Annotated in this window: 53 protein-coding genes and 2 pseudogenes (1 of these 55 cut by a window edge); 46 read left to right on the top strand and 9 right to left on the bottom strand. The window is 47.6% G+C overall.

The features are described 5' to 3' along the window. Positions 1–26: 26 nt before the first annotated feature. The 3 genes and pseudogenes from MOC09_RS08975 to yeeF all read right to left on the bottom strand — a co-directional run bounded on the left by MOC09_RS08975 (position 27) and on the right by yeeF (position 3,067). Positions 27–474, bottom strand: a pseudogene (locus MOC09_RS08975) (TIGR01741 family protein). Positions 475–573: 99 nt separating this feature from the next. Further along, the gene (locus MOC09_RS08970) at positions 574–1,053 is read right to left on the bottom strand and encodes an antitoxin YezG family protein (protein WP_268370268.1); all 480 of its coding nucleotides are present in this window, start codon (positions 1,051–1,053) and stop codon (positions 574–576) included. Positions 1,054–1,057: 4 nt separating this feature from the next. Beyond that, positions 1,058–3,067, bottom strand: a complete 2,010-nt coding sequence (yeeF, locus tag MOC09_RS08965; protein WP_268370267.1) for an LXG family T7SS effector deoxyribonuclease toxin YeeF — start codon at positions 3,065–3,067, stop codon at positions 1,058–1,060. A 210-nt stretch (positions 3,068–3,277) separates the two neighbouring features. Between yeeF and MOC09_RS08960 the strand changes: the two genes are divergently transcribed. The 8 genes from MOC09_RS08960 (at position 3,278) to MOC09_RS08925 (ending at position 9,219) form a co-directional block, all read left to right on the top strand. Further along, positions 3,278–4,291 (top strand): hypothetical protein, encoded by a 1,014-nt coding sequence (locus MOC09_RS08960; RefSeq protein WP_268370265.1) that lies wholly within the window; start codon positions 3,278–3,280, stop codon positions 4,289–4,291. 162 nt (positions 4,292–4,453) lie between these two features. Beyond that, on the top strand, positions 4,454–5,596 hold the full coding sequence (locus MOC09_RS08955) for a tetratricopeptide repeat protein (protein WP_268370263.1): 1,143 nt from the start codon (positions 4,454–4,456) through the stop codon (positions 5,594–5,596). Beyond that, a complete protein-coding gene (locus MOC09_RS08950; RefSeq protein ID WP_268361470.1) occupies positions 5,586–5,765 on the top strand; it encodes a phosphatase RapH inhibitor in 180 nt (59 codons plus the stop codon). The genes MOC09_RS08955 and MOC09_RS08950 overlap by 11 nt, the downstream gene beginning before the upstream one ends. Before the next feature lie 161 nt (positions 5,766–5,926). Beyond that, positions 5,927–6,646: a YebC/PmpR family DNA-binding transcriptional regulator gene (locus tag MOC09_RS08945; RefSeq protein ID WP_003233863.1), complete on the top strand. Its 720-nt coding sequence runs from the start codon at positions 5,927–5,929 to the stop codon at positions 6,644–6,646. A 124-nt stretch (positions 6,647–6,770) separates the two neighbouring features. Continuing rightward, positions 6,771–7,157, top strand: coding sequence for a spore coat protein (locus tag MOC09_RS08940; protein ID WP_268361479.1), 387 nt, complete (start codon positions 6,771–6,773; stop codon positions 7,155–7,157). A 109-nt stretch (positions 7,158–7,266) separates the two neighbouring features. Continuing rightward, entirely contained in the window at positions 7,267–7,851 is a 585-nt protein-coding gene (locus MOC09_RS08935; RefSeq protein WP_268370262.1) for a TetR/AcrR family transcriptional regulator, read from the top strand. Positions 7,852–7,930: 79 nt separating this feature from the next. Further along, the gene (locus tag MOC09_RS08930) at positions 7,931–8,374 is read left to right on the top strand and encodes a nuclear transport factor 2 family protein (protein WP_268361467.1); all 444 of its coding nucleotides are present in this window, start codon (positions 7,931–7,933) and stop codon (positions 8,372–8,374) included. Further along, the gene (locus tag MOC09_RS08925; protein WP_419901009.1) at positions 8,371–9,219 is read left to right on the top strand and encodes an NmrA family NAD(P)-binding protein; all 849 of its coding nucleotides are present in this window, start codon (positions 8,371–8,373) and stop codon (positions 9,217–9,219) included. Before MOC09_RS08930 ends, MOC09_RS08925 begins: the two co-directional genes overlap by 4 nt. A 57-nt stretch (positions 9,220–9,276) precedes the next feature. Here the strand turns inward: MOC09_RS08925 and MOC09_RS08920 are convergent, their stop codons facing one another. Continuing rightward, positions 9,277–10,260, bottom strand: coding sequence for an amidohydrolase family protein (locus tag MOC09_RS08920; RefSeq protein WP_268361466.1), 984 nt, complete (start codon positions 10,258–10,260; stop codon positions 9,277–9,279). Positions 10,261–10,505: 245 nt separating this feature from the next. Here MOC09_RS08920 and MOC09_RS08915 point away from each other — a divergent pair, with 245 nt between their 5' ends. From MOC09_RS08915 to MOC09_RS08785, 27 genes and pseudogenes are all read left to right on the top strand, one after another. After that, positions 10,506–11,138 carry a TetR/AcrR family transcriptional regulator gene (locus MOC09_RS08915; RefSeq protein WP_268361464.1) on the top strand — a complete coding sequence of 211 codons (633 nt, stop codon included), beginning with the start codon at positions 10,506–10,508 and terminating at the stop codon, positions 11,136–11,138. A gap of 73 nt (positions 11,139–11,211) precedes the next feature. Continuing rightward, complete coding sequence (gene cotJA / locus MOC09_RS08910; protein ID WP_014112953.1) at positions 11,212–11,460, top strand: spore coat-associated protein CotJA; 249 nt, start codon at positions 11,212–11,214, stop codon at positions 11,458–11,460. Beyond that, the gene (cotJB, locus tag MOC09_RS08905) at positions 11,444–11,707 is read left to right on the top strand and encodes a spore coat protein CotJB (protein ID WP_003240040.1); all 264 of its coding nucleotides are present in this window, start codon (positions 11,444–11,446) and stop codon (positions 11,705–11,707) included. The genes cotJA and cotJB overlap by 17 nt, the downstream gene beginning before the upstream one ends. A gap of 14 nt (positions 11,708–11,721) precedes the next feature. Beyond that, positions 11,722–12,291, top strand: coding sequence for a spore coat protein CotJC (cotJC, locus tag MOC09_RS08900; protein WP_268361462.1), 570 nt, complete (start codon positions 11,722–11,724; stop codon positions 12,289–12,291). 122 nt (positions 12,292–12,413) lie between these two features. Then, the gene (locus tag MOC09_RS08895) at positions 12,414–12,956 is read left to right on the top strand and encodes a GNAT family N-acetyltransferase (RefSeq protein ID WP_268361459.1); all 543 of its coding nucleotides are present in this window, start codon (positions 12,414–12,416) and stop codon (positions 12,954–12,956) included. Positions 12,957–12,978: 22 nt separating this feature from the next. Next, positions 12,979–13,279 (top strand): annotated as a pseudogene (locus tag MOC09_RS08890) (YesK-like family protein). A 113-nt stretch (positions 13,280–13,392) separates the two neighbouring features. Then, complete coding sequence (locus MOC09_RS08885) at positions 13,393–14,022, top strand: YesL family protein (protein ID WP_268361457.1); 630 nt, start codon at positions 13,393–13,395, stop codon at positions 14,020–14,022. After that, a complete protein-coding gene (locus MOC09_RS08880) occupies positions 14,019–15,752 on the top strand; it encodes a cache domain-containing sensor histidine kinase (RefSeq protein WP_268370260.1) in 1,734 nt (577 codons plus the stop codon). The genes MOC09_RS08885 and MOC09_RS08880 overlap by 4 nt, the downstream gene beginning before the upstream one ends. Next, positions 15,752–16,858 carry a response regulator transcription factor gene (locus MOC09_RS08875; protein ID WP_268370259.1) on the top strand — a complete coding sequence of 369 codons (1,107 nt, stop codon included), beginning with the start codon at positions 15,752–15,754 and terminating at the stop codon, positions 16,856–16,858. The genes MOC09_RS08880 and MOC09_RS08875 overlap by 1 nt, the downstream gene beginning before the upstream one ends. Before the next feature lie 103 nt (positions 16,859–16,961). Next, on the top strand, positions 16,962–18,245 hold the full coding sequence (locus tag MOC09_RS08870; RefSeq protein WP_268370257.1) for an ABC transporter substrate-binding protein: 1,284 nt from the start codon (positions 16,962–16,964) through the stop codon (positions 18,243–18,245). Between the two features lie 20 nt (positions 18,246–18,265). Continuing rightward, positions 18,266–19,171, top strand: coding sequence for a carbohydrate ABC transporter permease (locus MOC09_RS08865; protein WP_268370256.1), 906 nt, complete (start codon positions 18,266–18,268; stop codon positions 19,169–19,171). A gap of 3 nt (positions 19,172–19,174) precedes the next feature. After that, a complete protein-coding gene (locus MOC09_RS08860; protein ID WP_268361447.1) occupies positions 19,175–20,065 on the top strand; it encodes a carbohydrate ABC transporter permease in 891 nt (296 codons plus the stop codon). Positions 20,066–20,080: 15 nt separating this feature from the next. Continuing rightward, on the top strand, positions 20,081–21,115 hold the full coding sequence (gene yesR, locus MOC09_RS08855) for a rhamnogalacturonyl hydrolase YesR (RefSeq protein WP_268361445.1): 1,035 nt from the start codon (positions 20,081–20,083) through the stop codon (positions 21,113–21,115). A 21-nt stretch (positions 21,116–21,136) separates the two neighbouring features. Further along, positions 21,137–23,422 carry an AraC family transcriptional regulator gene (locus MOC09_RS08850; protein ID WP_268370254.1) on the top strand — a complete coding sequence of 762 codons (2,286 nt, stop codon included), beginning with the start codon at positions 21,137–21,139 and terminating at the stop codon, positions 23,420–23,422. 13 nt (positions 23,423–23,435) lie between these two features. Beyond that, positions 23,436–24,134 carry a rhamnogalacturonan acetylesterase gene (gene rhgT / locus MOC09_RS08845; protein WP_268370253.1) on the top strand — a complete coding sequence of 233 codons (699 nt, stop codon included), beginning with the start codon at positions 23,436–23,438 and terminating at the stop codon, positions 24,132–24,134. After that, positions 24,127–24,789 (top strand): YesU family protein, encoded by a 663-nt coding sequence (locus MOC09_RS08840; RefSeq protein ID WP_268361439.1) that lies wholly within the window; start codon positions 24,127–24,129, stop codon positions 24,787–24,789. The genes rhgT and MOC09_RS08840 overlap by 8 nt, the downstream gene beginning before the upstream one ends. Then, the gene (locus MOC09_RS08835; RefSeq protein WP_268370252.1) at positions 24,786–25,412 is read left to right on the top strand and encodes a YesL family protein; all 627 of its coding nucleotides are present in this window, start codon (positions 24,786–24,788) and stop codon (positions 25,410–25,412) included. Before MOC09_RS08840 ends, MOC09_RS08835 begins: the two co-directional genes overlap by 4 nt. A 138-nt stretch (positions 25,413–25,550) precedes the next feature. Beyond that, positions 25,551–27,395 carry a rhamnogalacturonan lyase gene (rhgW, locus tag MOC09_RS08830; protein WP_268370250.1) on the top strand — a complete coding sequence of 615 codons (1,845 nt, stop codon included), beginning with the start codon at positions 25,551–25,553 and terminating at the stop codon, positions 27,393–27,395. A gap of 48 nt (positions 27,396–27,443) precedes the next feature. Beyond that, a complete protein-coding gene (rhgX, locus tag MOC09_RS08825; RefSeq protein ID WP_268370249.1) occupies positions 27,444–29,282 on the top strand; it encodes a rhamnogalacturonan exolyase in 1,839 nt (612 codons plus the stop codon). Positions 29,283–29,444: 162 nt separating this feature from the next. Then, the gene (locus tag MOC09_RS08820; RefSeq protein ID WP_268370248.1) at positions 29,445–30,098 is read left to right on the top strand and encodes a rhamnogalacturonan acetylesterase; all 654 of its coding nucleotides are present in this window, start codon (positions 29,445–29,447) and stop codon (positions 30,096–30,098) included. A 5-nt stretch (positions 30,099–30,103) separates the two neighbouring features. Continuing rightward, entirely contained in the window at positions 30,104–32,098 is a 1,995-nt protein-coding gene (locus MOC09_RS08815) for a beta-galactosidase (RefSeq protein WP_268370246.1), read from the top strand. Positions 32,099–32,141: 43 nt separating this feature from the next. After that, a complete protein-coding gene (locus tag MOC09_RS08810; protein ID WP_268361428.1) occupies positions 32,142–34,715 on the top strand; it encodes a hypothetical protein in 2,574 nt (857 codons plus the stop codon). A gap of 121 nt (positions 34,716–34,836) precedes the next feature. After that, positions 34,837–36,345, top strand: coding sequence for an extracellular solute-binding protein (locus MOC09_RS08805; protein ID WP_268370244.1), 1,509 nt, complete (start codon positions 34,837–34,839; stop codon positions 36,343–36,345). Positions 36,346–36,399: 54 nt separating this feature from the next. Beyond that, a complete protein-coding gene (locus MOC09_RS08800; RefSeq protein WP_268370242.1) occupies positions 36,400–37,356 on the top strand; it encodes an ABC transporter permease in 957 nt (318 codons plus the stop codon). A gap of 12 nt (positions 37,357–37,368) precedes the next feature. Continuing rightward, positions 37,369–38,256, top strand: a complete 888-nt coding sequence (locus MOC09_RS08795; protein WP_268361421.1) for a carbohydrate ABC transporter permease — start codon at positions 37,369–37,371, stop codon at positions 38,254–38,256. A gap of 8 nt (positions 38,257–38,264) precedes the next feature. Beyond that, positions 38,265–39,605: an alpha-galacturonidase LplD gene (gene lplD, locus MOC09_RS08790; RefSeq protein ID WP_268370240.1), complete on the top strand. Its 1,341-nt coding sequence runs from the start codon at positions 38,265–38,267 to the stop codon at positions 39,603–39,605. A gap of 106 nt (positions 39,606–39,711) precedes the next feature. Beyond that, positions 39,712–40,407, top strand: coding sequence for a DUF421 domain-containing protein (locus tag MOC09_RS08785; RefSeq protein ID WP_268370238.1), 696 nt, complete (start codon positions 39,712–39,714; stop codon positions 40,405–40,407). A gap of 38 nt (positions 40,408–40,445) precedes the next feature. On the opposite strand, the gene hmoA is transcribed toward MOC09_RS08785, so the two are convergent. The 3 genes from hmoA to MOC09_RS08770 form a co-directional block, all read right to left on the bottom strand. After that, complete coding sequence (gene hmoA / locus MOC09_RS08780) at positions 40,446–40,769, bottom strand: heme-degrading oxygenase HmoA (RefSeq protein ID WP_268361415.1); 324 nt, start codon at positions 40,767–40,769, stop codon at positions 40,446–40,448. Between the two features lie 93 nt (positions 40,770–40,862). After that, entirely contained in the window at positions 40,863–41,225 is a 363-nt protein-coding gene (locus MOC09_RS08775) for a VOC family protein (RefSeq protein WP_268361413.1), read from the bottom strand. 95 nt (positions 41,226–41,320) lie between these two features. Then, a complete protein-coding gene (locus MOC09_RS08770; RefSeq protein WP_268370236.1) occupies positions 41,321–41,947 on the bottom strand; it encodes a hypothetical protein in 627 nt (208 codons plus the stop codon). Between the two features lie 196 nt (positions 41,948–42,143). Here MOC09_RS08770 and MOC09_RS08765 point away from each other — a divergent pair, with 196 nt between their 5' ends. The 3 genes from MOC09_RS08765 (at position 42,144) to MOC09_RS08755 (ending at position 44,092) form a co-directional block, all read left to right on the top strand. Further along, positions 42,144–43,016 carry an STAS domain-containing protein gene (locus MOC09_RS08765; protein ID WP_268361410.1) on the top strand — a complete coding sequence of 291 codons (873 nt, stop codon included), beginning with the start codon at positions 42,144–42,146 and terminating at the stop codon, positions 43,014–43,016. Between the two features lie 156 nt (positions 43,017–43,172). Further along, positions 43,173–43,340 (top strand): YezD family protein, encoded by a 168-nt coding sequence (locus MOC09_RS08760; protein WP_268370234.1) that lies wholly within the window; start codon positions 43,173–43,175, stop codon positions 43,338–43,340. Between the two features lie 107 nt (positions 43,341–43,447). Further along, positions 43,448–44,092, top strand: a complete 645-nt coding sequence (locus MOC09_RS08755; RefSeq protein WP_268361408.1) for a Bax inhibitor-1/YccA family protein — start codon at positions 43,448–43,450, stop codon at positions 44,090–44,092. 116 nt (positions 44,093–44,208) lie between these two features. On the opposite strand, the gene yetL is transcribed toward MOC09_RS08755, so the two are convergent. Further along, on the bottom strand, positions 44,209–44,712 hold the full coding sequence (yetL, locus tag MOC09_RS08750) for a transcriptional regulator YetL (protein ID WP_268361406.1): 504 nt from the start codon (positions 44,710–44,712) through the stop codon (positions 44,209–44,211). A 149-nt stretch (positions 44,713–44,861) separates the two neighbouring features. Here yetL and MOC09_RS08745 point away from each other — a divergent pair, with 149 nt between their 5' ends. Continuing rightward, positions 44,862–45,971, top strand: a complete 1,110-nt coding sequence (locus tag MOC09_RS08745) for an FAD-dependent oxidoreductase (protein ID WP_268361403.1) — start codon at positions 44,862–44,864, stop codon at positions 45,969–45,971. Positions 45,972–46,007: 36 nt separating this feature from the next. On the opposite strand, the gene MOC09_RS08740 is transcribed toward MOC09_RS08745, so the two are convergent. Next, positions 46,008–47,078, bottom strand: coding sequence for a DUF3900 domain-containing protein (locus MOC09_RS08740; RefSeq protein WP_268370232.1), 1,071 nt, complete (start codon positions 47,076–47,078; stop codon positions 46,008–46,010). A gap of 149 nt (positions 47,079–47,227) precedes the next feature. On the opposite strand from MOC09_RS08740, the gene cypD reads away from it, so the two are divergent. The 7 genes from cypD to MOC09_RS08705 all read left to right on the top strand — a co-directional run. After that, positions 47,228–50,413 (top strand): bifunctional P-450/NADPH--P450 reductase, encoded by a 3,186-nt coding sequence (cypD, locus tag MOC09_RS08735; RefSeq protein ID WP_268370230.1) that lies wholly within the window; start codon positions 47,228–47,230, stop codon positions 50,411–50,413. Between the two features lie 436 nt (positions 50,414–50,849). Further along, on the top strand, positions 50,850–52,769 hold the full coding sequence (ltaS1, locus tag MOC09_RS08730; RefSeq protein ID WP_268370337.1) for a lipoteichoic acid synthase LtaS1: 1,920 nt from the start codon (positions 50,850–50,852) through the stop codon (positions 52,767–52,769). A 237-nt stretch (positions 52,770–53,006) separates the two neighbouring features. Continuing rightward, positions 53,007–53,771: a glucose-1-phosphate cytidylyltransferase gene (locus MOC09_RS08725; protein ID WP_268370228.1), complete on the top strand. Its 765-nt coding sequence runs from the start codon at positions 53,007–53,009 to the stop codon at positions 53,769–53,771. 6 nt (positions 53,772–53,777) lie between these two features. Next, entirely contained in the window at positions 53,778–54,746 is a 969-nt protein-coding gene (locus MOC09_RS08720; RefSeq protein WP_268363017.1) for a GDP-mannose 4,6-dehydratase, read from the top strand. A gap of 23 nt (positions 54,747–54,769) precedes the next feature. Beyond that, entirely contained in the window at positions 54,770–55,681 is a 912-nt protein-coding gene (locus MOC09_RS08715) for a putative nucleotide-diphospho-sugar transferase (RefSeq protein ID WP_268363018.1), read from the top strand. Positions 55,682–55,709: 28 nt separating this feature from the next. After that, positions 55,710–56,873 carry a glycosyltransferase family 2 protein gene (locus MOC09_RS08710; RefSeq protein ID WP_268367211.1) on the top strand — a complete coding sequence of 388 codons (1,164 nt, stop codon included), beginning with the start codon at positions 55,710–55,712 and terminating at the stop codon, positions 56,871–56,873. Positions 56,874–56,887: 14 nt separating this feature from the next. Beyond that, positions 56,888–57,671, top strand: the 5' portion of a protein-coding gene (locus MOC09_RS08705) for a hypothetical protein (protein ID WP_268370226.1). It continues 152 nt past the right edge of the window; the window shows 784 of its 936 coding nt (coding positions 1–784); its start codon is at positions 56,888–56,890; its stop codon lies off the right edge, out of view.

Below are 57,671 nucleotides of genomic sequence, written 5' to 3'. Positions count from 1 at the left end.
CCATGCTAACCTCCAGTTTTCAAGAACTATTTCAAATTTTGATTCAGGTAGCTAATTAAAAATTCTTTATCATCCTCGTCTTCAGGCAAAACACCAAGAATTTTGTACTCCCATAATGCAATTCTTTGATACCCCTCTAGCTCAGATACCAAAATATCATCATCATTATAATCAAGTTGGAATTGACCATTGCTCTCCAATGTTAATGTAAGTTTAGTCTACCAAACCTGATCATTATTCTTTTTGTGCTCAATTCTTAATTCCTTAAAATAAAGTTTCGAAGACATCTATACTTACGTTGTATTGGTCAGGTATATCTTGTGAATAAATAAGTTGATGTTTTTCTGGTGTCTTGAAGTGAAAGAGAACCATAGAAGAGTCATCTAATACTTCTGCATAAAGATAAATTTTTGTCCATTCACAAGGTATGATGTCATTTAATTTCTGTCCAATAAGCTGATACAAATCTTGCATTTTTTTAGTTTCCAATCTTTTCACCTCAGTCGTCGAGAAATCCTCCTAGTTATAAAAAATAGCCCAGCAGTGAAGAGCTGAACTATTTTTGACCATTGCTTATTCTTCTTCCGAATTGAGATAGTGTTCCAAGAACTCCCTGTTTTTCTTACCAGTAGGAGCCAAACCTAAATGTTTATATTCCCAAACTATTTGACGTTGAGTACCGTTTAGATCTGAAGCAATAACATCATCATAATTATAGTCAATTGAAAACTTTCCGGTATGCTCTAGCTTGAGTGTAAGGTTAGTCCAGACATCTGAGTTATTCGCTTTCCATTCATCTCTTAGTTCATCAAATAAATCTTGTAGTTCGATTAACAGGTCATCATAAATTTGTTCACTTACTTGATAATGTTCCGGAATGTCATGCGAATAAATGAACTCTTCACTATTTTTTGTGTTAAAGAAAAAGTATACTTCTCTAGAATCGTCTAAAATCTCTGCGTATAGAGCAACTTTATTCCATTCTGCTGGAATCATTTCATTAATTTGTTCTGCTATTTTTTGATATAATTGGCCCATTTTTTCTGTCTCCATAATATCAACCTCCTGCTTGGTTTCTTATTGTCATATTTTTATATCTGCCGTCACCAACTTTATACTTTACTTTAAATAAAGTTGGTCTCAATGAATCGCCTTGATATACATTTTCTATTTGCACACTAACTGTTTCGGGAGGTTCTTCTTTAAGAGCCTTTGCCCACTCCTGCTCCATCTCATACCATTTCCCACCGCTCCTATTAATCTGAGAATTCATCGGCACGATATTGTCGAACTGGCCTGAGCCTTTGAATTGGGTGGCGATTAAATGGCCTCCGTCATCGTCAGGCTTTCGGTCTTGGGGCTTTCCAGCATTCGTCTGTGCATATTGGTTTCGTTTTGCTTCTCCCAGCTGCAAGTCTGCTTTGACACTTGTAATTCTACCATAGTTGTCAGTCGTGTACGTGTAGCCTTCTTTTGTTTTGTAGATGATATTAGGCTTCAGTACTTTCTTTCTGCTCCATCTTGCGAAATGCTCGCCGTATTTGACGGTTACCGGCGGAACATGTGGCGCTGGAGTTCGTCTTCCGCTTGATGACGTTCCGTACGGTTTCGGAAGCATGACCTTGGCGAATTTTTGCAGTCCTTCTTTAAGCGTGACCCCGTTGACTGCGTTGTAAGGAACGCCTGCCGGCACTAAATCGTGACGGGGATGATAAGGGAGAATATCCGCAAGTGTGAGATCTCCGATTTGATTTAACATGGTTTTGACGTGTTTTTTTGATACTTCAATGCCTGTGTTTACTTTTTGTTTGATGTGATCAACGGTTTGTTTTGAGACTGTTATGGCTTTTTGGGCTGTTGCAGATTTGCTTGCTGCTGTTTTGACTTTGGCCGTCACTTTGGCAGCTGTGCCTGTTTTAGAGACGGCTCCTACGCCTTTTGTGCCGACAATTGATGTGACAACAGTGCCAACCGCATATGACACCCATCTTGCTCTTGAGTAGGTGTCACCATTTACCATGTCTTTTTGGTATGATTCTTCAATTGCCGCTGAAATGGCTTCATACGTTTTGATCGGGTGAGCCACAGCCCCTGTAATGGCTTCAACAGTTCCGCCCGGATCTGTGACCATATCCCATAGTCCTACGACCGCGTCTTTACCGGAATCATAAAGGCCGACGGCAACCCCTTTGAAGCCTGCTTCAAGTTCACGCGTGTTTTCGATTTGGGTGAAGTATCTCTGTTGTTCTGCTGTCAGATTTTCATAGCCGATCGTTTTTGCCATTTCGTAGAATTCATCGGCATCCGCATAATCGTAGTTTTTCAGTCTTTCTTTTAATTTTTCAATCTCGCGTTCCTTCGCTTCCTCTTTCTTAATCTTCAAGTAAGCCTCAGTCCGCTTTTCAATGTCGCCTTTTTTCTTATGTATGTCACTCTCACGGTACGCTTTTGCGTTGTAGTGGATGGGTGTTGCGTTTTTGCCTTTGCCCGTTGCTTCTTGGAGCTTTTGGAAGTCGGACTTAATGAATTGTTCGTTTGGTTCTGACAGGGCGTATTCTGTCTCCAGGTCTTCGTCCAAGGCGTCCAAATTTTTCAGTGTTTTTTTGCGTTTGTCGTTGGCATCAGCCAGCTCGTCTTTGAAGGTTTCTGTTGAAAACAAGTCGAGCGGGAGGATGTCGTCGATATCGTTTAAGATATCTTTCATCGCTTTTTTCTGTTCAGACATGATGGATTTCGATTTTTTGTGCGCATTTTCCAGTTCATGCTCCAGGAAGGATTCTTCGATGTATGCGTCAGAGAGGCCTTTGTCCTCGGCGGCTCCGGCGATGCTGTTGAAAAATGCGATTTTCATGTCGATGTAGTCGATCCATTGGTCGGTGACGCCGATGTGGTCGTGGTAGAAGGCTTTGATGTTGCTGGCGCCTTTTCCTGAGAATTCGCTGTCACTGAGATCAGCGACGCTTTTTAATGCTTTTCTCAAATTTACCATTTGCGTTCTTAGTTCTTTGTACTCTTTTGCACGGTCTGTCGCTTCCGAAAGCAGTGTTTTCGCTTCAAATACTTTCATGACCATTTCCCTTCTTTTGTTCGCTCAATATCAAAATTTTACCACGGGGCGGGATGGGGGTGGGGGTGAGAACGTGTTTTGGTGGAAAAATGAGTCATTTGGCATGTGTCTTTATTCGTGGAGGGATTGGCAGAAACATGGTCGAAATGTATTGTCGCTACACATTGTTGGGAAGTTTGTATTCTATATTATTTTTTAAGGAGCATGGTGATGAAGAAAAAATGGATTACATTTGGTTTATTAGGGTTAATGGTATGCATCATACTGTTTGTTCAGTTACGCAATAAAGACAGTATTCCTGTCCAATCTTCCGCTATCCACCCCGAAGAAGACCGCATCTTCTTTATTTACTCCAATCCTCTCATAAAAGAAAGCACGTTGCTCTCAACCTCAACAGGCGAACGGTTTAACAGGCGTACATTCAAGGTGGCGGATGTTCCTTATATTCAAATGAAGTCATACAAATCCACAGGCCTTGTATTATTGGCGGAACACGAGCCTTTTTACTACACGCTGGAGAAGGATGCGATCAGAGAGCATCCGCTGTCAGATCCATTTGCGTTTTGGTATGAGGGGAAGGATGTGTCTGTTAAGGCCTATAATGTTGATACGACGGGAAATGAGATCCACATAAACGACAGAAAAACGAAAAAGGAATATAGCCTTGCCTTGCCTTCGCTTGTCACGATGGGGGCCAGTGATGAGAACTATATTTATATCATTCAAGGCATGGCTATTTACGTGATTGACAGAAAAACAGAGGAAATCATTAAGACCCTGAGTTTAGCCTCATACGCTGATCAATTCGCAGAATCGGAGGAATTTATTGTCGCGAGCTCGGATCATAAATTGACTGTGATTGAAAAAGGGACATGGAAAACGACATATATTCCGTATCCTGATGATCTTGAATACGCTGATACCGTATACTATGACAGAGAAAGCGGCAGTTTTTACGTGACGTACGAAGACAAAGAGGGGGAGGCGAACTTGCTGGAGTATGGGAAGGAATTTTCTTTTCATTCATATAATTTGAATTTCCCTTATATGGAAGCGGAGTTTAAGGGGAATCTATTGTATATTGTCGCCCAGGAAGAGCATAAAAAGGGCATCGGCGGGTATGTAGGTGTGTTTGATATCCATTCTAAGAAGATGCTTTATCAGTTTGATTTGCCTGAGGAACGGGTGAAGGTTCAGGATTTTGTTGTGGTTGACAATAAGTGAATACTATATGAAATAAGATTGACATGGACCCTTGCGTAAAGGGTCTTTTTTGCGAAAAAAAACAAATTGACAGGATGAAAAAACAATTTCTTCCTTCCGTATTGTTTTCAAAATTTGGGATTGATAGAATATGACATATCTCATAGAGAAGGAGGGAAGCCGTTGAGTCAAGCCATACCGTCTTCGCGTGTAGGTGTTAAGATTAATGAATGGTATAAAATGATTCGCCAGTTCAGTGTTCCGGATGCTGAGGTTCTGAAAGCGGAGGTGGAGCAGGACATTCAGCAGATGGAAGAGGACCAGGATTTGCTGATCTATTATTCTCTGATGTGTTTTCGGCACCAGCTGATGCTGGATTATTTGGAGCCGGGACAAACATACGGGAATCGCCCTACAGTGACAGAGCTTTTGGAAACGATTGAAACTCCTCAGAAAAAACTCACAGGCCTTTTGAAATACTACTCTTTGTTTTTCCGCGGCATGTATGAATTTGATCAGAAAGAATATGTGGAAGCGATCGGGTATTATCGCGAGGCGGAGAAAGAACTGCCGTTTGTGTCAGATGAAATTGAGAAAGCGGAATTCCATTTTAAAGTGGCAGAAGCGTATTATCACATGAAGCAAACCCATGTGTCGATGCATCATATTCTTCAAGCCTTAGACATTTATCAAAACCATCCCCTATACAGCATTAGAACCATACAAAGCTTGTTTGTGATCGCCGGCAACTATGATGATTTCAAACATTATGATAAAGCGCTCCCGCATTTAGAAAAGGCGCTGGAATTGGCCATGGACATTCAAAATGACCGGTTTATCGCCATTTCTCTGTTGAACATCGCGAACAGCTATGACAGATCAGGAGACGATCATAAGGCTGTAGAACATTTCCAAAAAGCGGCGAAGGTAAGCAGAGAGAAAGTTCCTGATTTGCTTCCGAACGTCTTGTTTGGATTAAGCTGGACATTATGTAAAGCAGGCCAAACACAAAAGGCGTTTCAGTTCATAGAGGAAGGATTAGAACATATGGGAACATATCCAAATGCGGGTTCTCACAAACTTTATAAAGAATTGTATCTGTTCTTGCAGGCCGTCTACAAAGAGAGAGCTGATGAAACCAAAATCCTTGAAATGCTAGCCTATTTCGAAAAAAAGAATCTGTACGCTTACATTGAGGCATGTGCCCGCAGCGCTGCCGCAGTTTTTGAAAGCCGCTGTCGTTTTGAGCACGCTGCTGCGTTTTATCGGAAAGTGTTGAAAGCCCAGGAAGATATGTTAAAAGGAGAGTGTTTATATGCTTATTAAGAAAAAAGTGATGATGTGCCTTGCTGTTACGCTAGTTTTCGGAAGCATGTCGTTTCCATTCCTGACAAAGTCCGGCGGATTTAAGGAATCAACAGATCGAAACACGACGTATCTCGATCATTCCTCTCATCATCTCATGAGTGATCAGGAGAAAAAAGCCCTTAGCTAGGGCTTTTTTTCTTGCTTTACGGAAGCTGGATGGCCTTTAACTCTGCGGCATTCCTTCTATTTCTAACGCAAGACACTCGAAACAACCAAACCATTTGAGGTATAATGGATAAAGTGAATCACAATATACAGATTGATATATATGAAAGAGAGTGGAGCATCATGGGCCGTAAGTGGAACAATATTAAAGAGAAGAAGGCGTCTAAGGACGCGAATACGAGTCGGATTTATGCGAAGTTTGGCCGTGAGATTTATGTGGCGGCGAAGCAGGGCGAGCCTGATCCGGAATCCAACCAGGCGCTGAAGGTTGTGCTTGAGCGCGCGAAGACTTACAGCGTGCCGAAAAATATCATTGAACGTGCGATCGAGAAGGCGAAGGGCGGAGCGGAAGAGAATTACGATGAGCTTCGTTATGAGGGCTTCGGGCCGAACGGATCAATGATTATCGTTGATGCGTTGACGAATAATGTAAACCGCACGGCGCCGGAAGTGCGGGCGGCGTTCGGGAAAAACGGCGGAAACATGGGTGTGAGCGGATCTGTTGCTTACATGTTTGACGCAACGGCTGTAATCGGTGTAGAAGGCAAAACAGCTGATGAAGCGCTTGAAATCCTGATGGAAGCGGATGTCGACGTCCGTGACATTTTAGAGGAGGATGACAGCGTGATCGTATATGCTGAGCCTGATCAATTCCATGCGGTGCAGGAGGCGTTTAAAAACGCGGGCGTTGAGGAATTTACTGTAGCGGAGCTGACCATGCTTGCGCAAAGCGAAGTAACGCTTCCGGATGATGCGAAGGAACAGTTTGAAAAATTGATTGATGCATTAGAGGATTTGGAAGATGTTCAGCAGGTGTATCATAACGTTGATTTAGGTGAATAAGAAGTGAGCAGACTGTCATGGTCTGCTTTTTTCTTTTTAGCTGGTTTAGGCGGCCGCCCATACGATCTATAAGATCCTCTCATACTCTGGACTGTAACCTATGCGAAGGAGAGAGTGGATGAATATGACTGATATTAGACATATGTATGGCGGACCCGGTTTTGGTTATCCGGGCTGTGGTATTGGCCATCAGGGATATGGCATGCAAGGTGCAGGCTATCCGGGATACGGTATGCCAGATGCAGGCTACCCGGGACACGGCATGTATGGAGGAGCCAGCGGGTTTCCGGGCTATGGCGCACACGGGGGCTATGGCGGTTATCCGAGCGGCGGATATGCTGGGTATCCGGGAACTGGAGGTGATCCGAGCTACGGCATGCATCATGAGAATGTTGGGCATCATCACTATTATCACCATCATCATGATGGAAAAGATCATCATCATCACGACGGTAATTATGGCCACCATCACCACCATATGGGCCATTGGGGACAAGACGGCTATAAATAAAGAGATTATAAAAAGAGGCACTCTTGCAGCTCAAGAGTGTTTTTTTATCTTCTTTCTTGACTGATCAGTCTGGAAACTGGTAACATTTGTTTCAGGAGGTGATCGTCTTTTGGGGAGGAATAAAGAATTTGATACGGCCCTTGTTCTTCACAGAGCGATAGAGGTTTTTGGAGAGTATGGCTACGAAGGAACGTCTCTTCAGGATCTGCTCTCTTATTTAGGCATTGCGCGCCAGAGCTTGTATGATACGTATGGCACGAAGCGTGATTTGTTTTTGTCCGCTGTGAAATCGTATCTTGACGGGAAAAACACTGCTGTTATGGAAAGGCTTGAAGCGCTAGGATCGGTAAAGGAAGCCATTCGTGATATTTTTCAGGTGGGTGTCAATGCCCTGAGAGATCCGGAACGTGCGAAGGCGTGCTACATCATAAACAGCGCGATTGAACAAATCCCGCATGACCCTGAGCTTGCCCGGTATTTTGAGGGACAGTCGAAGCAGCTTGAGGACGCTTTTTATCAAGCACTTTTAAGAGCGAGGGAACAAGGAGAATTGACTGGCGAAGACAATGATATATTGGCGCTTGCCCGGTATTTGAATCAGAGCAGGCTGTCTCTGACGTTTGTCGCCAAAGTGACGGCTGATATGGACCGGCTTCAGGACCATGTTGACGTAAGTTTATCAGTGCTTGATTAACATGTGGTAAAGGATTCTTTGCCCATGTATGCATTTTTCGGACTGAACGGTCTAAAAACAAATCATGAGGTGATGATAAATGCTGACGACTGAATTTGAAAAGGCATGTGGCACATTGAAAAAGTTCATGGCGTATATGCTTGAGAAGGACATGAAGAGCTGGATGGAGCTTTGGGATGAGAATGCTGTATTTGAGTTTCCTTATGCGCCGGAGGGATCACCAAAAAGAATAGAAGGAAAAGCGGCCATTTACAACTATATTAAGGATTATCCTAAGCAGATCCATCTTTCTTCATTTACCACTCCGACAGTGTACCGTTCAGCAGACTCGAATACGGTGATTGCGGAGTTTCAATGTGACGGCCATGTGATTAAGACCGGGCTGCCTTATCGCCAAAGCTATATCAGTGTCATCGAAACAAATGATGGCCGCATAATGCGTTACAAGGATTATTGGAATCCGCTTGTTGTACAAGAGGCGTTTGGGGGATCATTTTTGCAAACAGGGGAGAGTGGAAAATGATGAAACAGCAGCCAATTTTAATCACTGGCGGGACCGGCACAGTCGGAAGCCGAATCGCCAGCCGTTTAATAGATCTCGGGTACAGGGTGCGGATTGCAAGCCGGAAAAAGGGTGAGCTTGCTGATGCTGAATATGTGTATTTTGATTGGAAAGACGTCTCCAGTTTCACGCCAGCTTTGGAACAGATAAAACAGATCTATCTTGTTGCCCCGGTTGGTGAGCTTGACCCGGCCCCTTATGTGCTTCCCTTTTTAAAGGAGGCAAAGCGTCTCGGTGCAAAGCGTGTCGTGATGCAAAGTGCGTCTGTTGTCCCTGAGGATGGCCATGTGTTTGGTGAGCTTCATCAGGCAGTACGCGATTTTCCTGAATGGACGGTGCTCCGCCCTTCTTACTTTATGCAAAACTTCATCAATGTCCAGCATCGCATGTCTATTCAAACCGAGGGGCGCATCATAACGGCTTCGGGTGAAGGAAAACTTGGGTTTATTGATGCTGATGACATCGCAGAAACAGCCGTCAGGGCTTTGATTGATGATGTTCCTCATCAAACACATCATATTCTGACAGGTCCCGAGGCGCTGAGCTATGCCGAAGCGGCGGAGATCATCGGAGCTGCGGCGGGACGCCGGGTGGAGCACGTCAGCATTTCTCGTTCCGAGCTGCAGCATAAAATGGAGGCAGGAGGTTTGCCTGCGGATTATGCCCATTTTATGGCGGAGCTTGATGAAGCAATCAGCCATGGTGCGGAACATCGGGTAACAGATACAGTGAAGCGTGTGACGGGAAAAGAACCCCGTTCGCTGACTGAGTTTGCGGCCGCTCATGCTGCATACTGGAAACGCTGACCTTATTTTGGACTGATTGATCTAGAAAGACCTTCGGCGATGCCGAAGGTCTTCTTTTTATTTATTGAATTGAAAAAGCTTAGCCGCATTTTCAGTGCCGATTTTGTATCGGTCTGTTTCACTGATTGGACATTGGTCAAACCAAGAAGAGATTTCTTCCATCGTTTCGTACGGATAGTCGACAGAGAATAGGATGCGGTCTGAGCCGACCTCCAGCAATGTATCAATTAAAGCCTGGGTTCTGAACACGCCGCTTGTTGTGAGATAAAAGTTTTTGCGGAGGTATTCAGTTGGCGCTTTCTTATGGCTGCCGTGGGTTTCAGGACGCTGATGGCGGAGCCTGTGTTCAACCCGCGGCAATGTAAACGGCAGGCCCTCCCCTAAGTGGCCGAGGATGACAGTCAAATCAGGGTATTCGTCGAAAAGGCCGCTGAGCATCAGGCGGATGGCATGTGTTGCTGTTTCAAAACCAAAGCCCCACGCTGAACCGAGGAGGCCCTCGTAGCCTTCATAGATGCGCTGCTGATGCGGCAGCGGGATACGCGGATGCAGATAGACGGGAACCTGCAGCTGTGCGGCTTTTTCCCAGAAAGGGCGCACCTGGGGCTCGTCCAAATATTGAGCGGTGTTTTCGTCCCCGATGTTGCTGTAGCCGTTGACCAAGGCACCTACAAAGCCGAGCTCGTTTACGGCCCGTTCAAGTTCCTTCGCGGCTTCTTCAGGATCTTGAAGCGGAACTGCCGCAAATGCTTTAAAGCGGTCAGGATGCTTAGAAACGAAGAATTCCGCAGCGTGATCGTTCATTTGCCTTGCGAGTTTCACAGCTCTGTCAGGATCTGTGATACCTTCAATACCAGGCTGTGTCAATGAGAGAATTGAGGTTTGAATGCCGCTTCGATCCATGTCTTCAATCCGTTTCTCGAATTCCTGCAATCGTTTTTGGACAGCGCTGAAATATTCATCGTCAGTAAAATTGTGGCTTCCTGTAGCCGAAAAATCAGGAGATTCCCAATGCTCTTCTAATGCGATTTTTCCATTCATGTCAAAGACTCCTCTCTATATGCTGATGAGTTCAGATGGAGTGCACTCAATATACGCGACGAAGCTTCGTTTAATTAATTATTGAACATAATGTTCATTACTTTACATCATGTACAAGATGTACGTTCATGGTACAGTAGATTTTGGAAAAAGGTCAATAAACAGAGAACGCTCAAATGTGCAGAAGTAGACATCTGAGGATGATTTGTCCAGAAGAAAATGGAAGTTAGACAAGGAGGAGAAAAATGTCTAAAAAGCATAGAGTAGATCCGAGAATCAGACGAACAAACAAATATTTAAGAGACGCTTTAATTGCCCTTTTGAAAGTAAAAGATGCCAATTCGATTACGATTCAAGAGATTACCGAAAAAGCGGATCTGACCCGGGGCACCTTTTATCTGCATTATCAGGATAAACAGGATTTTCTGTTTCAAAGCATGACGGAGGTTCTCGATGATTTAATCCAGCAGGTAAAGCCGGAAGCGCCGGTCGTCGAACCGGTCAGTATTGATGAAGATCATCCGCCTGTATCTTTTGTAAAGCTGTTTGAGTACATCCATGAACATGCCGAATACTTCCAAGTGATGCTGAGCGACAGAGGTCTGCCGCAATTCAGAAGTCTTATGGCGGAGTTCGTTCAGAAACGGATTTACGAGGAATTGCTTTCTTCGATTGAGGAATCAGAGAACACGCTGCAGGTGCCGAAAGAGATACTCGTCAGCTATATCACGTCCGCCCATATCGGGGTGATTTGTTCCTGGCTTGAGAACGGCATGAAGTACAGCCCGTTGTTTATGGCGAATCAATTAACACGTTTAACGCTGCTGGGTCCGCTCCGTATCGCAGGGATCGAGGAACAGGTCAAGCTCCCTTATTAAAGCTTCCAGTCATAATCATGCCCCCTGCCTCATACCTATTAAGGTCATTGTTTCTGAGAAAGGAGGAGCCGGAATGAAGGATATGCAGCCGTTTACGCCTGTCAAATCATACACGCCCTTTCACAGCCGTTTTGATCCCTGTCCGCCCATAGGGAAGAAATATTACCGAACGCCGCCTAACCTCTATATGACCTTTCAGCCTGAGCATATGGAGCAGTTTTCGCCAATGGAGGCTTTAAGGAAAGGCACCCTTTGGAAGGATCTCTATGATTTTTATGAAAACCCTTATCGAGGGGGAGACGTACATGGCAAAAAAGATTGATGCCGAATACTACCGTCAGCTTGAGCAAATACAAGCAGCTGATTTTGTGCTTGTTGAGCTGAGCCTTTATTTAAATACACATCCTCATGATGAAGACGCGCTCAAGCAATTCAATCAATACTCCGGCTATTCGAGGCACCTAAAACGGCAATTTGAATCCTCTTACGGACCGCTTCTGCAGTTCGGCAACAGCCCCGCGGGCGAGGATTGGGATTGGGGTAAAGGGCCTTGGCCGTGGCAAGTATAAGGAGGAATGCCTGAATGTGGGTGTATGAAAAGAAGCTGCAGTACCCTGTCAAGGTCAGTACGTGCAATCCGACACTGGCGAAATATTTGATTGAGCAGTATGGCGGAGCGGACGGCGAGCTGGCCGCGGCTCTCCGGTATTTGAACCAGCGGTATACGATTCCTGATAAGGTCATCGGCCTTTTAACGGATATCGGCACGGAGGAATTTGCCCATCTGGAAATGATTGCGACCATGGTCTATAAGCTGACGAAAGATGCCACGCCGGAGCAGCTGCGTGAAGCGGGGCTCGGGGATCACTACGCTAATCATGACAGTGCGCTTTTCTATCACAATGCGGCGGGCGTGCCGTTTACGGCAAGCTATATCCAGGCGAAGGGCGACCCGATTGCCGATTTATACGAAGACATTGCGGCAGAGGAAAAAGCGCGGGCGACGTATCAATGGCTGATCGATATATCGGATGATCCTGATTTGAACGATTCCCTGCGTTTTTTGCGTGAACGTGAAATCGTGCATTCTATGCGCTTCAGAGAAGCAGTTGAGATTTTAAAAGAAGAACGGGATAAAAAGAAGTTTTTCTAATGGGCAGATCGGCCTCTCTTTCATGCACCCCTTTTACATACAGAGAAAATGTCTGTTTTTGCTGTTGGGTCTGCATTATAATCAAGGTGTGAGCAAGCTTACTTTTTGATTGGGAGGCCTTTATGTCATCTTTTAAGATTCAGAGTGAAACGATTGCTGATGGATTTTACGCGTGTCCGGCCGTATATGAGGATGCAGAATCAATTACCGGGCTGCTCGTCCGAACAGCTGAATGGCTCCGGGATCGGGGCTCTACTCAATGGAGCGGGCTGCTGGAAGGGCAAGATACACATGATATCACGGGTTCCATTGAAAATGGACATGTGTTTGTGTTTAAAAAAGACGAAGAGCTTGCGGCTGTCGTAATGCTGCTGCCGGAACCAAGCGAGTGGGACCGGACGCTTTGGGGTGATGATGGGCATGAGGAGTCCATTTATTTGCACCGCCTCGCAGTAAGCCGCCGATTTGCAGGGCAGGGACTTGGCGCGCGAGTTCTTCATTGGGCAGAAACAGGTGTTGACTTTCCGGGAAAAACACGGATCCGGCTTGACTGCGTCGCTGATAATGATGCCTTGCACTCCTTTTATCGGCGTATGGGGTATGAATTCATGGGTGCTGATCCATCCGGATATCATTTATTTGAGAAAGAGATTACGGCAGAATAAGCGTCCTTTGCAGGAGGCTTTTTTGTCTTTTTCTAAAAGGGAGGGCAGGCGATGTGGCCAATTTTTTTGTGATAGGGATTGTGACGGCTTGTCTGTTCGCTGGCGTATCCGTTTTGATGCGGAGGAAGTTTCCTGACAGAAGACGGCCTGAATGGATATTGGCCGGGCTGATCGTCCTTGGTGTGTTTGCGATCTGGTACAGCCTCGTGTATGTACGCGGCTGGGAAGGGGCTGCCCTCGGAATGGTTGGATTCAATGTCATTTTCGGAGCCATTGCCGGATATTTGATCGAAAAGGTTATCTGGCGATACAGGAACAGATAACGGGCTGCTGTCTCTGGATCATGTCGAATTGTTCACAGGCAGCAGGAATTTTCTTTCGGAAGGAGAAATACATATTACTTTAAATTGAAAGCGTTTTCTATGACAGGAAGGTGATGTTGATGCTACACAGTGTGACGAATGGGCTGAATCGTTTTTGTACATGGGTGATGAGATTAGCCTATTTGAATGTGCTTTGGATTTTGTTTTCCCTTGCAGGTCTGCTTGTATTTGGGCTGATGCCCGCTACTGCGGCGATGTTTTCGGTGGCGAGAGAATGGGCGAAGGGAAACACGGATGCCCCGGTGTTTTCTGTCTTTTTTCGAGCGTTTCAAAAGGAGTGGAAGGCAGCACAGCTCCTCGGGCTTATCCTTGTATCGGCGGGCCTGTTTCTGTTTGCGGATATGCGGATTGTGGCTCAGATGAATCAGCCTGTGCTTGTCAATGTGTTCCTGAGCATCAGCTTGATTTTTGCATTTGTTGTGCTGTATGTGTTCCCGGTGTTTTCTCATTTTGATGTAAAAATCAGAGAGGTATTGAGCATCAGCTTTTTGATTGCTTTCAGCCGTCCGGCGGTGACGCTTCTCATGGCGGCAGGCGCTGTCGGTGTATTGTTTCTCGTGCTGCTTCATGTCACGTTTCTGCTGTTCTTCAGCGGAAGTTTACTTAGCCTGATCTTAATGAAACTATCCTTTAAAGCGTTTCGGTCAATGGATCAGCGCCAGGAGAAAGAAAAGGCGGCATGATAAAAAGAATTGCTGGCTGGTACAGGCGGATGAAGATTAAGGATAAGCTGTTTGTGTTCCTTTCACTGATTATGGCCGTGTCCTTTCTGTTTGTATACAGCGGGGTGCAATACGCCTTTCATGTGTATGATGAGCAGATTTACCGCAAGTCGTCGGAAGTGCTGCGGATGTCTTCTGAAAGGATCGAAGACGAGCTGAAGAAAATAGAGGATGTGTCATATGAAATCATTACGGACGAACAGATTCAGCGCATCCTGAGCATGCAAAATCGCGATGATACGTACGATCAGTATCAAATGAAGCAGGAGCTCTGGGATCAGCTGGCTGGATATGCCAGTGATGAAAAGTACATCGATTCCATTCATTTGATCGATGCCCGCGGCTCAGAGTATTCAGCCGGAAGCAGTTCTTCAGATCTTTTGGAGCAGGAGCAGGAAGAGGTGTTTAAACGAGCCAAAGCGAAAAATGGCAGAAATCTTTGGATGACGCTCGGTGGCTCAGATCCTGTCCTGATTTCAGCGCGGCAGATCAGATCCTATCACCAGCTGAGGTTAAACGGCTTGGGCATGGTGCTGATCCAAGTCAATGTGAAACAGATGATCCGTGATTTGCCAAAGGATTGGGGGGATTCAGTCGGAGACATCATGATCGCTGACCAAGGCGGGCATTTGGTGTATTCGGCACATGGTTCGGTGCTTGCGCCTGAGGCGGCAAAGGACACGCTAAAGCACCCCGGTTATGACTTGATAAAAAAGAATGGCAAACGGTATTTTATTTCTTTCCTTCAATCATCCTATCAAAATTGGAGCTACTATAATGTCATCCCCTTTGACCAGATGTTCGAAAAAATTTCCTTTATGAAAACGGTGATCGGCACGTGTTTTCTGCTGTTTTTCTGTGTGGTTTTGCTTTTCGGACGGAAAATTGCCAACAGCATTACAGAGCCGATCGAGCAGCTTGTGTCCGCCATGAAATCGGTGCAGCACGGCGGCATTGAGGCGGGTGTATCTCTATCTCTGCCGGAACATACACAGGATGAGGCCGGCATGCTGAACCGCCATTTTACGGTCATGATGAAACGGATTAATGAGCTTATGGAAGAAAATGTGGAGAAACAGCTCATCATTAAAGAAACCGAGTTGAAGGCACTGCAAGCCCAGATCAACCCGCATTTTTTATATAACACGCTCGAGTCCATCAATTGGCTCGCAAAGGCGAATCAGCAAAAGCAAATCTCAAAAATGGTGGAATCACTCGGTTTTCTTCTTCGAAACAGCATTCATATGAAGAAAGATATCGTAACCATTCAGGAGGAGGCGGACATCGTTCTTCACTATATGACCATTCAGCGGTTTCGATTTGAGGAGCGCCTGAACTTCACGTTGGATATTGACGATGAGGTGAAGCATTGTCTCATTCCGAAACTGACGCTCCAGCCGCTGGCGGAAAATGCGATACAATACGCGCTTGAGCCTTTTACAAGGCCGTGCGCCATCCGCCTTCAGGCGCAAAAGATGAAGGACTGTGTCTGTATTACGGTCGAAGATAACGGCCCCGGCATGGATGAACGGATGCTTGAAACATCGGGCGGAAGAGGAATCGGACTTTGGAATATCCGTGAACGCATCCGGCTGACGTACGGAGAGCCGTACGGCTTGCGCATTCAAAGCGGGCAAGACAAGGGAACAAGAATTGTGATCACAATACCGTACCGAAATGAGGTGGCGTGATGTATAAAATATTGCTGGCTGATGATGAGAGGATTATTCTTGACGGAATGGCAGGAATCATTGAGTGGGATGCGCTTGACGCTTCATTAATCGGCAAAGCGCAGAATGGGAATGAAGCATATGACAAGATATTAGATAAGCAGCCGCATATTGTTATTACAGATATCAAAATGCCCGGCATGGATGGGCTTGAGCTGATTAAAAAGGTGTCAGCCGAAAGTCCGTCGGTTCAATTTATCGTCCTGTCCGGGTTTGGAGAGTTTGAGTACGCGAAGGAAGCCATGAAATATGGGGTAAAGCATTATTTGCTGAAGCCCTGTAATGAACAGCAGATTATCAGCTCGCTGGAGGAAATCATTGCTGAGCTGAAGCAGCATGAGGTGCGGAAAAAGAAAACCTCTCATCTGAAACATGAACTCAATCATATTCGTTCTTTCGCTGCTGATCAATACTTGGAGGGGTTGATCGCCGGTGTGGCCCAGCTGTCTCCGCCGCCTTCACTTGCCGAAAAAAAGGTTCGCCTCATGATTTTAAAAGGGGAACAATCTGTTGATGCCGCGGCCAGAGAGGCATTCGGTCCAGCGCTGACAGCGGTTTGCAGCAGCGGAGAATGGACCGTGCTGGCCGTGGAGGAGAGCGCTGCTGATAAGGCGGCGGCCGTTTTTGCGGACCGCCAGATCGCCATCAGTCAGGCGGGAGAACTCCGGAATGCAGGGCAGCTCTTTCGTGACACAGCCGAAGCATCTGGAGACTTACACGGAAGCGCAGTGATTTCAAAAATGACCAGGCTTGTTGCCGACGAACTCGGAAACCCGAATCTATCCTTGAAGTGGGCAGCGAAGGATATGCTGTTTATGAATCCTGATTATCTCGGGAAATTATTTAAGCAGGAAACAGGCGAGAAATTTTCCCAATACGTTACGCGAGTGCGGCTTGAGCATGCGATGAAGCAGATGAAAATAAGGAGGGACGTGAGCGTTTCAGAAATTGCCGAAGAAATCGGGTTTGGCGATAATCCGAAGTATTTCAGTCTCGTTTTTAAAAAATATACCGGTCTGACACCGTCAGAATTCAGAAGAAAACAGGGAGGCGCTTCCGCTGGATAGCCATCTCTGTTTTTTTTACTTTCGCCACTGTTTTTTGAGTGTTTCGCCCCATCTGAACGCTTTAAAATAAAATGTAAGCACTTACATTAAAGGGGGGATTGGCTTGAAGAAGGTTTGTTATGTGCTGTTATCGCTTGTCTGCGTCTTTTTATTCAGCGGATGTTCTTCAGGGGAAGAGGCATCGGGGAAAAAAGAGGACATTACGCTCAGAATCGCATGGTGGGGCGGGCAGCCACGGCATGATTATACAACCAAGGTGATTGAACTTTACGAGAAAAAGAATCCGCACGTCCATATTGAAGCGGAATTTGCGAACTGGGATGACTACTGGAAAAAGCTTGCGCCGATGTCTGCCGCTGGCCAGCTTCCTGATATCATTCAAATGGATACCGCGTATTTGGCACAATACGGCAAGAAGAACCAGCTGGAGGATTTAACGCCTTATACAAAGGATGGAACGATTGATGTCAGTTCAATCGAAGAGAATATGCTGTCGGGTGGAAAAATTGACAATAAGCTCTATGGGTTTACGCTAGGCGTCAACGTGCTGTCTGTGATTGCGAATGATAATTTGCTAAAGAAAGCGGGTGTGTCCATCAATCAGGACAACTGGACATGGGAGGATTATGAGAAGCTGGCGTATGATCTTCAGGATAAAGCTGGTGTCTACGGCTCCAACGGTATGCATCCGCCTGATATTTTCTTCCCGTATTACTTGCGCACGAAAGGTGAGCGTTTTTATAAAGAAGACGGCACAGGCCTCGCGTATCAGGATGATCAGCTGTTTGTCGATTATTTTAAAAGGCAGCTGAGGCTGGTCAAAGCAAAAACATCTCCAACGCCTGATGAAAGCGCACAGATTAAAGGGATGGAGGACGACTTTATCGTCAAAGGCAAATCAGCCATTACGTGGAACTACTCTAATCAATACTTGGGCTTTGCCCGGCTGACAGACTCGCCGCTGTCTCTCTATTTGCCGCCGGAGCAAATGAAGGAAAAGGCGCTGACGCTGAAGCCGAGTATGCTGTTTTCGATTCCGAAAAGCTCTGAGCATAAAAAAGAGGCCGCAAAGTTTATCGACTTCTTCGTCAACAATAGGGAAGCCAACATGCTGATCAAAGGCGAGCGGGGAGTACCGGTATCCGGCAAGGTGGCGGATGCGATTAAACCGAAGCTGAATGAGGAAGAAGCCAATATCGTGGAATATGTAGAAACCGCGTCAAAAAACATCAGCAAAGCCGATCCGCCGGAGCCTGTGGGAAGTGCGGAGGTCATCAAGCTGCTGAAGGATACGTCTGATCAGATTCTGTATCAGAAGGTATCGCCGGAAAAAGCCGCCAAAACATTCCGGAAGCAGGCCAATGAAATTTTAGAAAGGAATAATTAACGGGAAATGGGGCTGACGCAATGAAAACAAGCCGGAGTATGAGAAAAGACAATCTGGCGGGATATGCTTTTATTTCTCCGTTCATTATCGGGTTCCTTTGTTTTACGGTGATTCCAATGGGGGCGTCCCTGTTTCTGTCCTTCACAAGCTATGACTTGTTTACGGCGCCGAAGTGGATCGGGCTCGACAACTACAAGGAAATGTTTACGGGTGATGAAAAGTATTGGCAGTCGCTGAAGGTGACGTTTACGTATGTGCTTGCCGGGGTTCCGCTCCGCCTCGGCTTCGCGCTTTTTATCGCTGTCATTTTAACCAATGCATCCAAAGGAACGGCCTTGTACAGAACGCTTTTTTACCTCCCTTCCATCATCGGCGGGAGCGTGGCCGTTGCGATTATGTGGCGCAATATTTTCGGCAATGACGGGGTCATTAATGCGCTTCTGTTTTTTGTCGGGATTGATCAAAAAATTCTTTGGTATCAGGACCCGACAAGTGCGCTGTGGACATTGATTCTGCTGTCTGTCTGGCAGTTCGGGTCGTCAATGCTGATTTTTCTGGCCGGGCTGAAAAACATCCCGTCTTCGTATTTGGAAGCGGCCAGCGTGGATGGGGCAAATCGGATGCAGCGTTTCTTTCAGATCACGCTTCCGATCCTCACGCCGATTATTTTCTTCAATCTGGTCATGCAGACGATTTCTGCCTTTATGACGTTTACACCTGCCTATATCATCTCGAAGGGCGAGGGCGGGCCGCTTGACGGGACGCTTTTGTATTCGCTCTATTTGTTCCAGCGGGCGTTTAACTATTTTCAAATGGGCTACGCATCAGCGATGGCGTGGGTCATGCTTATCATTGTCGGGCTGATTACGCTGATTTTGTTTAAAACATCGTCTTATTGGGTTCATTACGAGTCAAAGGAGGAATGACGGATGGAGCCGGTCAACCAGCCTGTCAAAGAAGCTCCGGTTTTTGAGAGAAAAAAAGCCGGGCGCGTCAGGCCCAAGCGCATACTGTTCCATGTTTTTACGGCCTCGCTGGCGGTGTTATTGCTGTACCCGGTCATTTGGCTGTTTGTCAGCTCGTTTAAGGAAAGCGCCAGTATTTTTACAACCTCTCATTCTCTCATTCCCGATCCTTTTATTCTCAGCAACTATGTTGAAGGCTGGAAGGGGATTGCGGGGCAGCCGTTTCTGACCTTTATTAAGAACTCGGCGATCATTGTCGGGCTGTCAACAATCGGAGCCGTCCTGTCATCGGCTGTCATTGCGTATGGATTTGCCCGTATTCCGTTTAAGGGAAAAAAATTTTGGTTCGCCTGCATGATGGGGACGTTAATGCTGCCACATGAAGTGCTGATGATTCCGCAGTACATTTTGTTTGCGAAATTAGACTGGCTGAATTCTTTTAAACCGATTGTTGTTCCGCAGTTTTTCGGGCATGCGTTTTTTATTTTTCTGATGATCCAGTTTATCCGGACGATACCCGAGGAGCTGGATGAAGCCGCGCGAATCGACGGCTGCGGGCGCTTTGCCTGCTTTTGGCGGATCATTCTGCCGCTGATTGCCCCGGCGCTTGCGACGTCCGCGATTTTCTCCTTCTATTGGAAGTGGGAGGAGCTGATTCAGCCGCTCTTGTATTTGAATAAGCCGGAGCTTTATCCAGTTTCACTTGCGCTGAAGCTTTTCCTCGATACGGAATCAGCTTCGAACTGGGGCGCGATGTTTGCGATGTCGGCTGTCTCGTTATTGCCTGTGATTCTCGTATTCTTTTTGTTTCAGAAATATATCGTTCAGGGGATCAGTACGACAGGATTAAAATAAAAAGGAGTGTTGCAGATGGCACAGCTAATCTTTGATGAAGAAAAGGTGACGTCCGTCATTGACCGGATCGTGAAACGGACATTTCAGATGGATTTTGCGTGGGATTGGCCGGGCGGCGTCGCATTTTACGGCGTGGCGGAGGCTTATGAAGCAACGGAAAACGAGGAATATATCAATCTGCTAAAAACATGGGTGGATGAACAGCTGGAGGATGGGCTTCCCCCGCTTTCGATCAACGGGGTTTCTATTGGGCATACGCTTTTATTTCTCCATAAAGTGACGGGGGATCACGTATATTTAGAAACGGCCGGCGAGATGGCGGAATATGTGCTGCATAAGGCGCCGCGCTTTGGTGAGGGCATCCTTCAGCATACAGTGAATTCAGCAGAATATGTGTTTCCTGAGCAGGCATGGGCGGATACGCTGATGATGGCGGGGCTGTTTATGCTGAGAATCGGGAGGGTGATGGAGCGCGAGGATTATTTTGAAGACGGTCTGCGCCAGTTTCACGGACATGAAGACGTGCTTCAGGACCCTGTCACGAATTTGTACTACCACGCCTGGGATAACAAAGCGCAAAATCATCTGTCGGGCATTTACTGGGGCAGGGCGAACGGCTGGGCAGCACTCACGATGGCAAAGGCGCTCCCGCTCATTGAGGTGACGCATCCCTCCTTTATGATCATCGACGGTTCGCTCAGAGACCAGCTGAGCGCGCTTGTCCGGCTTCAGGATGAATCAGGATTGTGGCATACCATTTTGGATGACCCGGATTCGTATCTGGAGGTATCGGCATCGGCGGGCATTGCCTCTGCTCTGCTGTCGAGCGGGAAGCTCTATACGAAATATGTGCAAAAATCGCTTGGCGCCATTTTGGATGCGGTAGAAGAGGACGGACGGGTCAGCAAGGTATCGGCCGGAACAGCCGTCATGAAAAATGCCGAAGGATACAAGCAGGTGCCTTATAAACGAATACAAGGATGGGGACAGGGACTTGCGCTGACGTTTCTTGCTGATGTGTTAAGAACAAAAAAACGCGTGTATCAGTAAGACGGCGGCGGGGGGAAAGGGATGAAAAAACAGCCTCAACAGAAGGAACGGGTTTCTCGCTGGAAGGGAACGTATTTCAAAAGAAACTTTGTCTTCATTTTGCTGATTGCCTGTATTCCTGGATTGCTGACTGGCGGCGCTATCTACTTTCTTTCGATCGACAAGGTAGAGAAAGAGCTGCAGAGATCGCATGAAACACAGGTGGCGCGTGAGGTCAGCCGGATGGATGAAAAGCTTGGAGTATTGGAGCTGGCTCTTACCCAGATGGCAAACGATTCTTCGCTGATGAACGGATTGGCCGAAAGGGATTTGGAGAAAGACTTTACGTTCTCCTATCAACTGACGAAAAGGCTGTTTCTTTTACGGGATCAGCAGCCGCTGATCGAGCAGGCTTCCATCTTTCTGAACAGCCCCCGGCCTCTTGTGCTGAGCCCCGAATACAGCGCTTTGACCGAACAGGAGGCGCTTCGCAAGTATCGCTCGCTGCTCGCCTCTGACAACAGTATTTATTGGAAACAGTCTGGAGATCAAGCGATGCTGATCCAGCTCATTCCGGGCGCGGCGGAGAAACCGTTTGGCGCGGTCATGCTGGCGGTTGATCCGAAAGAAATGGAATCGATCCTGCAAAGTCTGTCCCCCTATCCTGATGGCAGTGCCCTGCTTTTGGATCAGAATCAAGAGGTGTTATTTCATGAGGGGGAAAAAGATTTTAAAAAGGCTTTACTACAAGAGGTAAAAAAACAGCCTGCTGAGAAAGGCCATTTTCAGATGGAATGGGACGGCAAGGTGTATTCCGTCTCCTTTGGAGAAATGAACCGAATGCATCAGCAATGGACGTTTGTTTCGGCGGCACCTCTTTCTGCCATTACAGCGTCGATGGTGTTTTTATCAAAAGTGATCATTGTGATGCTTGTCATTTGCATCGGCTTAGCCGTGTGCATGACGTGGTACGCCTCGAAAAAAATCTATCGTCCTATTCAGCATTTGCTTGGCCTGTTTACCGGCGGAGAGAAGAAAACATGGCAGGCATCCGGGCAGGATGAATTCAAGTGGATTGAAAAGAGATGGCATGATCTATCCCTTGAAAGCCGGAAGCTTCAAGAGCAGCTCCTGCGGCAGACACCCCACATGAAAAAGAGTTTTTTGCAGCACCTCCTGCAGGGCGATTTTTACTATGACAACGAGGAAAGCCTCAGATCGAGGATGGAGGAGGCTGGGTGGAACATCGGAGGAAACGTGTTTCATGTCCTTGATCTTCAGGTGACGGGGCTCCGCTGCGAAAAAAGCATCTTCCGTGAAGGTGATGAACAGCTCGCTGTGTTTACACTGACTAATATCGCTGAGGAGCTAGCGGCAAAAAGCTGTTTGCAAATCTCCATATTTGATATCGGCCGGCTTTCCGTGACCGTGCTAGTGATGAAAACAAACAGCTCTGATCTGAGGGCGTATGTAACGGAGCTTGCACGCCAATTTGGTGATGTCACCGGATTGAGCCTGACCGGAACGATGAGCAGGAGGACGGAGCGCGTCACGGAGATCCCCTCTTTATTTAAAGATGTGAAAAGCGGCAAATCACGCAGGCAGTTTGCCAACCGAAATCAGGTGATTGATTTGCAGGCAGACAGCCTTCAGGATGAGCAAACAGCCCCCTATTATCCTTTTGAGCTGGAAAAACAAATTGTTCAGGCCATCCGGCTGGAGAGAAAACAGGATGCCGGGGAACTGATTCGTGTATGCATGGAGGAACTGGCGGAAAAGGCGGCCATAGACAGGCATGTGCACTCCGCCCTGATTCAGCTGTTTTCCCGCATTCAGGAGGATATTCTGCATTCCGGGCTCAATCCGAGTGAACTGCTTCAGCATCGGGATCTGCTTCTTGACATTTCAGAACTGCGCGAACCCGGTGAAGCGGCGGCCTGGCTGATGGATGTAGTGGTGACGCCTTACCTTTCCAAGCTTGAGGGCAGAAAAAACAGACAGCAAAAGCAGCTGGTAGAACGTGTGATTGCGATGATTCACAAACAGTATATGGCGGACATTTCATTGGAAAGCTGTGCCGATGCGCTTGGCATGAATTCATATACGTTAAGCAAGGCATTTAAGCAAGTGACCGGCATTAATTTTATCGATTATGTGACCCACATCAGAATCGAAAAGGCGAAAGAACTGCTGGTGAATACAAATCAAAAAATTCATGATGTGTCAGAAGCAGTCGGCTACCGTCACAATTACTTCAATCGGATTTTTAAAAAACAGGTCGGCATGCCGCCGGGTGTCTTCAGGCAAATGTATCAGGAAACGCCATGAAAGGAGAGAACGTGTGATGGAGAAACCGATTCAAGTGTTTTTAGCGGGGGATTCCACCGTGAGTGACTGCCCGCCTCATGAAGCGCCGATGGCGGGGTGGGGGCAGGTATTCGGGCAATTGTTTTCTGAAGATGTGAAGGTGCGCAATCACGCCAAAGGAGGGGCGAGCACCAATTCTTTTGTGGAGGAAGGAAGGCTTCAGTCGATTGCTGAGCGCATCACGCAAGGCGATTATTTGTTTATTCAATTCGGCCACAATGACCAGAAACCGCGCGGGACGAAGCCGTACTCCACGTTTCAGCAATTTCTCACCCTGTTTGCAGATACGGCACGCGGAAAGGGAGCGCACCCCGTATTCGTCACATCGGTGCAGCGCCGCCGCTTTGACGAATACGGTCGGATTGAGCATACACTCGGCGAGTACCCTGATGCGATGAAAGCGCTGGCGAAGGAGCTTGATGTGCCCGTGATTGATCTGCTTGCAAAAACAAAGGAGCTCTATGAAGCATACGGACCGGAGGAGTCGAAGCGATTGTTCGTTTGGTTTCAGCCGAATGAACATCCGAATTATCCGGACGGCATTGAGGACAATACGCATTTTTCGGAAGAAGGGGCAATGGAGGTTGCGAAGCTTGTGGCAGAAGGCATTGAAGAGCTCGGTCTTCCGCTGAAGGACCACCTTGTGAGCCGGGAGGGAAAAGAATATGTATAAGGAAGGCGCGTGCCTGTACCGCAATCCGCTCCGGTCAGTAAGCGATGTGAAGGACTGGCGGATGGAGGGCGGCGGACAGATCTCATTTGACGATCACCGCTTGCACCTGTCGCATGTTCAAGACGAAGCACACTTTGTCTATTGGTGCCCGGAAACCTTTCCAGACGGCATCATTGTGACGTGGGACTTCTTCCCGATGGAGCAGCCGGGCTTGTGTATGCTGTTTTTTTCCGCTGCGGGAATGGGAGGCGAGGATTTGTTTGATCCAAGTCTCCAGAAAAGAACGGGAAAATACCCCGAGTATCATTCGGGGGACATCAACGCGCTCCATCTGTCGTATTTCCGTAGAAAATACGCGGAGGAAAGAGCGTTCCGCACCTGCAATTTAAGAAAAAGCCGCGGTTTCCACCTCACCGCGATGGGAGCCGATCCGCTGCCTTCTCCAGATGACGCTGACGCCCCTTATCATATGAAGCTTATTAAAGACAAAGGCTATGTGCACTTTTCAATCAATGATCTGCCCATTCTTGAGTGGATGGACGACGGCAGCACATATGGGCCCGTGTTAACAAAAGGTAAAATCGGGATCCGGCAGATGGCGCCCATGAAAGCCGCTTATCGAGATTTTGCTGTGCATCAAGCGGTGAGAAGATGAAGACGACGGTAACGGATGCGCTTTATGCAGGCTGTGAAGCGGTGGTGAAAATTGCGTGGCTCAACGGGCTGTGGCTGTTATTTACGCTTTTGGGCGGCGTCCTTTTCGGATGGGCGCCGAGCACAGCTGCGATGTGTGCCGTCATACGGAAATGGCTGATGGGGCAAAAGGATGTCCCGGTGTTTCCATTATTTTTAGCCACCTACAAAAAAGAGTTTCTCAAGGTCAATGCGATCGGATTGGCGTTTGCGGCTCTTTTGCTCATATTGTCCGCGAACTATCATTACTTTTCTGCAAATGCGGATTGGCTGTCCTTTACCGTGACGAGCTGCACGCTGCTTGCAGGGCTTTTGTATATCAATGCGCTGATGTATGTGTTTCCCCTTTATGTGCACTACCAGCTCCCGCTTCGCAAATATATTCCGCAAGCGCTGCTGTTTGGCGCCATGCAGCCTCTGACGACGGGCTGTATGCTGATGGGCTGCGGATTTGTCCTTTATTTGCTGTATACGCTTCCGGGACTGATCCCATTTTACGGTCCATGTTTATTTGGGCTTGTGTCGATGTTTTTTGCTTTCAGAGGATTTCAAAAGACGGAGGCCCGGCACCGCCAAGCTGGGTAGCAAAAAAATGACAATCATGCAAAAAAGTGCAATGTCCCAAAAAGGCAGTTGCAAAAAAGTGAAATTGAAGACAGCCCTCACAGCGCATAAAATCCAATATAAGTAAGCGCTTACAGATAAAAGAGAAGGAGCTGTCTGATGATTACACGAAGGAAACGCATGTTTACCGCTGTTACGTTGCTGGTCTTGTTGATGATGGGTGCCTCTTTATTTCCTGTGAAAGCAGAAGGAGCAGCGCGGCAGATGGAAGCGCTGAACCGCGGACTTGTGGCGGTCAGGACGGACAGCGGCATTTTTGTCAGCTGGCGGTTTCTTGGCACTGAAAACGCATCGGTTTCGTTCAATGTGTACAGAGACGGGCAAAAGCTGAATGCTGCGCCTGTCAAAACCACGAACTATGTGGATAAAAACGGATCGGCGGGCTCTGCGTATACGGTTCGGGCTATCGTAAACGGAACCGAACAGGCGGCTTCTGAAAAAGCCTCCGTATGGGCGCAGCCGTATCATTCTGTCCGGCTGGATAAACCGGCTGGCGGCACGACGCCAAAGGGTGAAGCTTACACCTACAGCGCCAATGACGCAAGTGTTGGCGATGTGGATGGAGACGGGCAATACGAGCTGATCCTGAAATGGGACCCGTCTCATTCAAAGGACAATTCACAGGATGGCTATACGGGTGACGTGCTGATTGACGCGTATAAACTGGACGGAACGAAATTATGGCGGATCAATCTCGGCAAAAACATCAGAGCGGGCGCGCACTACACCCAGTTTATGGTGTATGACCTTGATGGTGACGGAAAGGCGGAAGTGGCGATGAAAACGGCAGACGGGACAAAAGACGGCACGGGCAAAGTGATTGGAAATGCCAATGCTGATTACAGAAATGAACAGGGGCGTGTGCTTTCAGGGCCTGAATATCTCACTGTGTTTCAAGGTGCAACCGGGAAAGAGCTTGTCACCGCAAACTTTGAACCGGCGCGCGGCAATGTGTCGGATTGGGGAGACAGCTACGGCAACCGGGTGGACCGGTTTCTAGCTGGGATTGCCTACCTCGACGGACAGCGGCCGAGCTTGATCATGACTAGAGGGTATTATGCCAAAACCATGCTTGTCGCCTATAACTTCAGAGACGGAAAGCTGTCAAAGCTTTGGACGCTTGATTCTTCGAAGTCGGGAAATGAAGCGTTTGCCGGACAGGGGAATCACAACCTGAGCATCGCGGATGTTGACGGAGACGGTATAGATGAGATCATTTTTGGCTCAATGGCTGTTGATCAAGATGGCAAAGGCATGTACTCGACGGGCTTAGGCCACGGAGATGCCCTCCATACCGGGGATCTTGATCCAAGCCGGCCTGGGCTTGAGGTGTTTCAAGTACATGAGGACAAAAATGCAAAATACGGCTTATCCTTCCGGGATGCAGCAACCGGTAAAATCCTTTGGGGCGTTTATGCCGGCAAGGATGTAGGCCGCGGGATGGCTGCTGATATCGACCCGCGTTATCCGGGAGAGGAGGTGTGGGCAAACGGTTCCCTTTACTCAGCAAAAGGGGTCAAAATCGGAAGCAGCGTTCCATCCTCGACCAACTTCGGCATCTGGTGGGACGGCGACTTGCTGCGGGAACAGCTGGACAGCAACCGAATCGATAAGTGGGATTATCAAAACGGCGTATCGAAAAATGTGTTGACTGCGTCAGGCGCAGCCGCCAACAACGGCACAAAAGCAACACCGGCACTTCAGGCTGATCTGCTCGGTGACTGGCGTGAGGAAGTGGTGTGGCGAACTGAGGACAGCAGTGCGCTCCGCATTTACACCACGACCATTCCGACTGAGCACAGGCTGTACACGCTGATGCACGATCCTGTGTACCGGCTTGGCATCGCCTGGCAAAATGTCGCGTATAACCAGCCGCCGCACACAAGCTTCTTTTTAGGAGACGGCATGGCGGAACAGCCAAAACCGAATATGTATACGCCTTAACAGAAAGGGGGGGGAAGGAACGGGCTGCGCGCAGCCCGTTCCCATCAAATGAAACCAAAAAAGAGGCAGATGGAATACTTGACCAGAGGCTTAATTGCGGTCAAGACAGAGCAGGGCGTGTTTGTCAGCTGGCGTTTTCTGGGAACAGATCATGAGACGACGGCTTTTCACCTTTATCGGGATGGGAAGCGAATCACTCGCGAGCCGATCGCGGACAGCACCAATTTTCTTGATCAAAACGGGACGGCGGACTCTGTTTATCAGGTGGCGGCCGTCAATAAAGGACGGGAAGAAAAGCTTTCCAAAGAAGCTCCCGTCTGGCGGGAAAATGTCCTAGAGGTTCCGCTTAACAAACCGGAAGGCGGTGTGACGCCGGATGGAAAGCCGTACACCTACAGCGCCAATGATGCCAGTGTCGGGGATGTGGACGGGGATGGAGAATATGAAATCATCCTGAAGTGGGACCCGTCCAATTCAAAAGACAACGCCCATGACGGATATACCGGGGAGGTTCTCATAGATGCCTATAAACTGGACGGCACCTTTTTGTGGCGCATCAACCTCGGCAGAAACATCAGAGCGGGCGCGCATTATACCCAGTTTATGGTTTATGACCTGGACGGTGACGGAAAAGCAGAAATCGCCATGAAAACAGCCGACGGCACAACAGACGGGAAAGGAAACATCATCGGCGATGAACATGCCGATTTTAGAAATGAACAGGGAAGGATTCTGTCCGGACCGGAATATTTGACGGTGTTTAAAGGAGAAACAGGTGAAGCGCTCACGACCGTGGAATATGAACCGCCCCGCGGCAAGCTGGAGGACTGGGGAGACCGCTACGGAAACCGCATGGACCGTTTTCTCGCCGGAATCGCTTATTTGGATGGGGAACGGCCGAGCCTCGTGATGGCGCGCGGCTACTATACGAGAGCGGTGCTCGTGGCATACGATTTCAGAAACGGGAGGCTTAAAAAGCGCTGGCTATTTGATTCCAATCAGCCGGGTAATGAAGCGTACGCAGGGCAGGGCAACCACAGCTTGAGCGTGGCGGATGTTGACGGCGACGGGAAGGATGAAATCATTTACGGCGCCATGGCGGTCGATCATGACGGTACCGGCCTGTACACAACGGGACTCGGGCACGGAGATGCGATGCATGTAGGGGATCTGGATCCGTCCCGAAAAGGGCTTGAAGTGTTTCAGGTGCATGAGGATGCCACAAAGCCGTACGGACTGTCACTGCGAGATGCCGGAACCGGCGAGATATTATGGGGCGTCCATGCCGGGACAGATGTCGGCAGAGGCATGGCGGCTCATATCGATCCAAACTACAAAGGGTCGCTTGTCTGGGGAATTGATCCGCCGGGCAATGACGGAATGTCATACGGCCTTTTTACGAGCAAAGGAGAAAAAATCAGCGACAAAGCGCCTGCCTCAGCCAATTTCGCCATCTGGTGGGACGGTGATTTGGTCAGAGAACTGCTTGATCATGACTGGAACGGAACGATCGGCAGGCCAAAGATTGAAAAATGGGATGCTGAAAACCGCTGTCTGAAGACGATATTTCAGCCGTACGGCGTGCTGTCCAACAACGGCACGAAAGGAAACCCGGTTCTTCAGGCCAATCTGTTTGGAGATTGGCGGGAAGAAGTGATATGGAGAACGGAAGACAGCAGTGCGCTCCGCATCTATACAACGACACATCTCACCCGCCACCGCTTTTACACACTCATGCACGATCCGGTCTACAGGCTCGGCATCGCTTGGCAGAATACCGCCTACAACCAGCCGCCGCACACGGGCTTTTATCTTGGAACAGGGATGAAAAAACCGCCGAAGCCCGCCCTGTATATAGCGGGCAGCAAAGAGGAGGCGCCACTATAGGTGGAATCAGGGATACGAAGCAAAGGCTGAACGCTGCGACAAGAAGATTAACCAACGGGCAGGACGAACCAATGTTTAAGCGCTCCACACACCGGTTTTATCAAGGGAAGAGCTGTCCTGGATTGAAGCCGTACTAAACAAAAAAACGAGGGGGAATGAAAAATGGCAAATCATATTTATCTTGCCGGCGATTCGACTGTTCAAACATATGGAGACAGCACCAATCAAGGGGGATGGGGGCAGTTTCTCGGCTCGCATCTGCCGGAGCATATTCAAGTGATCAACAGGGCGATCGGGGGAAGAAGCTCGAAAACATTTGTGGAAGAGGGCAGGCTTCAGGCAATCCTTGATGTGATCGAACCGGATGACTGGCTGTTTGTGCAGATGGGCCATAACGATGCGTCAAAAAATAAGCCGGAGCGCTACACCGAGCCCTATACAACCTATAAACACTATTTAAAGCAGTATATCGCAGGTGCGCGGGAAAAAGGCGCCCATCCGCTTCTCATCACCCCCGTAGCCCGCTTTCATTACGAAAACGGCGAGTTTTTGAACGATTTTCCTGATTATTGCATTGCCATGAAACAAACGGCTGAAGAGGAGAATGTCCCGCTCATTGATCTAATGGAGAAAAGCCTCGCTTTCTTTTCTGAGAAGGGCGAGGAAAAAGTGTACACCTATTTTATGATTTTAGAAGGGATTAACGATTACACGCACTTTACCAAAAAAGGCGCAAATGAAATGGCGAAACTTGTGGCAAAAGGCATAAAGGAGCTCGGCCTGCCACTGACAGAATCGATCATCAAAGAAGGGTGAAAAATGTGAGCAGAAAACTATATCACGGCGCTTGCTATTACCCGGAATTATGGGATGAAGAGACGATTCAGCAGGACATTGACATGATGCGCGAAGCTGGCATTAATGTGGTGCGGATCGGTGAATTTGCCTGGTCCGTCATGGAGCCGGAGGAAGGAAAAATTGACGTCGGTTTTTTCAAAGAGATTATCACCAGGCTGTATGAAAACGGCATCGAAACGATCATGTGCACGCCGACGCCTACACCGCCAATTTGGCTGTCGCACGGCCGGCCGGAACGCATGCATGTCAATGAAAAAAGAGAGGTCATGGGGCATGGCTCCCGTCAGCATGCTTGTACGAACAACCCGTATTTCCGAAAAAAAGCCGCCATCATCACCACAAGCATTGCCAAGGACCTTGGCCAGCTTCCGGGATTGATTGGCTGGCAGCTCGATAATGAGTTTAAATGCCATGTGGCTGAATGCATGTGTGAGACGTGCCTGCGCCTATGGCACGACTGGCTCAAAAATCGTTACGGTGTGATAGAGCGATTAAACGAGGCATGGGGAACCGATGTGTGGAGTGAAACCTACCAGACATTTGAGCAGGTGCCACAGCCGGGACCGGCACCGTTTCTGCATCACGCCTCTCTAAGCACCATGTATCAGCTGTTTTCAATGGAGATGATCGCTTCATTTGCGGATGAACAGGCCAAAATCATCCGCTGCTATTCGGATGCGCCGATCACGCATAACGGATCTGTCATGTTCAGCGTGGACAATGAGCGGATGTTTCGGAATCTCGATTTTGCCTCCTTTGATACCTACGCATCACAGGAAAATGCCTCTGCCTTTTTATTGAACTGTGATTTATGGAGAAATGTAAAACAAGGACGCCCGTTTTGGATTTTGGAAACGAGTCCGTCATATGCTGCCTCGCTCGAAAGCTCCGCTTTTCCGCATGCCGACGGGTATTTACAGGCCGAGGCCGTATCTTCTTACGCCTTAGGAAGCGAGGGCTTTTGCTATTGGCTGTGGCGCCAGCAGCGTTCGGGCAGCGAGATTTCCCACGGCTCGGTTCTCAGTGCCTGGGGCGAACCCACCATTGGCTACCAAAATGTGCTGGCGGTTGAGCGGGCCAGAAAGGAAATCGAGCCTGTTATTCTATCGACTGAACCCGTTCAAGCTGAGGCGGCGCTGACTTACTCTGACAGAGCAAAAGCATTTATTAAAACTGAGCCTCACCGGGGACTCCATCACCGTACGCTTGTGACCCATTTTTATGAACGCATTCTCAACACGGGGATTCACCGTGACCTTATTCCGGAAGGTGCTCCGCTGGACGGCTACCGCTTGCTGTTTACGCCATTTGTGCCGTATCTGTCTTCGGATTTTATCACAAAAGCTTCGGCATTCGCTGAAGCGGGCGGCATCTGGATCGCCGGTCCGCTGACAGGAGGACGCACAAGCGAACATACCATTCATACCGATTGCGGGCTTGGAGAACTTGAGAAAACAGCCGGGATCAAAACGTTGTTTACCTTTCCAATGAACGAGGACGTGAATACAGGAAAAGCGTTTGGCATCACGGCGCCGCTCGGGCTGTGGAGCGCGGTGTTTGATACAAAGAACGGAAACACCCTCGGCACGGTTGAATCAGGACCGGGAGCAGGCCATGCTTTTCTGGCAGAACAGAAGCACGGCAAAGGGAAAATCGTCATGCTCGGCTCGCTTCCATCCGGGAAAGAAGGGGATGTAATGCTGGAAGCGCTCGTCAGGCATTACGCGGCTGAAGCAGCCATTTCTGTCCGATCGGATGTGACACCCGGCACGATCGTTGCCCCGCGTATAGGCGAAAACGGCCTTGTGTGGATCGTTGTGAATATGGATGGAAAAGGCGGGAGCGTGACATTGCCGGAAGCGGGAACGGATTTGTTGACGAACCGTTTGACCAAAGCGGGGAGACTGGCAGTCGGACCGCACGAATACCGTGTGATTCAGTTTGAACATCACAGCTGATTCTTGCATCGAATCAGCTTTTTTCTATGGAAGGAGAGGACCGATGAAAAAGACCAAATGGTTATCAGAACAGCCGAAGGTGACAAGCGGTGTAACGTGGGGCGTGCCATGGAAAAGAGGAGAATTGAGAAAAGGAGACCCTCTGGCGCTTGTAAATGAAAAGGCGGAAAGCCGATATGTGCAAAGCGAACCGTCGGCCTATTGGCCGGACGGGAGCGTCAAGTGGACGAAGCATGCAGCGGTATTCACGGGACAGGAACATCAAACCTTTACAGTGCAAAAAGGAGAAGCCACGCAGCCAGCCGAAACGCTCAGCATCAATGAGTCAGAGCATGACATCCAAGTGGATACAGGAGCGATCATCTGTAGCATCCATAAAACAGGCTCTGATCTCATTCAATCATTGCAGGTCAACGGAAAGCCGATCGCCGCAGGCGGGAGGCTCATTGCCATAAGAGAAACGAGAAAAGAGACGGCGGCCGAAACGGTTCTTTTCCATGAAGCGTCTGTCAGCCTCATCAAACGAGCAGTGATTGAGAAGAGCGGACCTGTCAAAGCGGTGGTCAAAATAGAGGGCGTGCACATGCTCCAAAAAACGAATGAAGAATGGCTGCCGTTTGTCATCCGATTGACGTTTTATGCCGGGCTGCCTGAGGTCGGTCTTGTACACACGCAGCTGATTGACAGGAACGGAAAACTAGAATTCATTAAGGGGCTCGGCATTGAATTTGACCTTTTTGTGGAAGGAGAGCCGTACAACCGGCATTTTCGTTTTGCGGGAGAGAAAGGGATGTACAAAGAACCGGCCCAGCTGTTTGGCACACGTAAATTCAATGAACGATATCCGCTTTATCAAGACCAAATCAATGGCGACACGCTGTCCCCAAGTGAAGAGCATAATGAATGGTTTGCTCATGGCACACAGAATGCGGTTTGGAACGATGTAAAGCTTGTCCAGGATTCCAGCGATCATTACAGCCTGTCAAAACGGACAGGAAAAGATTATGCATGGATCAGCATGCTGCATGGCAGCCGGGCGAAGGGGCTCTGCTATGCGGGAGGCGAAAATGGCGGCCTAGCACTCGGCCTGCGGTATTTTTTTGAGAAATATCCGTCTGCACTTGAAATCACAGGTCTTGCCGGCACCCATCCCAAAATGACCGTCTGGCTTTGGCCCCCGGACGGAGAAGCGATGGATTTGCGGCATTATACAGGAAACACTCATGTAGCCAGCGCGTATGAGGGATTTGATGAAATGGGTTCTGATCCGACCGGTATTGCCAATACAAATGAAATCAGCTTGGCATGCTTTTCATACATGCCGTCTGAAGAGGTCCTCAATGCGCTCGCTGACAAATGGCAGGCGCCGCCGCTGCTTGTATGCGAGCCGGACGTCTATTACGAGTCAAAGGCGCTGGGGGTTTGGAGTGTCATTGACACATCCGATCCACTCAAAAAAGAGCTGGAGGAGCAGCTCGCCGCCGCCTTTCTATTTTATAAAAAGGAAGTAGAGCAGCGCAGATGGTACGGGTTTTGGGATTATGGCGATGTCATGCATACGTATGATCCGATTCGGCATATGTGGCGGTATGATCTCGGCGGATACGCATGGCAAAACAATGAGCTCGTTCCGACCCTATGGCTGTGGCAGGCGTTTTTCCGCTCAGGCAGAGAGGATATCTTTCGCATGGCAGAAGCCATGACCCGCCATACGAGCGAAACGGACAGCTTTCACCTCGGTGAATATGCCGGGCTTGGCTCACGGCATAACGTGGTGCACTGGGGGTGCGGCTGCAAGGAAGCGAGAATCAGCATGGCCGGGCTTTATAAATTCTATTATTATCTGACGGGAGATGAGCGGACGGGCGATCTTTTGACAGAAGTGAAGGATGCCGATTATGCCCTCGTCAAAACCAATCCGATGCGCGCTTTTTACGAGAAAGGCAAACACCCGACTCACGCCAGAACCGGACCGGACTGGGCTGCGTTTTGTTCCAACTGGCTGGCGGAATGGGAGCGGACCGAAAACCCCGAATATCTTAACAAAATCCAAACAGGCATCAATTGTCTGAAGCAGCTGCCGCTCCGCTTATTATCAGGGCCGACATTTGAATATGACCCGGAGACTTCGATGCTTCATCACAAGGGAGACGGCACCGCGGGCGGATATCACATGATCATTGCCTTCGGTGCGCCGCAAGTGTGGATGGAGCTGGCTGAGCTTCTTGATGACCGGGAATGGGAGGATATGCTGAGTGAATTCGGCGAATTTTACACACTCAGTGATGAGGAAAAACGGAAAAAAAGCGGAGGCGCTCTTCATGACGGGCATTTTCACTGGCCAATGTTCGCCGCCGGAATGACAGCCTACGCCGCGAGAAAAAAACAAGATCCTCATCTCGCCGCCAAAGCGTGGAACCTTTTGCTTGATGATAAGCTTAGCCATACGCCGCTTCCGATCAAACCGGAGCGCATCGAGACATGGACACAGCTGGAGGAGCTCCCGTGGGTGACAACCAACACCGTCTCCCAATGGTGTTTAAATGTCATAGCAGCGCTGGAATTGATCGGAGATTCCCTCCCTGCAAAAAAAGATACATCCGGCAAAAAAGGATAACAGCCTGAATTTCATAGGAGAAATGATGCAAAAAATGAAGATTGCAAGCATTTGTGTAAGCGCTTTATATTGAGAGGGGCAAAGGGGAAATGCAAATTGAAAAAAGGGGGACTTACGCAACATGAAAATAAGAATGCGAAAAAAATGGATGGCCTTGCCGCTTGCTGCCATGATGATCGCCGGATGCAGCCATTCGGAAACATCCAGTTCAGCAAGCGATTCGAAAGACACGATCAAAATTATGGCGCCGCTCTTGTCGCCGGAAAGCCCGAGTGAAAAGAGCCCTTCATTAAAAGCGCTCGAAAAATACACAGGCAAAGAGATTAAGGTCACATGGGTGCCGGATTCATCCTACAACGACAAATTCAACATCGTCATGGCTTCAGGGGAGATGCCTAACGTGATTGTCATTAAAGATAAGTCAGCCGGCTTTATCAAGTCTGTCAAAGCAGGGGCGTTTTGGGAGCTGTCTCCTTATTTAAAAGACTACAAGAATTTAAGCCAGGCAGATGAAAAGATTTTGAAGAACAGCTCGGTGAACGGTGAGGTGTACGGAATCTACAGAACGAGGGATCTGATCAGGGCGTGTATGATCATCAGAACCGACTGGCTTGAAAACGTCGGTCTGGATATGCCGGAAACGCTTGATGATTTCTATGAAGTGCTGAAAGCCTTTAAGGAAAAAGATCCTGACGGAAACGGCAAGGATGATACGTACGGCATGGTCGTGCCGAAATGGATGGGACTTGGAAACGGAAGCCCATGGGATGTTCTGCAAATCTGGTTCGGCGCTCCGAACCGCTACGGCGTTGAAAACGGAAAGCTGATTCCTGATTTTACAACGAAGGAATACATGGATGCGCTCAAGTTTTTTAAAAAGCTGTATGATGAAGGCTTGATCAATAAGGACTTTGCGGTCATGGATTCAGCGAAGTGGAATGATCCGGTTGTGAAAGGAAAAGCAGGTGTCATCGTTGATACAGGCTCCAGAGCGTCTCAAATCCAAAGCGCAATGGAAGAAGCGGATGAGTCGAACAAGGATATCATTGATATCGTCGGCACAGTAGAAGGGCCAAAAGGCAAGCGCACTTTCCCGACATCCGGTTATTCAGGCATGATCGCGATCCCAAAATCAAGCGTCAAAACCGAAAAAGAGCTGAAAAAGGTGCTGTCCTTCCTCGATAAAATGAATGATAAGGAAGCGCAGATTCTCACGAACAACGGGGTAGAGGGCCGCAATTACGAGCTCAAGGACGGTAAATTCACCTCGCTTGAAAAAAACAACAAATCTCTCCTGTATGAGCATGAAGGTATGGCCCAGTTCAGCATGTCGATTCCAAAAAGCGAATATTACATCGAAGACCAGAAAACAAAGCTCTTTCAGCATCGCAAGGACATCATAACAGAAGGAGAAAAGATCGCTGTTTTTAACCCGGCCGAGTCGCTTGTATCAGATGTCTATACCCAAAAAGGAGCCCAGCTTGACAACATCATTCTCGACGCGAGGACGCAATTTATCATAGGAGAAATTGATGAACAAGGGTTCGAGGATGCGGTGGAGCTTTGGAAAAAAAGCGGCGGTAATGAACTGATGAGGGACTTGAACAAATTGTATCAATCGTCAAAATAAACCGATGCGCCTGCCGTTCGGCGGGCGCCCCGGTATTCCGAAAGGAGAACAGTTATGGAAACAGTGCCGAAGAAGGGAGATTCACCTGGTCTCACTGCTGGTAGAGGCATCAGCTGGATGGCTGCGCTCAAACGGGACAAATGGCTTTATCTCCTTCTTATTCCCGGGCTGCTTTATTTTTTGATTTTTAAATACTTGCCGATGTGGGGCGTACTCATCGCATTTAAAGACTACTCGCCATACCTCGGCTTCTGGAAAAGCGAATGGGTCGGGTTTGATTATTTCAGAGACTTTTTTATGAATCCGGATTTTTTTAGGCTGCTGCGCAACACGCTCATGCTGGCGAGCCTTGATCTTTTGTTTGCCTTTCCTGCGCCTCTTTTTTTGGCCTTGCTTTTGAATGAACTGAGAAAGGCCGTGTATAAAAGATGCATCCAAACCTTTATTTACGTGCCCCATTTTGTGTCATGGACAATCGTGGTCAGCATCACCTTTGTTTTCTTTACTGTTGATACAGGTGTAATCAACAAAATGGTCATGAGTTTGACAGGTGAGCAGATTTCCTTCTTATCGGATGCGGACTGGTTCCGGCCGATGATCGTGATGCAAAGCATCTGGAAGGAGACAGGCTGGGGAACGATTTTATTTCTGGCCGCGCTGGCGACGGTTGACCAGGAGCAGTATGAAGCCGCCATTATGGACGGTGCGGGCCGGTTCAGGCGGATGTGGCACATTACGCTGCCGGCCATCAGAAGCACCATTATCGTTTTGTTGATTTTAAGAATCGGCAGCTTTTTGAATCTCGGTTTTGAACAGGTGTATTTGATGACGAACTCGCTCAACCGCAGCGTGGCTGACATTTTTGACACGTACGTGTACATGATGGGGATTACCCAAGGCGCGTATAGCTACAGTACAGCGGTCGGTTTGTTTAAATCGGTTGTCGGGATTATCTTGATTTTCGGCGCCAATTACATTGCGAAAAAGTTTGATCAGGAAGGACTGTTTTAGAGGAGGGAGAGTATGGCTGAAATTCACACGATGCACAACACAAAAGCCGGACGGGTGTTTGACGTCTGCAACATTCTGTTTCTCGGCGGCGTCGGCGCGATTACCATTTTGCCGTTTTTGTACATTATTGCAGGTTCTTTTGCAACAGAAGCGGAGCTCGCCCAGCGCAGCTTCTTTATAATCCCGGAAACCTTTACACTCGATGCTTACAAGTACGTGTTTTCGACACCGACATTCATCCGAAGCATGGGCGTATCTATTTTCATCACCGTGGTCGGGACGGCTGTGCAGCTGTTTTTTACCTTCACGATGGCGTATCCGCTGGCGAAGCGGCATGTGAAGGGACGGAATTTGCTGTTGAACCTGGTGATTTTCTCCATGCTGTTTTCCGGCGGCATGATTCCGACGTATCTTGTCGTGAAATCACTTGGCCTTTTGGATACGTATTGGGCATTGATTCTGCCGATGGCGATCAATCCGTTCAATCTAATTATTATCAAAAACTTCTTTCAGCAGCTGCCGCGCGAGCTGGAGGAATCAGCTAAAATTGACGGCTGTTCCGAAATCGGCGTCTTCTGGCGGATCGCCCTGCCGCTTTCAAAGCCGGTCATTGCGACCTTTGCGCTGTTTTATGCGGTCGGGATTTGGAATGATTTCTTCCACGCCCTCTTATATATCAATGACAGCGCAAAATGGCCGCTGCAAATGGTGCTTCGCCAAGTCACAATCTTATCGGATTTAACGGCGACCAATGGCGATACAATGCAAAATACCGTTCCGCCGGAGCAGGGAATAAAACTCGCTGTCATTGTCATTGCGACGCTTCCAATTTTGGCTGTCTATCCATTTTTACAAAAACACTTTGCGAAGGGGATGCTGATCGGTTCGGTAAAAGGCTGAGAAAGGGAGTGTTTCATATCGGTACGTTAGATCACATTAAAATTGCCTATATCGGCGGGGGATCCCAAGGCTGGGCCAGAAGCCTGATGAGTGATCTGTCGGTCGATGAACGGATGTCAGGCACGGTGGCGCTCTATGATCTTGATTTTGAAGCGGCTCAGAAAAATGAAGTGATCGGCAATCACAGCGGAGACGGCAGATGGAGGTACGAAGCGGTTTCTACTTTGAAAAAGGCGTTATCGGGCGCGGATATCGTCATTATTTCCATTTTGCCGGGATCGCTGGATGACATGGAAATCGATGTTCACCTGCCTGAGCGCTGCGGCATTTATCAATCTGTGGGTGATACTGTCGGGCCGGGCGGAATCATCAGAGGCTTAAGAGCAGCCCCGATGTTTGCGGAAATTGCCCGGGCAATAAGAGACTATGCACCCGAATCATGGGTGATTAATTATACAAATCCAATGTCTGTCTGTACAAGAGTCCTCTATAAAGTCTTTCCCGGCATCAAAGCGATTGGCTGCTGCCACGAAGTATTCGGAACGCAAAAGCTGCTGGCGGAAATGGTCACAGAAAGGCTTGGCGTGGAGGTGCTGCGGCGCGAAGAGATCCGCGTCAATGTACTTGGCATTAACCATTTTACATGGATCACAGAAGCCTCTTACCGCCATATTGACCTGCTGCCTATATTCCATGAATTCAGCGCACATTATGGGGAATCGGGATATGAGCTGGAGGGGGAGAGCTGGAGGGACAGCGTCTTTCGTTCGGCACACCGTGTTGCATTTGATTTATTTGAAACGTATGGCGCCATCCCTGCTGCGGGTGACAGGCATCTGGCAGAGTTTCTTCCCGGTCCATACCTCAAACAGCCTGAAGCATGGAAATTTCATCTCACACCTATATCTTTCAGAAAACAAGACAGAGATGAGAAACGAAAAGAAACAGAACGATTAATTGTACAAAAACAGGGCGCTGCCGGGAAAGCCTCGGGAGAAGAAGGCGTGAACATCATAGCGGCTCTCCTCGGATTGGGTGAACTCGTCACGAATCTCAATATGCCGAATCAAGGGCAAGTCTCGAACCTACCTTTACAGGCCATTGTCGAAACAAACGCATTCATCACACGGAACCGTGTTCAGCCGATTTGTTCCGGAGCGCTGCCGAAGGGTGTGGAAATGCTGGCGGCCAGGCACGTATCCAATCAGGAGGCAGTGGCGGAGGCCGCTTTAACAAAGGATCGCCGCCTTGCGTTACAGGCCTTCCTCAATGATCCGCTTGTCACGATTGACCCCAGTGATGCAGCGCAGCTATTTCATGACATGCTGGCAAAGCACCAAACGATGTAAAAAGAAAGCCGATGGGCCGCTTTTTTTTCGAAATCTGAAGTTCCGGTTTAGAAAGAGTGCAGTTGACCATAATGATAGTAGCTTTTAAGAAGTAGGTGCTATCAACGTGGGAGATTATCTGAATGTAGCAATAGAATTAGTTTGCGGTCTTGGCATTTTATTTATCATTTTAAAATTTCTGGGGAAAACGCAATTCTCTCAAATTACGCCGTTCGACTTTATTTCTGCTTTAATTTTAGGAGAACTGGTCGGAAACGCCGTCTATGATCATGAAATCAAGATAAAAGAAATTATTTTTTCTTCTCTTTTATGGGGCCTTCTTATTTTTTTGATTGAATTAATCACACAAAAACTCAAAGGAACCAGAAAGTTTCTGGAAGGCGAACCGAATATAGTGATTCATAAAGGAAAGCTGAAATACAAGATGCTGAAGAAAAATAAGCTCGATATTAATCAGCTGCAAAGCCTCCTGAGGCAAGCCGGCTGTTTTTCGATTCAGGAAGTGGAATATGCGATTTTGGAAACAAACGGGATGATCAGTGTGCTCCCGAAGGCTGATTTTGGCAAACCGACCAGAAAAGATATGAACCTTCCGCCTAAGGACGTATCTTTGCCGATTACGTTAATTCTTGATGGGGAGATTGTGTTTGACAACCTGGTGGAGGCGGGCGTGGATGAACAATGGCTAAAGCAATCGCTGCAAAAGCACGGAGTTGAAAAGGCTGAGGATATCTTATACGCGGAATGGCATGCCAACCAGCCGCTTTATGTCGTCACATATGAAGAAAGCAGTTCATCTTGACCCAAAAAAGAGCTTGCAGCAGGTGCAAGCTCTTTTTATTATTCGTGAGTTCCTTGTTTAACAGCTCTTACGTGGTACATGCTCACTTCAGTGCTGATTAGATAGTCAGGCTTTGGTTTCCCCTTGTTCGCTTTATGGCCGGCGATATGCGCATCGCTCTTTTCCCATTGCTTCCAGTGATCCTCAGATTCCCAGCGAATCATGACAACAACTTCCTCATCACCGCGGCGGACGTTTTTCTCAAGCACTGTTACATCAATTAAGCCTTCTTGTTTTTCAATGATTCCTTCAGCGCTGAAACGTTCTATGACTTGATCTGCATGGCCTTCTTTTACCGTCATTTTTCTCAATTGAACAAACATCGTCTCTCTCCAATCATTCTCATATATTATGATTGTAAATGAAATTCATTCTCAATGTCAAAGAAAGCGCATGGCGGCATAGCCGCCGCATCGTTATTCTTTCAATAAAAACACATTGCCGTCTTCGTCCTTAAATTGAACGAAGGTGCCCCACTCCATTTGATTGGGCTCTCCGAGAAATTCTACACCGTTTGCTTTCATTTTCTCGTATGTACCAAAAATGTCTTCACATTCAAACACGATAGAAGCCTTCATTTGTTCAGAGCCTTTCATCATGGCTTTCGGGTAAATCACTAAACGGGTCTGGGCTCCTTTTGGCGCAACCTCCAGCCAGCTTGCCTCAGGCCCCATCGGGTGGTCTGCCGCAATATCAAAGCCAACCTTCTCCGCCCAAAATTGCTTCGCTTTCTGTTGATCCTCAACATAGACAGCGACAGTGCCAATTTGTTTGATCATAGGAAAACCTCCAATTTGAAAGATAATGATACTATAACCTGTTTACGGCTGAAGTAACATAAAAAAATCAGCCGGAAAACCCGGCTGATTGTCGATTAATACGAGCAGCTCACAACATCTATCAGATTTGTGTCTAAGGCGAAATAAACCCAGCGGCGCCGTGAAGAATCCCAATAAAAGCCGCCGACGGATCTTCTGCCAAGAATGATCGGGAAGAACCAAAATGAGCGGCCGTTGGTTAACCAAACATAGGTAAACCGGAAGAGGCAAGGCCGAATGGTGATGGGTTCAACTAAAAAAGCAGCTCCTTGAGCACCCTGCGGCTTTTGCGGCTTCGCTGGTATTTGGGAAGGCGGGGGGCCCTGTGGCGCACCGCCAAAGCCAGGCACAGCCCCGCCGCCAATACCAGGGCCGGCCCCGCCGCCGAAGCCAGGCACAGCCCCGCCGCCAATACCAGGGCCGGCCCCGCCGCCGAAGCCAGGTACAGCCCCGCTGCCAATACCAGGGCCGGCCCCGCCGCCGAAGCCAGGCACAGCCCCGCTGCCAATGCCAGGGCCGGCCCCGCCGCCGATGCCAGGGCCGGATCCGCCGCCAGTACCAGGCACAGCCCCGCCGCCGATGCCCGACCATGGGTAACCATTTGGATAGCGGTATTCATATTCAAAAGCAGGCCAAGGATCATAAAAATGCCCGGCAAACATATAAGGATCAACATAATACATGTGATAACGTCCTTTCTCATTGTAAACTGTACATTTGCAGTCTATGCATGCGGGCATTTATTGGTGTATTCGCCTATGGTTGAAATTGGAATGTGTTCAGAATGCAGAATCATTTGATTTTTCACTAGTCCCATTCACAATTCCGATTTATCATTTTATAATGAAAGAGCTTCTATTATGAAAAAGGAGACAGACCGTGAATATCGATCAATTATTATATCAATATATCATAGACCACACTGCGGATATTACTGAGAAATGGTTCAGCTTGCGATGTCAGCTGAAAGGAGAGCTATATTCCGCCAGCCATTTAAGTGAAGAAACGAAAAAGCTCTTAACCGAGCAGCATACGTTTACCAATATAACAATCGCAAGCGCATTTCTGGAGGATCAAACCGAGTTTCAAGAACATATGGCAAAATGGGCGCAGAGCGTTGCGAAAAACAGGGTTGAGCAAGATGTTCAGGTTCATGAGGTTGTAGAAGCCATATCAAACTCTAGAATCTCATTCTGGGATGCTGTCGTTGCGTTTATCAAAGAGCATCAAGATATCGTCACCAATGATGATGCCGACCGATGGAACCGCATAGTGAATCAGTCGTTCGATAAGCTGATTATTGAGTTTTCTGAGCAGTACCAAAAATTTATGCTGATGAGGCTCACATCTCAGCAGGAACTGATTTCTGAGCTGGGCTGCCCTGTGATTTCCATTGCTGATGGAATCGGGATATTGCCGCTTATCGGTTCCATTGATACAAAACGGGCCCAGATCATTTTAGAAACAGTGCCAGTCCGCTGTGTCGAGAGAAAAATTACAAGCCTTGTCGTTGATCTTTCGGGTGTTCCGATTGTGGATACCATGGTGGCGCAGCAACTGTACAACCTGTCTAAAACGCTTTTCTTACTGGGTGTCAAAGCTGTCTTTTCAGGGATTCGTCCAGATGTGGCACAAACATCAATTCAATTGGGGCTTGATTTCAGTGAATATGAAACGTACGGCACGCTGAAGCAGGCATTAGAAAACATGGGTGTCCGCTGTATTGTTGAGGAATTGGAAGAAAACAAATAGAAAGTTCAATGAGGCATATGATTGTCCGGCGTCGGATGATCATATGCCTTTTTCATTCAAACAGAAATCACCATTGATTTATCAAAAAAAACATAATATTATAATTCTTATAAGAATACTATGAATTAAAACATATTCGAACAGGGGGAAGGTCTATTGGTTTCAAAATCAACGATTGATCCTGAAGTGATTGAAAAGATAATCAGCTCGCTGGAAACGCTCGATTTCGGCACCGTTCAGATTACGGTTCATGATTCTCAGGTGACCCAAATTGAGAAAATAGAAAAGCACCGTTTTTTGCTGAAAAGGAAAGAAACGAAGTGAGGGCGTAAAGGGTTTGTTTTCATTAAATTCTCCTTAAAACATATACATATTTCATCCAGTTTTTATATAATAGACCTTTAAGATCATTTTTTGGGAGGATTTTTGACATGCAAGCTACGGTTCACGAGAGTAAGCAATCGATCATGCAACGCATTTTGACAGTCTTTGTCTTCACATTGCTGATCGCGACTGTCGGCCTTTTTATCGGCCAATTTGTTCCTGTCGCTTTGATGCTGCCGCTTTCTATTCTTGAAGTGGCGATGATTATTCTGGCCTTCTGGATGCGCAGAAGAAAAGCGGTCGGATATGCGTTTGTCTATACATTCGCGTTCGTTTCCGGCATTACCTTATTTCCGATCGTCAGCCACTATGCTTCCATCGCCGGCGCCTATGTCGTGCTTGAAGCTTTTGGCTCTACATTTGTCATTTTTGCTGTTTTGGGCACAATCGGCGCAAAAATGAAGAAGGATTTATCCTTCCTGTGGTCATTTCTGCTGGTAGCGGTGCTCGCGCTGATGGTGGTGGGTATTTTCAACATTTTCAGCCCATTAAACTCAGCGGCGATGATGGCGTATTCCGTGATCGGAACCATCGTCTTTTCTCTTTACATTTTGTATGATTTAAACCAAATCAAACACCGCCACATTACGGAAGACTTAATCCCCGTAATGGCATTATCGCTGTACCTTGACTTTATCAACTTGTTCATCAACCTGCTTCGCTTCTTTGGCATTTTGAGCAGTGATGATTAATGAAAAAGCGCCTGTCTTTGGATAGGCGCTTTTTTTCATACACAACAAGGCAGGTGAAGGTGGGCGGCTGTCATTTTGTCAGGTGTGGCGCCTGTGCATTTGATGAGATGGGTTTTTTAGTCCTTAAACACGCTGAGCCTTTCAAAAAGATCACCCAGCATCTTCACGAACATGTCTTTTTCCTCATCGCTGTAGTTTTCCATCACCGCGGAGATTTTGCTGAAATGGCCAGGCAGAAATTGCTCCAGCCGTTCTTTGCCTTCCTTTGTCAGTTCAATGCTGATTTTTCGTTTATCCTCTGTGTGGTGCCTGCGGCTGACAAAACCGTCCCTCGCCAGCCCGTCCAGCAGGCCTGTAATCGTTGCTTTCGTGACGTTGGATTGGTTGGCAAGCTCTGTCGGACTTAACGTATGGTCCTTGGCATCAAAGAGCAGCATCAGGATTTTGAATTTTCCTTCTGACAGCCCGCGGCCTGCGAAGTAATGCTCCATCACATGATTCATTTTTTTAGAGATATCAAAAAGAGATAAAAACAATTCAAGAGAGCCGGCGTCTATATTGGCATACGTCTCGGCGTGCTCTGTTATATGCTTATATTTCGGTAAATGTTTTAATTCCATTGCAATGAGCTCCTGTACATTAGTAGTGACACGATTATAAAGGAGCGGAAATCGTAACGCAACCTGGATTGACAGCTTTTCACTCAACATAGTAAGGTAATGTAGTTAGGTGCCTAACTACATATAAAGCTGAAAAGGTGGTATTACATATGAAACATATTTTGATAGCAGGAGGCGGAATCGGCGGCTTGTCAGCAGCCATATCCCTCAGTAAAGCAGGGTTTTCCGTCACCTTGTGTGAAGCGGCTTCAGAAAACCGCAAAACGGGTGCGGGAATTCTTCAGCCGCAAAACGCAATGGCCGTCTTGAAAGAATTGGGCGTGTTCGAGGAGTGCTGTAAGCATGGCTTTCAAACAGAGTGGTTTAAAACGTTTGATGCACAGGGGAATCTCCTGTTTACAGTCAGCGAATCCTTTTTAGACGATACACTGCCGGGACGCAATAATATCCTGCGCAAAACGCTAAATGACATTCTCAAGAAGCATGCCGAGGCGGCGGGTGTAGACATCAAGTGGGGGAAAAAGGTTGTCTCCTATGAAGAAACAGCTGAAGCGGTCACTGCCGTATGTGAAGATGGAGAAAAGCTGCAGGCTGACATTCTGGCGGGTTTTGACGGCATTCACTCCGTTGTTCGCGATAGAATGCTGCAAAAGGAAACAGAAAAAGAGTACCTTGGCATGGGGGCGTGGCGCTTTTATATCGAACTTCCTGATTTTACATTTGAGGACGCGACATTAATGTATAGAAGCGGGGATACACAAATTGGCGTCGTTCCATTGGCGGAACACGCCGGCTATGTCTTCGTCCTCCAGCCTTGCACGAGTGATTACTGGGATGAGGAAGATACCCGGTTTGATAGAGTAAAAGAGATTCTTTCTGGTTTTCCGGGGCTGGATTTTGTCACAAAGCACATGTCAAAACAGCATCCTGTCATCTTTAACAAACTGGAGCAGGTCGCCGTGCAGGAGCCATGGCACAAAGGCCGCGTCGTCATCGGAGGAGACGCCGCCCACGCTGGAGCGCCGACCTTGGCGCAAGGAGCGGCAATGGCGATCGAGGATGCCATCGTCCTCGCCGAAGAACTCAAAAACCATGAAGGCCACGAAACAGCATTTCAGGCGTACTACAAAAGAAGAGCCCCACGAGCGCTCAAAGTCCAGAACCTTTCCTCAGAAATCGTCCGCCGCGGGCTGAAAGGAGAGCCGGGAGCGGAAGAATTGATTGGGGAGTGCTATGCGGTGTTGAGAGAGAGGTATTAAAGAGGAAAAGTCCAGAAAGTGATTTCTGGACTTTTTTTATTCTTGCTCTGTTTTATTACGTATCCGCTCAATCACCTCATGCAGCCCCTCAGGCTTATAAAACTCCACCGGCGAACTGCCCTTCTCAAACGAAATCGTCTCGGCTTCAATCAGCGCGACATAGCGCCCGTTCACTTTTGCGAGATGAATTGAATCGCCAAAATCCGCTAGCAATCCCTTAATCTCGGTGTCTCCGACTTTCATTTTCAGCTCGGCCTCGGGCATGTGCTCAATGATTTGGGCGGAGGCTTCGATCACTTGATGGGTGTCGAGGCGCTCTTGGATTTCCCGTTTTTCGCTCGCTTCCCAAATCTCAATGTCCTGCTCGAACTGCTTGAGCTCCTCGCTGTTGTCTTCGAATGTCTCGTAGACGTGCTCCTGCACCATGTTCATAACCTGGGTTTTCATGATTTCCGGCATCGATTCTCCGTATTCGACGAATTTCAGAAAGTCCTCAAAATAGCGGGCGTGCGAGGCCTGGTGGATTTTCAGCTCGCCTTCCTCGATCATTCCTTCCTCCGGCATGTACGGGTATTGGATGCTTTTCATGTTTTTTGTCGTGATCGCCATTTCGACTTTTTTAATGAGAGAAGACGCGTCAGAGATGCGGGCGACCTTCGGCTCAAAATCACATTTCATAATGAAGACAAATGACTCGTCAAAGTATTTTCTCGGTACGGCTGAAGCAACGAGGAACACGCCGCCGCGAACCGCGCTCGTGTCGAGGTACGTGCGGACGAACTGCTCGCTCAGCTCGTTGAAGTCTTCTTTTGTTTCCGCCAGACGCGCACGGTTGAACATGTTGTAGTTTGGGTTGGAATCGAGCTCATGGCCGGGCTCGACGATAAAATGGCCGATTTTCGTCGGGACCTGCTCGGACTGCGGATGGCGGTCTGCTTTCCGTTTGACGATTTTTTTCAGCTCCCCGTCGAGAAAGTCCTTCAGCTCGCTTTCTTCAAATTCACCCGTATCAAGGGTCTGGAAGTGCTTGAACTGTTTGTTCGCCTGCTCATCTTTGCCTTCCACCTGTATGACATAAAAGGATAAAAACCGAATTTCAAAATCCATATATGAACTCACCTTATTAACGTATTGTACAGCTTCTCAAGTATAGAAAAAACAGCGATCATGCGTCAATTGGGAGAACAGAATAATCATGGCCATGAAAGGGAAATGTAGTCAGATAGAAGGCATTTCATACGGAAAGGAATGGTTCGATGAAGAAAGCAAGCCCGATTCCTCAGCCGAAGACGTTTGGGCCGCTCGGAAATCTGCCTTTAATTGATAAGGACAAACCAACACTGTCGCTGATCAAACTGGCGGAAGAGCAGGGCCCGATTTTTCAAATCCATACACCCGCGGGCACGACGATTGTGGTGTCCGGCCATGAATTGGTGAAAGAGGTTTGTGATGAAGAGCGGTTCGACAAAAGCATTGAAGGCGCCTTGGAAAAGGTTCGCGCGTTTTCCGGTGACGGATTGTTTACAAGCTGGACGCACGAGCCTAACTGGAGAAAAGCGCACAACATTCTGATGCCGACGTTCAGCCAGCGGGCCATGAAGGACTACCATGAGAAAATGGTTGATATCGCCGTTCAGCTCATTCAAAAATGGGCCAGGCTCAACCCAAAGGAAGCAGTCGATGTCCCAGCAGATATGACCCGGCTGACGCTCGACACCATTGGACTGTGCGGATTTAACTATCGTTTTAACAGCTACTACAGAGAAACGCCACACCCGTTTATCAACAGCATGGTGCGGGCGCTTGATGAAGCGATGCACCAGATGCAGCGGCTCGATGTTCAAGATAAACTCATGGTCAGAACAAAACGGCAATTTCATCATGATATTCAAACGATGTTTTCGCTAGTTGACAGCATTATAGCGGAGCGCAGGTCGAATGGAGACCAGGATGAAAAAGATTTGCTCGCCCGCATGCTGAATGTGGAAGATTCGGAAACGGGCGACAAGCTTGACGATGAAAATATCCGTTTTCAAATCATTACGTTTTTGATAGCCGGACATGAAACAACGAGCGGCCTGCTATCCTTTGCGATCTACTTTTTATTGAACCATCCTGACAAACTGAAAAAGGCATATGAAGAGGTTGACCGGGTACTGACGGATGCAGCGCCGACCTATAAACAAGTGCTCGAGCTGAAATACATACGGATGATTTTAAATGAATCACTGCGCTTATGGCCGACGGCTCCGGCTTTCAGCCTTTATCCAAAGGAAGACACAGTCATTGGCGGAAAGTACCCGATTACGACGAAAGACAGAATTTCTGTGCTGATTCCGCAGCTTCACCGTGATCGGGACGCTTGGGGAGAGGATGCCGAGGAATTTCGGCCGGAACGGTTTGAACACCAGGACCAAGTGCCTCATCATGCGTACAAACCTTTTGGGAATGGACAGCGGGCCTGTATCGGCATGCAGTTTGCCCTTCATGAAGCCACACTTGTGCTGGGCATGATCTTAAAATATTTCACGCTGATTGATCATGAAAATTATGAGCTTGATATTAAACAAACCTTGACACTCAAGCCGGGCGATTTTCACATTAGGGTTCAAACCAGGCATCAGGAAGCCATTCATGCGGATGTCCCGGCAGCTGAAAAGGCCGCGCCTGATAAGCAAAAAGAGAAAACAGAAACAAAGGGCGCATCTGTCATTGGCCTCAACAACCGGCCGCTTCTCGTCCTGTATGGCTCTGATACTGGCACCGCAGAAGGCGTCGCCCAGGAACTTGCTGATACAGCCAGTCTTCACGGCGTAAGGACGGAGACGGCACCTCTGAATGACCAAATTGGAAAGCTGCCGAAAGAGGGAGCGGTTGTCATTGTGACCTCTTCCTATAACGGAAAACCGCCAAGCAATGCGGGACAGTTTGTGCAGTGGATTCAAGAAATCAAACCGGGGGAGCTTGAGGGCGTCCATTATGCGGTATTTGGCTGCGGCGACCACAACTGGGCGAGCACGTATCAGTACGTACCAAGATTCATTGATGAACAGCTTGCGAAGAAAGGCGCGACTCGGTTTTCTGCGCGCGGAGAAGGTGATGTCAGCGGTGATTTTGAAGGGCAGCTTGACGAGTGGAAAGAAAGCATGTGGGCGGACGCCATCAAAGCATTCGGACTAGAGCTTAATGAAAACGCCGATAAGGAACGAAGCACCCTGAGCCTTCAGTTTGTGAGAGGGCTTGGAGAGTCCCCGCTGGCCCGATCGTACGAAGCGGCTCATGCATCCATTGCCGAAAATCGTGAACTCCAGTCCGCAGACAGCGATCGCAGCACTCGCCATATCGAAATTGCATTGCCGCCGGATGTTGAATATCGGGAGGGCGATCACCTTGGCATATTGCCGAGGAACAGCCAAACCAATGTCAGCCGGATTCTTAACAGATTCGGTCTGAAGGGTACCGACCAAGTGACATTGTCAGCAAGCGGGCGCAGTGCGGGGCATCTGCCTTTGGAGCGGCCTGTCAGCCTGCAAGATCTTCTCAGCTACAGTGTCGAGGTGCAGGAAGCGGCTACAAGGGCACAAATACGGGAGCTGGCGGCATATACAGTTTGCCCGCCGCATAAACGGGAATTAGAAGAGCTTGCGGCAGAGGGTGTCTATCAGGAACAAATATTGAAAAAACGGATTTCCATGCTTGATCTGCTTGAAAAGTATGAAGCGTGCGACATGCCGTTTGAACGATTTTTAGAGCTTTTACGGCCGTTAAAACCGAGATATTATTCAATTTCAAGCTCTCCAAGGGTGAATCCGGAGCGCGCATCCATTACAGTCGGTGTTGTGCGCGGTCCTGCTTGGAGCGGCCTTGGCGAATACAGGGGCGTGGCTTCTAACGACTTGGCTGAACGCAAGGCGGGTGATGATGTTGTGATGTTTGTCCGCACACCGGAATCCCGGTTTCAGCTTCCGGAAGACCCTCAAACTCCAATTATTATGGTTGGTCCGGGCACAGGAGTAGCGCCATTCCGCGGTTTTCTCCAAGCCCGTACAGCTTTAAAGCGGGAGGGGAAAACGCTCGGTGAAGCCCATCTCTATTTTGGGTGCAGAAACGATCAGGATTTTATTTACCGAGAAGAGCTTGAGCAGTTTGAAAAAGACGGAATCGTCACTGTCCACACAGCCTTTTCCCGAAAAGAAGGCATGCCGAAAACGTATGTCCAGCACCTCATGGCTGGCCATGCAGAAACATTAATCTCAATTCTTGACCGCGGAGGCAGGCTCTATGTATGCGGTGACGGCAGCAAAATGGCCCCAGATGTGGAGGCCGCTCTGCAAAAAGCGCATGCGTCTGTTCATGGCACCAGCGAACAAGAAGCGGAAAACTGGCTGAAACATCTGCAGGATACCGGTATATATGCAAAAGATGTTTGGTCGGGGCTGTAAAGACTGGAGACATCCAGTCTTTTTTTGTCCTTTAAAAAAATGGTGATGTAGCTAAATGTAAGTGCATACAATAACCACAGTCCGCGGAAGGGCGGGCTGTCTGAAAAACCTATTTTTCGTTTTTGCTAGTTTATGTTATTCTTATACTCGGTATCTATTTCTTTTTTCCACGGCAGACATGACAAAAGAAACCCTTTTTTATTTTCTGAGAAAAAAAGTGAAACGAAATGAAGGCTTCTTTCGTCCAGTGTTTGGTTTGAAATAGGTGTAACAAAAATGGTATGGTGCAAAACATAACTATTCCGGGGGTTACCGCGGTGTATTTATTGTTGTGTGATGCCTTGATTTTGTTTGGAAAGAAGGAATAGGAAGACAGGATAAAGAGCAGGTAAATATGAATAAAGAACTTAAAGTGTTTAAGAAAGTAGAGGTTGCCATGAAGAAACTTTTTTCTTACAAACTTAGCTTTTTTGTGCTGGCTGTTATACTGTTTTGGGCAAAAACGTATTTATCCTACAAGACTGAATTTAATCTTGGGGTAAAAGGCACAACTCAGGAGATCCTCCTGATATTTAACCCGTTCTCAAGCGCCGTCTTCTTTTTAGGACTGGCTTTGCTGGCGAAAGGGCGTAAATCAGCCATTATCATGCTGATTATCGATTTTGTGATGACATTTGTGTTATATGCTAATATTTTATTCTATCGTTTCTTTGATGATTTCTTGACGTTCCCGAACATTAAACAGTCCGGCAATGTCGGAAACATGGGAGACGGGATTTTCAGTATCATGGCCGGTCATGATATTTTCTATTTCTTAGATATCATTCTTTTGATTGCGGTATTGATCTGGAGACCTGAATTAAAAGAATACAAAATGAAAAAACGTTTTGCGTCACTGGTGATCCTTTCCGGGGTCGCACTGTTTTTCATCAACCTGCACTATGCGGAAAAAGACCGTCCGCAGCTGCTGACAAGAACGTTTGACCGCAATTATATCGTGAAATATTTAGGTCTTTACAATTACACTATTTATGACGGCGTGCAGACGGCTCAAACGGAAACACAAAGAGCCTATGCGAGCAGCGATGATTTAACAAGCGTTGAGAACTACACAACGTCTCATTATGCAAAACCGAATGCCGAATACTTCGGTGCTGCCAAAGGCAAAAACATCATTAAGATTCACCTCGAAAGCTTCCAGTCATTCTTGATTGATTACAAGCTGAATGGTGAAGAGGTGACGCCTTTCCTAAATAAACTCGCACACGGCGGAGAAGATGTGACGTATTTTGATAACTTCTTCCATCAGACAGGCCAAGGAAAAACATCTGATGCCGAGCTGACAATGGATAACTCCATCTTCGGCCTTCCTGAAGGCTCCGCGTTTGTGACGAAAGGCGAAAACACCTATCAGTCGCTTCCGGCGATTTTGAATCAGAAGGAAGGCTACACAAGCGCCGTCCTGCATGGTGACTACAAATCGTTCTGGAACCGTGACCAGATTTACAAACATATCGGTTATGACAAGTTCTTTGACGCAAGCACTTATGATATGTCAGATGAAAACGTCATTAATATGGGACTCAAGGATAAACCGTTCTTTACAGAATCGATTCCAAAACTTGAATCTCTCAAACAGCCGTTTTATGCGCATTTGATTACATTAACAAACCATTATCCGTTTAATCTGGATGAAAAGGACGCGTCCATTAAGAAAGCAACAACTGGCGATAACACAGTTGACAGCTACTTCCAGACTGCCCGTTACCTTGACGAGTCGCTTGAGCAATTCTTCAAGGAGCTGAAGGAAGCCGGTCTGTATGACAACTCAGTCATCATGATTTACGGTGACCATAACGGTATTTCTGAAAACCATAACCGCGCGATGAAAGAGATTCTTGGAAAAGAAATCACAGATTATCAAAACGCGCAGAACCAGCGTGTGCCGCTGATGATCCGTATTCCTGGCAAAAAAGGCGGAGTGAACCATACGTATGGCGGGGAAATTGACGTCATGCCGACACTTCTGCACTTACAGGGAATTGATTCTCAGAAATACATTAACTTCGGTACTGATTTATTCTCTAAAGACCACGATGATACAGTGGCGTTCAGAAACGGAGACTTCGTGACGCCGAAGTACACATCTGTCGACAATGTCATTTACGATACGAAGACTGGTAAAAAACTGAAAGCGAATGAAGAAACGAAGAATCTAAAAACAAGAGTGAATCAGCAGCTGAGCCTGTCAGACAGTGTCCTGTACAAAGACTTGCTGAGATTCCACAAACTCAGCGACTTTACAGCTGTTGACCCATCTGAATATCATTATGGCAAGGAAAAAGAAATCAAATAAGACGAGAAAGAGCCTTGAGCGGGCATAGTGCCTTCGCTCAAGGCTCTTTTTTTTGGTTACATAACCAACTTGAAAAAATAGATTCCATTTGGTCACCAAGGCCGCCTTTCTCTCATATCATTACAGTAGATTTTGAAACCGGTATTGATATCGGACAAATTATCGGGGAAACGCCTTGATAGATTGTAAAGATGTACCAGGTTTCGAACTCAATATTCATAGAGATGAGGGGTAGAGATGAAAGCGGTCATTCTCTGCGGCGGAAAAGGAACGAGAATGAGTGAAGTCACGAATAACATTCCTAAACCGCTCGCCATGATAGGCGGCAAACCGATTCTATGGCATATTATGAAAATCTATCAGTACTACGGAGTAAACGAGTTTATTCTGCTTTTGGGCTATAAAGGCGAAAAAATCAAGGAATACTTTCTTGACTATGAATGGAAGCACAACAGCCTGACACTCGACAGCTCTACAGGAGAGGTGCAGATGCTGGGGCAGCCTGAAACGTGGAAAATTACGTTTTTGGAGACAGGGGAAGACACGCTGACAGCCGGGAGAATCCTGCAGGCGAAAGACTATATCGGCGATGAAACGTTTCTGCTCACCTATGGGGACGGGCTGGCCAATATCAATCTATTTCATCTCATCAGCTATCATCAGACAAAAGGTGCTGCCGCGACTGTCACCGGCATTGACAAAACCACGCAGTTCGGCACCTTGACGGTTGTAGACGGCATGGCGAAAACATTTTCGGAGAAGACATCGAGTGACGGAATCATCAACGGCGGATTCTTCGTTCTTGACCCCAAGGTTTTCGATTATTTGCCGAAAGACGGGAACATGATGTTCGAAGATGAACCGCTGAAGAACCTTGCCAAAGACGGAGAACTTGCCGTGTACCGCCATTACGGATTTTGGACGGCCATCGATACGTATAAAAATCTCTTAGAAGTCAACAAAATGTGGGATCAAGGACAACAAGTATGGAAGGTATGGTGAACTGATTTGAGTTTCTGGAAAAATAAAAACGTATTTGTCACGGGGTGTACAGGTCTTTTAGGAAGCTACTTGGTGAAAGAGCTGATTGAGCAGGGCGCAAATGTTACAGGGCTTGTCAGAGATCATGTGCCGCAATCCAACCTTTATCAGGGAGACCATATCAAGAAAATGAACATCGTGCGTGGCTCTCTTGAAGACTTGCCTGTGATTGAACGAGCGCTTGGCGAGTATGAAATTGATACAGTCTTTCACCTCGCTGCACAAGCGATTGTCGGCGTGGCAAACCGCAATCCGATTTCTACCTTTGAAGCGAATATCCTTGGCACGTGGAATATTCTCGAAGCCTGCCGGAAGCATCCATTAATTAAGCGGGTGATTGTCGCATCAAGTGATAAAGCTTATGGCGATCAAGAAAACCTTCCGTACGATGAGAATATGCCGTTGCAAGGCAAGCATCCGTATGATGTCTCAAAAAGCTGTGCAGATTTGATTAGCCACACCTATTTCCACACGTACGGGCTTCCGGTCTGCATTACGCGCTGCGGGAACCTGTACGGCGGCGGGGATTTGAACTTCAACCGCATCATTCCGCAGACGATTCAGCTTGTGCTGAACGGCGAAGCGCCGGAAATCCGCAGTGACGGCACCTTTGTCCGTGACTACTTCTATATTGAGGATGCCGTTCAGGCTTATTTGCTTCTGGCAGAAAAAATGGAAGAAAACAACCTTGCTGGAGAGGCCTTTAACTTCAGCAATGAAATCCAGCTGACTGTCCTTGAGCTGGTAGAAAAAATATTGAAGAAAATGAACAGCAGCCTAAAGCCAAAGGTGCTGAACCAGGGAAGCAATGAAATCAAACATCAGTATTTATCCGCGGAAAAAGCAAGAAAGCTGCTGAATTGGGCACCCGCTTACACCATTGATGAAGGACTTGAAAAAACGATTGAGTGGTATACGGAATTCTTCAAAAAGTAATGTGAAACGAGGTGAACATGACTGTGACCAGCGCATATTGCACCGTTTTATCAAAAGGGAGATTATATCAGGCAGTCGCCCTATTTAAGTCATTAGAGCAGGTGGATCAAGATAGTCCCATTTTTATCCTGTGCATGGATGAAGATACGCACCGCGTCTTACAGAAGCTGAAGATGAAGCAGCTGAACCTTGTGCCGGTGTCTGCGCTTGAAAATGAAATGCTTCAGAAGCTGAAGGGATCAAGAGATCAAAGCGAGTACTGCTGGACGATGAAGCCGATTTTTCTGCAAGCTGTGCTGAACAGCAATCCCGAGCTGGAGCGTGTGACGTATATTGACGGAGATTTATTTTTCTACGCCGATCCATCGCCGATTTTTGAAAACCAGCCAGATTGCTCGGTGCTGCTTTCACGGGGGGATATCGTAATCCCATCCTTTGAGAAAGAGCAGATTGACATGCTCCAGCGGCTTTTGGGCAGGTATAACTCCGGTTTTATCAGCTTTAAGCATGATGAAGCCGGCACGGATTGCTTGGAGTGGTGGAAGGAACGCTGTCTTGAGGAGTGCAAAAATGCACCTGGTGAAGGGAAATTCGGTGATCAGGGCTATTTGGATTATATGTCTGAGCTGTTTCCGAATGTGTGTGACATTACGACACCCGGTGTGAACATCGGCCACTGGAACTACGGGCAGCATACGTTTTCCTGGAATGATGGCCGAATCGTGCTGGAGGATGGCAGCCCGCTGATTTTTTACCATTTCAGCGGATACCGAATCGTCAGCATGAATGAAATCAAACAGATTCATGAAACAACCCGCACAGACCTGCCGTTTGTCCATGAGCTGTATCAAGAGACACTCCCGCATATCATTCAGCACATCAAAACGTTAGACCCTGAATTTAACGGTTTTGCTTCAAAAGATGATAACAAATAAATGATTTAATACAGGAAGTGAATATGAAGTGAAAGCAAGCGTTATTATTCCTGCATATAATTCAAAGGAGCGTCTTTATAACAGCCTTCTGTCTTTAAACCAGCAGGAGTGCGATGAAGAATTTGAAGTCATTGTAGCGGACAATGGCTCTGAGGACGGGACGCTCTCGATGCTTGAGTCGTTTCAAGCGGATTTTCCGCTGATCTTTACACGGATTAAAGAAAACAGAGGCATTGCGTACGGGCGAAATCAGGCGCTTCGCAATGCCAGAGGAGATATCCTGATTTTCCATGACAGCGATATGCTTGCGGCAAAGGACCTTGTGGCAAAGCATATCAAAGCCCATGAGAACGTAGAGAATCTCGTCGTGTGCGGTTTGTTTTGGAAACGGATCTATAGCTTTTATTATGAACGCTTTGAAGATGAACATAAAGAACAGCTCGCAAAGCTTGTAGACGAAATGCCGAAGAAAGACAAACAAAAGCTGCTGATGGAAGAGGAGATCAAAAACGGGAGCTTCCTGGACAAAAGCTTTGACCTCGATACCGAGTTTATTGACGTGCTCAAGCGGATTCTAGATGAGTACGGCGATGACCTGAAAGGCTATCATATGCCATGGCGCTTTTTTATCACGAATAATTCCTCTGTTAGACGCAACCATGTGGTTGATCTAGGTTTATTTGATGAAGGCATTGTGCGGTACGGGTTTGAGGATTATGACCTCGGGATCAGGCTTCATCAGGCCGGACTGACCTTCAGGCTGCATCGCGATATTGTCAGTGTTCATCAGGAGCACCCGAGCAATTGTAAGTCTGTAGACGATATTCGGGCAAACATTGCCTATATGTGCGATAAATACAATAACATCCGCTCCTTAGGTGTTCATCTCGCTTTTAACGGGCCGTTTCCTCCTGACATGACGAACAGAATCATGGCTGATATTCATAAGCTGCTGGAATCTCAAAAATATGACATGCTGCTGAATCTGTTTCTTGAGCTGCTTCATGTTGTCAAAGAGCGCAACATTGACCCGGATTGGCAAAAGAAAGCCCCAAGGATGACGGCGAACAGCTTTGATTTACAAACCGTTCGCAAGCTTCTCCCAAAAGCGAAGAAAAAGCTAGGCGTGAATGATTTTGCCAACGCATTGTATGCGCTTGTCAACGATTTGCTGCACGTGGATCTTAGATAATTGGATGTGGTATGGTGAGTACATTTCATTTTTCAACGATAGTGTCAAGGACGCATATCTTTAAGCTTATGCCCATGATTCATTCTCTCCATGAGCATTGTGATAATTTTCATTTGTATGTGTTATGTGTCGATCAGAAGGCGTATGAATTGCTTCAGCACGTCCCATGGGAGCATGTAACCTTTGTGCAGCTGCATGAAATGGAAGATCCGGAGCTGCTGAAAGAGAAAAGCAACAGAACGTTTCATGAATATTGCTGGACATTGAAGCCTGCTTTTTTATTCCATGTCATGAGCAAATGGAATGAGGCTGACTACTTTGCCCATATGGATACCGATCTGTTTTTCTTTGCTGATCCGGCATGTATTTTTGCGGAGAACCCAACAGCTTCTCTGTATTTGACCGATCACCGCAACTCACTGCGTTTCATGTCCTACTATGAACGGACCGGCCGCTATAACACAGGATTTGTCGGTGCCGGAAATACGAAGGAAGCCTATGAAGCGGTGTGGCAGTGGAGACAAGACTGCATTGCATTTTGCACGGTAGAAATGGATACAGAACGCAAGACGTACGGCGATCAACGATATGTGGAGAAATGGCCGGCGCAGTATAAGAGTGTGCATGTTGTCAAATCAATCGGAGCCAATACAGCGCTTTGGAATATCGAGAACTATAAGGTCGCGCAAAAGGACGGCCGCGTGTATGTAGATGAAACGCCCCTGATTTTCTACCATTTCTCCGGGTTTACACTGGTAACGGAAAATGAGTTTAATCTTTGCTGGTATTACCGGATTG

It is taken from the genome of Bacillus sp. N12A5, from assembly GCF_026790125.1.
In the GTDB taxonomy this organism is placed as follows: Bacteria; Bacillota; Bacilli; order Bacillales; family Bacillaceae; genus Bacillus.
This window is presented reverse-complemented; position numbering and strand designations above follow the sequence as displayed.

Bases quoted from the DNA above. Each gene is read 5' to 3' on its own strand.
- MOC09_RS08850 (WP_268370254.1), top strand. From the start codon at position 21,137: ATGAAAAAACAGCCTCAACAGAAGGAACGGGTTTCTCGCTGGAAGGGA.
- MOC09_RS08875 (WP_268370259.1), top strand. From the start codon at position 15,752: ATGTATAAAATATTGCTGGCTGATGATGAGAGGATTATTCTTGACGGA.
- MOC09_RS08880 (WP_268370260.1), top strand. From the start codon at position 14,019: ATGATAAAAAGAATTGCTGGCTGGTACAGGCGGATGAAGATTAAGGAT.
- MOC09_RS08950 (WP_268361470.1), top strand. From the start codon at position 5,586: ATGCTTATTAAGAAAAAAGTGATGATGTGCCTTGCTGTTACGCTAGTT.
- MOC09_RS08800 (WP_268370242.1), top strand. From the start codon at position 36,400: ATGGAAACAGTGCCGAAGAAGGGAGATTCACCTGGTCTCACTGCTGGT.
- MOC09_RS08745 (WP_268361403.1), top strand. From the start codon at position 44,862: ATGAAACATATTTTGATAGCAGGAGGCGGAATCGGCGGCTTGTCAGCA.
- rhgX (WP_268370249.1), top strand. From the start codon at position 27,444: ATGAAACCAAAAAAGAGGCAGATGGAATACTTGACCAGAGGCTTAATT.
- MOC09_RS08925 (WP_419901009.1), top strand. From the start codon at position 8,371: ATGATGAAACAGCAGCCAATTTTAATCACTGGCGGGACCGGCACAGTC.
- cotJC (WP_268361462.1), top strand. From the start codon at position 11,722: ATGTGGGTGTATGAAAAGAAGCTGCAGTACCCTGTCAAGGTCAGTACG.
- ltaS1 (WP_268370337.1), top strand. From the start codon at position 50,850: ATGAAGAAACTTTTTTCTTACAAACTTAGCTTTTTTGTGCTGGCTGTT.
- MOC09_RS08940 (WP_268361479.1), top strand. From the start codon at position 6,771: ATGACTGATATTAGACATATGTATGGCGGACCCGGTTTTGGTTATCCG.
- MOC09_RS08865 (WP_268370256.1), top strand. From the start codon at position 18,266: ATGAAAACAAGCCGGAGTATGAGAAAAGACAATCTGGCGGGATATGCT.
- yetL (WP_268361406.1), bottom strand. From the start codon at position 44,712: ATGGAATTAAAACATTTACCGAAATATAAGCATATAACAGAGCACGCC.
- MOC09_RS08885 (WP_268361457.1), top strand. From the start codon at position 13,393: ATGTTGATGCTACACAGTGTGACGAATGGGCTGAATCGTTTTTGTACA.
- rhgW (WP_268370250.1), top strand. From the start codon at position 25,551: ATGATTACACGAAGGAAACGCATGTTTACCGCTGTTACGTTGCTGGTC.
- yesR (WP_268361445.1), top strand. From the start codon at position 20,081: ATGGCACAGCTAATCTTTGATGAAGAAAAGGTGACGTCCGTCATTGAC.
- MOC09_RS08970 (WP_268370268.1), bottom strand. From the start codon at position 1,053: ATGGAGACAGAAAAAATGGGCCAATTATATCAAAAAATAGCAGAACAA.
- MOC09_RS08775 (WP_268361413.1), bottom strand. From the start codon at position 41,225: ATGATCAAACAAATTGGCACTGTCGCTGTCTATGTTGAGGATCAACAG.
- cotJA (WP_014112953.1), top strand. From the start codon at position 11,212: ATGAAGGATATGCAGCCGTTTACGCCTGTCAAATCATACACGCCCTTT.
- MOC09_RS08930 (WP_268361467.1), top strand. From the start codon at position 7,931: ATGCTGACGACTGAATTTGAAAAGGCATGTGGCACATTGAAAAAGTTC.
- yeeF (WP_268370267.1), bottom strand. From the start codon at position 3,067: ATGAAAGTATTTGAAGCGAAAACACTGCTTTCGGAAGCGACAGACCGT.
- MOC09_RS08725 (WP_268370228.1), top strand. From the start codon at position 53,007: ATGAAAGCGGTCATTCTCTGCGGCGGAAAAGGAACGAGAATGAGTGAA.
- MOC09_RS08860 (WP_268361447.1), top strand. From the start codon at position 19,175: ATGGAGCCGGTCAACCAGCCTGTCAAAGAAGCTCCGGTTTTTGAGAGA.
- MOC09_RS08810 (WP_268361428.1), top strand. From the start codon at position 32,142: ATGAAAAAGACCAAATGGTTATCAGAACAGCCGAAGGTGACAAGCGGT.
- cotJB (WP_003240040.1), top strand. From the start codon at position 11,444: ATGGCAAAAAAGATTGATGCCGAATACTACCGTCAGCTTGAGCAAATA.
- MOC09_RS08895 (WP_268361459.1), top strand. From the start codon at position 12,414: ATGTCATCTTTTAAGATTCAGAGTGAAACGATTGCTGATGGATTTTAC.
- MOC09_RS08920 (WP_268361466.1), bottom strand. From the start codon at position 10,260: ATGAATGGAAAAATCGCATTAGAAGAGCATTGGGAATCTCCTGATTTT.
- MOC09_RS08820 (WP_268370248.1), top strand. From the start codon at position 29,445: ATGGCAAATCATATTTATCTTGCCGGCGATTCGACTGTTCAAACATAT.
- MOC09_RS08960 (WP_268370265.1), top strand. From the start codon at position 3,278: ATGAAGAAAAAATGGATTACATTTGGTTTATTAGGGTTAATGGTATGC.
- MOC09_RS08805 (WP_268370244.1), top strand. From the start codon at position 34,837: ATGAAAATAAGAATGCGAAAAAAATGGATGGCCTTGCCGCTTGCTGCC.
- MOC09_RS08770 (WP_268370236.1), bottom strand. From the start codon at position 41,947: ATGTATTATGTTGATCCTTATATGTTTGCCGGGCATTTTTATGATCCT.
- MOC09_RS08945 (WP_003233863.1), top strand. From the start codon at position 5,927: ATGGGCCGTAAGTGGAACAATATTAAAGAGAAGAAGGCGTCTAAGGAC.
- MOC09_RS08755 (WP_268361408.1), top strand. From the start codon at position 43,448: ATGCAAGCTACGGTTCACGAGAGTAAGCAATCGATCATGCAACGCATT.
- cypD (WP_268370230.1), top strand. From the start codon at position 47,228: ATGAAGAAAGCAAGCCCGATTCCTCAGCCGAAGACGTTTGGGCCGCTC.
- MOC09_RS08915 (WP_268361464.1), top strand. From the start codon at position 10,506: ATGTCTAAAAAGCATAGAGTAGATCCGAGAATCAGACGAACAAACAAA.
- MOC09_RS08835 (WP_268370252.1), top strand. From the start codon at position 24,786: ATGAAGACGACGGTAACGGATGCGCTTTATGCAGGCTGTGAAGCGGTG.
- MOC09_RS08795 (WP_268361421.1), top strand. From the start codon at position 37,369: ATGGCTGAAATTCACACGATGCACAACACAAAAGCCGGACGGGTGTTT.
- hmoA (WP_268361415.1), bottom strand. From the start codon at position 40,769: ATGTTTGTTCAATTGAGAAAAATGACGGTAAAAGAAGGCCATGCAGAT.
- MOC09_RS08840 (WP_268361439.1), top strand. From the start codon at position 24,127: ATGTATAAGGAAGGCGCGTGCCTGTACCGCAATCCGCTCCGGTCAGTA.
- MOC09_RS08740 (WP_268370232.1), bottom strand. From the start codon at position 47,078: ATGGATTTTGAAATTCGGTTTTTATCCTTTTATGTCATACAGGTGGAA.